Source organism: Holdemanella sp. DFI.5.55 (assembly GCF_020593575.1).
Lineage (GTDB): Bacteria > Bacillota_I > Bacilli_A > Erysipelotrichales > Erysipelotrichaceae > Holdemanella > Holdemanella hominis.
In genome coordinates this window covers 1-51,997 of the sequence record NZ_JAJDMK010000008.1, presented here as the reverse complement: position 1 = coordinate 51,997, position 51,997 = coordinate 1, and the positions used below count along the sequence as shown (strand labels likewise).

The following is a 51,997-nucleotide window of genomic DNA, read 5'->3' as shown; positions in this document are numbered from 1 at the left end:
GTAACACCAATTCCACACAACGGATGTCGTCCACCAAAACGACCTCGTGGATAGTTAAAGGAGGATAACGATGCAGGAATTTGAAAGAGCTTCACTTCATAAAGATTTTGTGAATGAAGAAAACAATACTGGATCTTATATCTTTGAACCTCTTGAAAGAGGTTTTGGAATTACGATTGGAAATACCATTTGCCGTACATTATTAACAAGTGTACCTGGCACACGCATTGTTGGATTTAAAGTATCTGGATTTGATGGAAAAGCAACGATGATCGAAGGTATTTTAGAAGATATTTATCGTATTTCATTAAATTTAAAAGCTGTACAATTATACAATGATGGAGAAGGATTCCAAACATTGCATATTTCAAAGAAGGGTCCTGCAACAATTCAGGCGGCTGACATTATTTGTCCGGAAGCTGTTGAAGTTGTAGATCCTGAACAAGTGATTTGTACTTTAGAAAAAGGTGCAAGCTTGGAAATGGAGATTTATGCTGTAACTGGAACTGGATATAAGAGTTCAATTGAAAACAAAGTGTCATACGACTTTGGTGAAGATGTCGTAGTATTAGATGCAACTTTCACTCCAATCCGTAAAGCAGATTATTTAGCAGAACCTGCTCGTGTTGGGTTGGATAAAAAATATGATAAAGTACATATCAATGTAGAAACAGATGGTACAATTACACCTTTACAAGCTATCACAATGGCTGCAAAGATTTGTATGGAAAACTTAGATGAAGTTTTAACTGTTTCAGATTTAGAATTAGAAGAAAGTTTCATGGTTCAAAAACCTCAAGTTGAGGATGTTAAGAAAGTAAATACAATGATGATTGAAGATTTGGATTTATCTGTTCGTTCTTACAATTGTTTAAAACGTGCAGGAATTCAAACTGTTGATGAACTTACACAAAAAACAGAAGATGAAATGATGCATGTTAAGAATTTGGGTAAGAAATCACTCAAAGAAGTGAAGGACAAAATGTACCAATTGGGATTGTTCTTCAAATCGTATGAATAAGAGGAGTAAGAATCATGTGGAATCGTAAATTGGGACGTAAAGCCGATCATCGTAAAGCATTGTTGCGTAACATGGCAACATCTTTGATTGAAAACGGACAAATCGAAACAACAGAAATGAAAGCAAAAGAATTAAGCGCTGTAATGGACTCATTAGTAACATTAGCAAAACGTGGAAATTTACATGCACGTAGACAAGCAGCAGCTTATGTTCGCAATGTAGAAGTTGATGAAGAGGGAACAACAGCTCTTCAAAAATTATTCAATGAAATTGGACCAGCATATGCAGATCGTAATGGTGGATACACTCGTGTAGTAAAAACACGTATCCGTCGTGGAGATGCAGCTCCAATGGCAATTGTACAATTCGTGAAGTAGTAGTTACTACTTCACTTTTCTTTTAAGGAGAATTAAAATGAGTGATTTAGAACAATACGCAAAAGAACATCAAGTGCCTATTATGATGGATGGTGGGTTAAAGTTCTTGTTAGAAAAACTTCAAGAAAAACAATGCCTGTCATTTTTGGAGTTAGGAACTGCAATTGCGCGTACATCTATTGAAGTAGCTAAGTTAGATCCTAGAATGAAAGTTGTCACAATTGAAAGAAATCCTGACATGATCGTTCAGGCAAAAAAGAATATTGAGGAAAGTGGATTATCTGACCAAATCACATTGATTGAAGGGGATGCTCTTGAAGTAGATGTAGATGGTATGTTTGACTGTATTTTTATCGATGCAGCTAAAGCACAATATCGACGTTTTTTTGAGAAATACTGTATCCATTTGAATGAGAATGGTATAATTGTATCAGATAATATGAATTTTCATGGGCTTGTAGAACATCCAGAATTATCGCGTAATCGCAATACACGCCAATTAGTTCGCAAGATCCATGATTATCATACGTATTTGGCAGAACTTTCTGATTATGAAACAGCATTTTATGATTATGGAGACGGAGTTGCCATTACAAGGAGGAAATAATTATGAATCTTTTTAAATTTTTAGTAGGTGCTGCAACCATTACAGTTGGCGCATGTGCAGTTGCTGGCAAAGTACATCGTGATAAACAAAGACAGGAAGAGTTAGATGAATTCTTATGCCCAGATATTGATGAACCTATTGAAAAAGAGATTCAACCAAGTGTAAGCCCATTAAAAAACATGGAATCGGATATTATGGGATTTAAAGAGGCTGAAGAAGAAATTCTTCCGGTCACACTTACATATAGCTTTGATTCTAAGGAGGCGGCTAAACAATTTCAAACAGAAATTGCTGAAAATGGATTAACTTCTTCGTATGATGATGAAGACAAACTTGTGGATGTAATTTATCATGAGGGTGTAAATGAAAGTGATTTAAAAATTTTGTCAAACACACTTGTAAATGCATGTACAAACACAAGTGCTGAATATAAAGGATTTCATTTTAATAAATAGTGGCTTGAGGGTGCTCAAGCCATTTTAATATGGTATAATAGTTCCGTTTATGGTGGAGGATATGTGATGGAAGCAATCGAAGTTTCACATTTAACTTTTTCCTATGACGGGAAAAATGATATATTAAAAGATGTTTCTTTTTCAATCCCAAAAGGAAGCTATACAACGATTATTGGACATAATGGTTCTGGTAAGAGTACAATGGCAAAACTAATCATTGGTTTATTGGAAGCGAAAAAGGGTAAAATTCAAATTTTAGGTCAGGAACTAAATGAAGAAAGTGTATATGAATTGAGAAGTCATATTGGAATTGTATTCCAAAATCCAGACAATCAATTTATTGGTTCTACAGTGGCAGATGATATTGCCTTTGGTTTAGAAAATCATTGTGTAGAACAAGAAAAGATGCAGGGGATTATTGAAGATGTTGCAGGTCGTGTTGGAATGACGGATTTTTTAAGTGCAGAGCCGACTAAATTATCTGGTGGACAAAAACAGCGTGTAGCGATTGCGGGTATCTTAGCTATTGAACCAGATATTATTATTTTTGATGAATCGACAAGTATGTTGGATCCTCAAGGTAAGGCAAGTATTAATGCGCAGATTCGCAAGTTACATGAGGAAAAAAATATCACTATTTTATCAATTACACATGATATGGAAGAGGTTGCTCAATCTGAAAATGTCATAGTATTAGAAAATGGTGAGATTGCGATGCAGGGAACACCAATGGATATTTTTAAACAGGAAGATAAGCTAGCTAAAATGCAGTTGGATATTCCTTTTGGTTTAAAGATTTCTAAAGAATTAAAGAAGCGTGGGATTTTTAAGGAAAATGTATGTCGTTTAGATGAGGTGGTAGAAAAATTATGTCGATTGAAATAAAGAAGTTAGAGCACACATATAATGAAAATACCCCTTTTTCGCATGCTGCATTAAAAGGTATTGATCTTTCAATTCCAGAAGGAAAAGTTACAGCTATTATTGGGCAGACGGGTTCTGGAAAATCAACTTTGGTTCAACATTTAAATGGTTTGTTGATTCCAACAGCGGGTACTTTGGATATTTGTGGCTTTCATATTCAGCCTTTGTTGAAAATCAAAGATGTGAAGCAATTGAGAAAAGAAGTTGGACTTGTATTCCAGTTTCCTGAATATCAATTGTTTGAAGAAACGATTGGTAAGGATATTGCGTTTGGACCAAAAAACTTTGGAACAAGTGAAGAAGATGCTTCTCAACTAGTAAAGAAAATCTTGCCTGTTGTAGGTTTGGATGAAAGTTATTTGGATCGTTCTCCTTTTGATTTGAGTGGAGGACAAAAGCGTCGTGTTGCAATTGCCGGTATTTTAGTATTGAATCCCAAAGTTTTAGTTTTAGATGAGCCAACTGCAGGTCTTGATCCTCAAGGTGCTCAAGAAATGATGACTTTGTTTATGAACTTAAATAAAAAGGAAGGAAAAACCGTTCTTTTAGTAACTCACGATATGGAGCATGTCATGAATTATTGTGATCATGTAATTGTGTTAAGTCATGGTGAAGTAACGCAGGAAGCGAATGTGAAGGAATTTTTTAAGCATCCTGAATATCTACAAGAGATTGGTATCAATCCACCTAGTATAGTGCGTTTAAAGATGCAATTAGAAGAAAATGGATTTGACATGGATCCAGATATTATGGATATGAATTCACTTGTGGATTCAATAGAAAAGCAGGTGAAGAAACATGAATAATGTTGCGTTAGGACAATATATGCCATTAGATTCTGTGGTTCATAAGATGGATCCTCGATCTAAAATTATGATCATGTTATTTTTAATGGTTGCGATATTTATTCCTGCAGGAGTCCTTGGATATGTGATTATAGGTATTTTTATTTTATTGAGTTTGTATTTATCAAAATTAAATGTTAAATATGCATTAAGAACAATGAAACCAATGTTATGGATGATGGCTTTCTTGTTGGTTATTAACCTATTGGTTATTAAAACAGGAACACCTTTGTTTTCAATCAAGGGATTTACAATCTATAGTGATGCCGTAAATCAAACGTTATATATTGTGGTTCGTTTAATGTTGATGGTCATTATCACAACTGTATTAACAGCAACAACAAAACCTTTGGATTTGACTTTGGGAATTGAAAAATTGTTGAAGCCTTTTGAAAAGGTTGGTGTACCAGCTCACATTATTGCGATGATAATCAGTATTGCGTTGCGTTTTATTCCAACATTGATTGAAGAAACACAGCGTATTATGAACGCGCAGGCAAGTCGTGGTGTGGATTTAGAAAATGGGAGTATTAAAGAAAAAATTATGGCCATTTTGTCTTTAATTGTTCCACTATTTGTTTCTGCATTTGATCGTGCAGATCAACTTGCGAATGCGATGGAAGCTAGAGGGTATGATCCATCTAGAAAAAGAACACGTTACAAAGTGTTAAAGATGCAAACTATCGATTATGCTTCAATGATTTTAAGTGTTTTCGTTCTTTGTGCTTGTATTGGTATTTGGGTATTATGATTGTAAAAGCACTTGTCAGCTATGATGGTTTTAATTATGCAGGCTGGCAAAAACAAGAGAATGCGTTAGGCATTCAACAAGTGATTGAAGAAGCTTTGTATAAAATTACTAAAGAGAATGTGGATGTTGTTGCGAGTGGAAGAACGGATGCTGGAGTTCATGCATTAGGTCAAGTCTTTCATTTTGAGACAAGTAAAAATATTCCGGCTATTCAATATGAAAGAGCATTAAATGCGTTGCTTCCTAAAGATATTCGTATCTTAAAAACGGAAGAAATGCCCGATGATTTTCATGCACGTTTTAGTGCTGTAGGCAAACGTTATGATTATTTTTGTTCGTACGATATAAAGAATCCTTTTAATTATAAGTATCGTAATTTATTAACTAAAAAATTGGATATTGAGACGATGAAAAATGCATCAAAAGTATTCTTGGGATCTCATGATTTTACGAGTTTTGCATCGAGTAAAATCGATCCTAGAAAGCCTAGAGTTAAAACGATTTCAAATATTGAAATTAATGAAGAAGGTACAGACGTGCATTTTATTTTTGAAGGTACTGGTTTTCTAAGATATCAAGTTCGTATGATGACGGGTACTTTAATTGCGGTAGGTCAACATAAGATAGATATTGATGATGTGCAAAGAATGTTAGATGCGAAAGATAAGTCGGCATGTCGTTATAATGCACCGAGTTGCGGATTATATTTAGTGGAGGTAAAATACAATGAAACAAACTAATTTTCATACACATACTTCACGTTGTCATCATGCCTTTGGTAATGATGAAGAATTTGTTCGTACTGCCATTCAAAATGGTTTTGAAGTATTGGGCTTTTCAGATCATGCGTGTTGGAAATATGACTCCGATTTTGTGGCGCATATGCGTATGAAGCTTGATGAATTTGATGATTATAAAGATAGCGTTTTATATCTGAAAGATAGATATAAGAAGCAGATTGAGATTCGTTTGGGTTTAGAAGCTGAATACTTTCCTAAATATATGGATTGGTTGTTAGATTTCTGTATTGAAAATGAAATTGATTATTTGATTTTTGGCAATCATTATTATGGTACAGATGAGGATCACATTTACTTGGGTGGTGCTAAAGGTAAGTATATTAAAGGATATTTTGATACTTGTATTGAAGGTATGAAAACGGGTATGTATGCATACCTAGCTCATCCTGAATTGATTTTAAGAGATACAGGTGGTTTTATCACACCTGAAATTGAAGAGGGATTTCACCGTATTTGTAAGATCAGTCAAGATTATAATGTTCCATTAGAATTTAATGTGTTGGGTATGCAACACAATATGCGTATGGGGTATGAAGAGTATCCACACACTAAGTTTTGGCAAATCGCTGCTCAATATAATGTGAAGGCAATTCTAGGTATGGATGCGCATAGAATTTGTGATTTGGATCAAAAATTATATAATTTGGCTTTGGAAAAATTATCTGAATTTGATGTAGAAATCATGGATGATATTCCTTTAATTGATTATAAAAAAATAAAAGAAAACAAGATTAAAGTTTAGCAAAAATAAAGCTAAACTTTTTGTTTTTTTCATTGACTTTTATAGGGATATTGCATATCATATTAGGTGGCTAAACTCTGGCCTTTTGAGCCCCGGTAAACGCTCAAATCAAGGAGGAAATTAGATATGCGTCAAACTACTATGGCAAAACCTGCCGATGTAACACGTACATGGTATGTAGTTGATGGAAACGGACAAACTTTAGGACGTTTGGCTTCAACTTGTGCTCATGTATTAAAAGGTAAACACAAACCTACATACACACCAAATGTTGACTGTGGTGATTATGTAATTGTGATCAATGCTGACAAGGTCGAAATGACTGGAAACAAGTTGAATACTGAAAAGTATTACAACCACTCTGGATACTTTGGAGGTATGCGTGTGCGTACAGCTAAAGAAATGAAAGAGAAATACCCTGTTGAATGGGTTGAAAGAGCAATCAAAGGTATGTTACCTCACACTAAATTAGGTGATGTACAACGTGGACACGTATTCGTATACGCTGGTAGCGAACACCCACATGCTGCTCAAAAACCTGTTGAATTGAAGGTAAGAGGATAAGGAGGAATAGAATATGAAAAAATCTAACACTGTTCAATATCATGGCGTTGGACGTCGTAAAAAATCTGTTGCTCGTGTCTTTTTACGTCCAGGTACAGGTAATATCGTAGTCAACGGAAAAACTTTGGAAGAATACCTTCCATTGGAAACTTTACGTATGGTTGTTAAATCACCATTAGAAATCACTAACACAGTTGATCAATTTGATGTGATTATCAACGTACAAGGTGGAGGATACACTGGTCAATCTGGTGCTATGCGTCACGGAATCACTCGTGCTTTAATGGAAGCTAGTGAAGACTACCGTCCAGTATTAAAAGCTGCAGGATTCGTTACTCGTGACCCTCGTGCTAAAGAACGTAAAAAATACGGTCTTAAAGCAGCTCGTCGTGCTCCACAATTCTCTAAACGTTAGTCAGAACATACTTTTGACTACTCTGCAAAGAGATTCAAAACCACTCAAACCCTTTATATATGGGCTTTGGGTGGTTTTTTCTATTTCTGTGAATTGTTGTGAATAGTGCTGAAAAGTCTATTTAAGCACGCATACAGCACGCTTATAAGTAGCAAAATTAACTCCTCAGTTATCGAAAAGCACGCACAAAATGTAATTGCACAAGAAAAGCACCAGCGGATGCTGATGCGTTTAATATTTTTAATCTTACTAATTTTTTGATTATATAGCTTGTTTTTTATTTAGCAACCAATCCCTGATATCAAAGATTTCAATTCCTTCATATGAATACTTTGGATGACCGGTTTTGGCGATGATAATCTTTGGATATGCATCCTTGATCTGTAAAAGAGGCGCATATTCTCTTTTGAATGTTTCCTCTTCAGTGATATTGTCACTTACCTGAATATAGATTTTTTCACTACCTCTTTGGGCAACAAAATCGATTTCTTTCTGATAAAGCTTTCCAACATAGACATCATAGCCACTACGTAATAATTCAAGACAGACCATGTTTTCATATACTCTGCCATAATCCATGTTTCTTGTACCAAGAACAGCATAACGTATGCCAATATCACTTAAATAGAACTTTTCTGTGCTTTCAAGATATTTCTTGCCACGGATATCGTAGCGCTTGATATCATAGAAAACAAAGGCGTTGCACAGGTATTTGATATATTTTCCAATGGTGACATGATTGGTTGATATGTTCTTTTCGGATAGCATATTGCTGATTCTGCTTGGTGAGGTCAGGTTTGATATATTGTCCATAAGGAATTCACTTAAGCGCTGTAATACCTGGGTATCTGGCAGGGAATACTTCTGTACAAGGTCTCTTGTAACAATTGTTTCATAGACTTCCCTGATATAATCCTTCCTGTCTTTTTCGGTGTTGTAGGCATAGGACCCAGCTAATCCACCTTTGATGGTGTAATCTTCAAATAGCTTTTCTATGTCGTGGTTGTTGTCGTAGTAATTACAATATTCTTTGAAACTGAATGGATAGACATGAATTTCAATATAACGACCGGTAAATAGAGTGGCTAAATCTGCACTTAACAAAAAAGCGTTGGAACCGGTGATATAGATATCATATTTTCTTTTTGAATAGAGGCTATTTACAGCCAGTTCAAAATTTGGACACATCTGCACTTCATCAATGAAAAGATAATTCGACTTTCCTTCCACATATTGTTCCTCAACATAGGCATGAAGCGCATGATACTCTTTCAGGTGTTCAAATGAAAGATCCATAAAGTCAATAAAGATAACGTTGATATCATTAAAGTTGTCTTTCAGATACTGGATATACTCCTGCATCAGTATTGATTTACCCGATCTTCTGATACCGGTAATAACTTTTATATCAGGCGTATCCTTCAGATTATTTATTCGATTTAGGTATTCAGTTCTTTCAATGGTTTTCATAGTGTTGCCTCACTTTCAAAAAATAAAAATTTTTAAATTTTTGAAAGTGGATAGTATGTTTTTAGCTATTATAACTATGTCAATGATTCTAAAGAAGCAAACGAATTTGTTTTCCAATGACTATAATTCGTTTATTTCTCTTGTGTCACTGGTTACCAAAGTCATTAGCTGATTATCGTTGTCAATCGAACGCCGCTCCTATACAGGTTGTTGTTTATCGTACTGGAAATGAATGTTTGGAAGTCATTGTTGGAACGCCAGCTGCTTTGGGTGAACCCAAAGTGTTGATTGCCAAATTATTTGAATATGAAAACGAATAATCAAGTTAAATTAAAAGAAAAAGACCACAGCCAACGGTAAGCTGGTTCTGGTCAAAAGCGTTCGCAAAACGTGTGGCCACAGAATGAAATTCTGTGTTCAAAGAGGCTTTGGAGAACTGCACTCAACAAGCAAGTGGAAAGGAAAATGTAGAGTACGGTTCTGTGTATATTAACACCTTTGTGACCAACTATTAGTTTATGATATGTTTGTGATACCTGTGCAGTTGCAAGTAGAGATACACATGTGTGTCTGCAACAACGTGGTGTTTGATCATATTCGAATCGAACCATATATGGGTTCCAGTAGCTGTCGTAATAGTTACGATACGTAAAAAGTTTTTGATCGGGCGTGTGGAATACATAATCACATTGACTCGATGAAGAGATATGATAGATAATAAGCATATATTACCAAATAATCTAAATAGACTATGTTTTCTTAATTAAATATTCCGTATTGAATGAACCTAAATAAACAATTAAAATTAATTATAAGAAATATGAAATAATGTTTGGTTTATGAATTAAGATGTATATATAAAGAAAACTGAACAATTATTTTGAATTGGAAATAAAGGTGAAAAGTAGTGCAAGAAAAGTTTAGTCGTATACTAATAGGCAATGTTTTAAAGAGCATTAGGGTTGAAAAAAATATTCCAATGAAAAAAATAGCGTCTGCTTTGAAGGTAAGTGAATCTACTGTTTCCCAGATTGAAACAGGTAAGAATTTAGCGACTAAAGAGAAGATAAATGAGATTTGTCATGTATGTGGTTGTTCGTTTGATTATAAAACCGATAGAAAAAAGATGGTTGATTTAGTTTTGTATATTTATGCTCAATATACAAATTTATCAACAGATGAAATGAATTCTGCAATAGAAGAAGTTAAAAACAATTCTTTCATTAGCTGCTCTTATGCACGATTTGAGTATTATCTAATTCTATATATGGATGGAATTATCAATCAAAATAATGAAGATGTACAGCTGTTTAAAAGAATTCTTGAAATAGGGAAAAGTTCATTTTCAAATAAGGAATTATCTATTTATTATGATATAAAAGCCTTAGAAAAAATGTATTTGAACGATAGTATAAAAGCTTTGGAGTGTTTAAATCAATCGCGATTATATGATAATGAATTTTTAATGAATCATTATCATTATTGCAGTATTTATTTGAATTTGGGATATTATATTTTGGCACAAAAATATATTCGCAAAAGTATAGAGATTGCGATTAAAGAAGTTTCTTTTGAAAGATTATGTTATTTATTATTGAACCAAGGAGTACTGTATTTGAATACAGAACAATATGTTGAAGCTGAAAATTTGAATTTAAAGCTGTTAAAAGAATCAAAAATACGAAATGAAGAATTTCTAAAATATTGTATTCTATCTAATTTAGTATTGATTTCTTTACTACAAAAGAATTATGAGAATGGATTTAAGTATTTAGGAATGGTAGATCAGAAATACTTGGAAGATGATTATGATTTAGTTTTGTATAGGATTTTGCTTCATTTATTTGTTAAAGATTATACATTAGCAAAAAAATATATACGCCAATCTCTAAGTAACAATAGCATAGGTAAATATTATAAGAATTTCTTTCAAGGTTTAAAATACTTGATTGATAATAAACAAGAAAAAGCTATTGAACGTATAGAAGGTTGCTATAATTTAGCTTTGACTGCAGGTGAAGTTGACAGGGCTATGTTAGTTTTGAAACTATTAAATGAGTTATATCTTGATCATGGATTACAAAATAAATTAAGAAAAGTGAAAGAATTACAAGAAAATTTCTACAAGATGTCATATGCGAATCAAATAATTGAAGACATAGGGCTAAAACTTAATTAAAAAATTGATATTGTTTTTTTATTACAATTGCTTTATATTGAAATCAGAAAGAGCATTTTAATCAGTTGGATTGTAATGAAATATATTATAGTTCATATTTTGTGAGCTGGCTTTAGAGTATCATTCTCAAGGTTTAGCTCATGAAGTGACGTCAAATATACTATATTATAATTGGAATTGACATAAGTATACTGCTTATGTATGTATTCAAAATGGTATCCTTCTCCGTCTTAAAACAACGGAAGCTTGGATACTTTTTTTGATTTGTCTTATTTATTCGAAATTCTTTTAATGATTCTATTACGTATTATGAAAAACTTAATTAAAAAGTTGATATTGCTTTTTTATTACAATTAATTTATTCTAAAATCAGAAAGAGTTTTTTTTAATGGATATTTGCAATTGCAATGAAACGATCACTATATAATACTTGTTTTTAAAATGGTGACAATATAATCATATTCAATGCAAGAACTAATGCACTGGCTAAACTAAGTCTAGTGGAAATATAGTATTTATGAGATAAATAAAGCGTAAACCGAATTATGGATTTAAGCTATAAGTATTTAAGAGATAACATTTTGTTATCCCTTATTATTTAGGGAAGAAATATGGGGGAATTTATATATGGAAATACTCAAAGTTGAAGGTGTTTCAAAGCAGATTAAAAATCGTAAGATTTTAGATAATATTAGTTTTTCAATTTTCGAAAATGAAATTGTAGGATTGATTGGTCCAAATGGTGCTGGAAAAAGTACAATTATGAAATGTATTACAGGACTATATCATATGAATGAAGGGAAAATTACTATCTGTGGATATGATTTAAAGAGCGATTCATCCAATGCGTTAAAAAATATAGGTGTAAGTATTGAATATCCATCTTTATATCCAGAGCTATCTGGACATGAACATTTTAAAATCATGGCAAATTGGAAGCATTTAGATTCTAAAAGAATTGAGGAAATGGAGCAATTCAGTGATTTAAAGGATGGCTTATATCGAGCCACAGAACATTATTCGATGGGAATGAAACAAAGATTAGTCTTAGCTTTGGCTATGATGGCTAAACCTAAATTGCTTATTATTGATGAGCCTACGAATGGTTTAGATCCACAAGCTATATTTGATTTAAGAAATAAGCTTTTAACTATACGAAATGAAGGAACAAGTATTTTATTATCTTCCCATCAGTTAAGTGAACTCGATAAATTAGCTGATCGAGCTTTATTTATTAAAAGTGGAAAGTTGATCAAAGAGAAGAATATGGACGAACTTCGTCAAAATCATTCGATTTATCGATTAGAAGTTTCTAATCCGAAAAGTGTATTGCTTCTTTTAAAAAATTCTTTTATTAAAGAGCATGTTCTTTATATGCAATGTGATTCCAAAGAAGAATTTTCTAAATCCTTGCAGATACTGATTCAAAATAATATTTTGGTGTATTCCTTGGCTGAAGTGCATCAGGATTTGGAAACATATTATAAGGAACTATATAAGGGTTAAGCGTATGTTATTAAAAAATGAATTAAGATTTCTTTTTTCAAAAAGAAATATTTTAGTATTGATCCTTGTTTTAAGTGGCGTTTTATCCGTGTATTTTTTTAAATACAATACTGAATATGAACAATATGCATCCAATCAAATCATGTATTATTATGAAATGATAAATGAAGAAAACCAAAGAATCAATATTCTTCCAAAAGAAAAAATGAATGAGTTCTTTAGAGAGGATAGTATTTATTGTCAAAAGTTATTAAGTGATTGGAAAAATGACGAGGATGCAAAAACAATCGCAAAAGATATGTATGATAGGGATCAAAATATTTTAAAATATATTGATTCAGGTATGGATTTGTCAAATTTTAAATCGATTCTCCAAAATAATAAACAAGACTTAAAAAAACGAATTCAAATGGAAAAAACATATATTGAAAATGAATATTATGACTTTGTATATCAAAACAAACCGACGGGTTGTTATTTGATGGTGCAATTTTTAAAAGGAAACAATCTTTTCTTTTATTTATTCATGATTTTGATTCTAGTGTGGAATGTGGATATATGGTCTAAAGATTTAGAAAACAATACATTTCGATATTTATTTACAATAGGGAAAAGTCGTAAATATGTATACATACTTCGTGCGTTGTTACATATTTTTATCACTGTTTTTTTTAGTATACTATTTTTCGTTGTATTGTATTTGATTGGATATATAAATTGTGGAAGTGGCATAGAGTTATTGATTGGAACAACACCAGTGATTATTTACTTGTCTCATCATATTCTTTCTGTACTTGGATGGGTTTTGTTTAGTGCTTCATGTATACAATGTTTATCTTTGTTGACGAAAAATAAAGGTATGAGTCTAATGTTGACGGGGTTATTATTTGTTTTTATGTATACATATTTGCATATTGAAACTTTATGGGCCTATACATCTTTGTTTTTTATAGGCGCAATATGCATACAGTTCATTTCATGTCTCTATTTAGAAAGATTGGATTTAGGTTAAGTTTATGGGTTTAGAAATAAAAAGTGTATTAAAGAATAAAGTGAGTGCTGTTATCTTTTTCATTTTATTGGTATTGAACATGGTGCAAGTACCAAATTATATGGGACATGAGTATGATGTGGAACAGAATATGAATATTTTTGAAACACAGATTCAACAATACCAAAGAGCTTTATCAGATATCAATCTACAATACATGGCCGTAAAACATATGAGTGCAGAGGAAAAGGTGTATTGGAATAGTTATCAGGATTATTTAAGCTGGGCTATTGATAATGCCAAAGCTGGATGGAATTTATTTAACAAATATGGAAAAGAAGTTTTTAAAAATAAAGGATTAATAAAAAGATATAATGAAATTACATTATGGGATAAGCTGTATCATTTGGATGCTTTAAAAAAGAATGGTGATGAAAAATTTATGCGCCAAGTTCATAAATTAGGCTTTGAAGAAGCAGATATTTCATTTGATCAGAGTCGGATTTTTATGGTTGGTAGCCAAATATCTCAAAATAAAAAAGAGGATTATAGAACCGTTGAATTATCTGTTCAAGAACAGCTACATCAATTAGAAACAAATACGGAACAATATGTAGGAAAAGGCCCATGGTATTTTTTAGCACACCAGTTAAGAATAGACAGTTCATTTGCGTATTTGTTTATGCCTCTATGTTTGATTTATTGTGTTGTTGTTTTAATGTACGAAAAAAAGACAGGTGTTTTTGAGCTCGAACAATTAAATGATGTGCACTTTTTCGTACACATACAAGTAAAATTATTTATAGCTTTTTTACTTCTTATGATTGCATCAATTGGTATTCCTTTTCTTTTGCTAGGGATTAGTAATGGCTTTGCAGGATGGGATACATGGATGTTGGCTGACACTAAACATTTTTTCTCTTTTAAAAGGATGTATCATACAGACAATTATGTCATAAATAATATGTCTGAATATTATGCGACAGAACTAGGATTTATACCTGATTTATCTTTTATTCCATTATGGAAAGCTTTAATAATATCTTTACCATTAATTCTTCTGAAATTAGAACTTTATATTCAAATGGCTATGTTTTGTGTATATACCTTCACGAAAACAGGATTTAATTATTTATCTGGAATAATTTGTATTATTTTATATGTCATCAGTCAAAGAATGGATTTGATATCTTTTATAAATCCGTTTAGTATAAGTCCGAGTTTGAGTGTTTTATCGGGTTGTGGTATGCAAAACTGGTTGAATTCGATTTGTATATGTGTCGTTTTTATTTTTGTTTTACTATTTATAAATTTTGTGAGTGTTCGACAGAAAGATAAGGTGGGCTTATGAAAAAAGTATTATTGATATGCATAATTGTGCTTGCTATTATTTGTCCTTTGCATATCTATCATGATAAGAAAAAAGTAGAAGATATAAAATCTGGTGCAATTGTAATCAAAAATTCAGAAACACCTATTGATGAATTACATCCAGAATTTGCATATTTATGGTTGTTTCCATATGGAATTGTAGAAGTGGTACTACTATCTTTGTATTATGTTCGAACAAGAGATTGATTAACTGCAATTGGAAAAGTAGGGAGCAGGTTATGAAAAAAATAATAATGGTTTTGGTTATCTTTATATCAAGTATTATTTTTTATGATAGTTATGTTAACTTGTCACAGAAACAATATAATGATGTGATAAATATGAGTTACAAGTTTGCTCAAGAAAACGATATGGAAGTTGTTCCAATTGATTTACAATTAAGTGAAGAAAAGCAAGAAAGAACAGAACAATTTAATCAAGTATACAGTTTTTTGCAAGAACATTCGTATCCTTGTTTTGTTGGCATAGTTTCTAAAAATATAAAAACGGAATATGTATATCTTCCAAAACAAAATAAACTACCGATTTATACAGAAGAAAATAAAGCGATTGATTTTAATAAAAATAGCGATCATTATTTGTCTTCTTCTTATAAGGATAAAAGTAGGTATGCAACGATTGATTTTATTGATCAAGATTATCATAGTGAATACAATAATGTGCATAGAATAAAGACTTTTGCGAATTATCTAGAAGATTGGAATGGAAATACACTATTTCCGTTGTATTTTGTTACAAATTCTAAGCAGGATTTGTTGAAGGATTTAGAGGATACGAAAATATTATCTGAATTGAAAGTGGATGGTGATATCACAACATCCGATTTTTCTACAGGAGTGATTGACTATTCGTTTTTAAAGAGAATTTTGATGTATTTAGCAATTGCGGTTTTATTATGTCTTTTATCTGATGCATTGACATCTAGAAAAGAAGTTTTTATTCGTAAGATGCAAGGTGCTACTTCATGGTTTATTTATAAGAGGCTATATGGAAAATTTTATTTGTTAAGTATATTGATGTTTGTATTAACACAAGCTTTATTATATTTTCTTGTGGTTCAAAACTTTAGACCTGTTACTCATGAACTTATTCAATATTTACTGCAGTCTGCTCTTCTTTTTGTACTTTGTCTGATTGTAGTTGGATTTATAATATATGTCTTATTAAGTCAAATTCAATCGGTTGTTATATTGAAAAAATCTCAGTTTAGATGGATTTCAATGACTCTGTTTATATTGAAATGTGTCTTTTTGATTTCAATATTTATACCATTATTGACTTCGTTCAAGTATACATCTCAAGTGGTTCAGGATGGGTATTACTTAAATAAATACAAAGAAACCTATAATAATTATCTTCGTTTAGAGGGTGTTAATATAAATATGTTTTCTTTGGAGTTCCAAGATGCGATGAGTCAGTTGAATGAAAAGATTCGAGAATATCCATATATATATGAAGATTTCTCAACCAAAATAAATCGTGATGGGGATGAAATAACATATCCTTATATCATTGTAAATGAGCAGTATTTAAAGGAATATGATTTATATAAGGATGGTAAGCCAGTTAAAACATTTAAACCGGGTACTCTTTATGCTCCAAAATCAGTGAATGTAGATGAAAGTTATTGTTTGGCTACGGAGTGTGAGTATGATCAACTTGATGATGGTTATGTCATGCTTTCGCATAGTTTAAGAGAGGATAATTGGCATGTAAAAAATCCAATTATTTATGTTGTGGATGAAAACTATGATATGAGTCAATTTGGTATTTTTATTAAGGATAAAGATAAAACCGTAAAGAAGTCCATTAATGATTTCTTGAAATCTAAGGGATTGTATCAAAATATGAATTATGCGTATGAAAATTATGATTATGGAAAAAAGACTATGGTAATCAATAAATTGATTATAGATTCTGCTATATTACTTTTTGTATATGTGATTGTCTTATTCTTGTTCCAGTATCAATCTATATACTTATATTTTTTAGAAAATCGAAAGATGATTTCTTTAAATTGTTTGTTGGGAAAAAACATCTGGCAAAAATATCGTGATTTTATTATTGTGAATCTGTTTGTTTATCTTGTCTTGCTGTTGTGGATGGTTCTAGTTGTAAAAAATATTTCGACAATAGGCTTGTATTTGTGGATATTCACTATTCTTATCGATTTTATAATAGCTCTAATTTTTAGAACGTATTTTGAAAGAAAGAAAGTGTTGTTATCTTTGAAAGGAGATTTGGAATGAAGGTAGTAGTAGTTGATAAGATTCATAAACAATATCATGATCATGTGATTTTTGATGATTTCTCAATGGAAATAGAACAAGGAAGTTTTGTCGCAATACAAGGTGCTTCAGGATCAGGAAAATCTACATTGTTAAATATGATTGGTCTTTTGGATTCTCCAGATAAAGGGAATATTGTGATTTTTGATAAGAAAAATGTAAAACCATTTTCTAGACAGGCCAATAAATTGTTAAAGGCAAAAATAGGATATTTATTCCAGAATTTTGCGTTGATTGATAATAAGAGCGTGTATTACAACTTGTATTTGTCTATTGATCACTTTTCATTTCCAGATAAGAAGGAAAGAATTCTAAAAGCACTTGAAGATGTGGGCTTAAAAGATTTTGAAAATAAAAAGATATGTGAATGTTCTGGTGGAGAGCAACAAAGAGTTGCCTTAGCTCGTCTTTTAATCAAACCATGTCAATTGATTTTGGCAGATGAACCAACAGGAAGTTTGGATTCAGTAAACAAAGAGGTTGTGTTTAAAATTCTAAAGAAAATGCAGTCACAGGGAAAAACAATTGTGATAGTCAGTCATGATGAAGAGCTTGTAGAAAGAGCGGATCGTATAATAAATATCTAAAATGCACTTTAAGCACGCGTATAAGACGCAAGAATAACTGAATGTACTTTAAATAAGCAAACATTCAGTTCTCTAAACGTTAGTATTTTACTACTTAAGAGAAAGCAAAAGCCTTTATATAAAGGCTTTTTTTTCTTTTGCCTAAATACTATAAATTCGTATGTGTAGGTCACAAATAGGTCACACAACTTTTTAAACTAAAAACCTTGAAGAATATCTAAAATGGTAGTCACCTTTTCATGTGAGAGTATTGGTAGTACTCTTAATTATCTTGGATGTTCGCAGTATCCAGGATATTTTTTTATAAAAGAAAAAGCCTTAATCAAAACATGATCTCTGATAGCGAGAGTTACGATTAAGGAGTAGTTAATAAAAATAGGAAGCAGTGTCGTTTCCAAGACTGCTTCCTCAAAACTAATGTTTTTCCTTGCAAACGTAGTTTAACACAGATTAGTAATAGATGTCAATTACATCAAATAAGTAATCAAATGTTGCCTTAAGTTTCTGATTGAAGCTATAGTCGTAATCTCGGTATATTCTATTCTTTAAAAATTTCAATTGATTATTGATTTTGCGCTTAACCCCATCGCTTGTAATCATGTGAATTGATGCGTAAAGTAGTGTAACGATTTGTCTGATTTTTTCTTTAGCAAGATATTTATCATTTCTTTGACGCTTTATTGATTTTAGACTGATTTTTACTGCATGATTAGTTTGGTGCTTCGATTCTTTGATTGTAACATCGTTTAATATACAATTATTATGAGCAGCTGCATTTCTTAATTCTTTTACATCTTTCATAAGATAAAAGTCATTCAGTAAGTCTTTATCGTTCCATCTATCTGCACAAAATTTGTAGAATCTTAAATAATCGCCAAAAGATACAATTTCTATCAATGTCCATGCTGGATAATTTCCATTGTAATGTTGAGTGATATCACCAACATAAGAACTATTGGCTTTTTCAAGTATTCTTTTCTCTAAAACTTGTCTATTTTGGCCTAGACTTATCATAAAATCATTTACTATTGAATAACCATCTTCAGCTTCGTCATTTTCCGAACGATGTAATAATTTAAGTTTGGAATAATGCTCTATATCTAGAGCAATTTCAAGGATAATACCTCGCAAATAATTATCGATAATAGCTAGATCAACTAGATATGCAAAATCAAGATTTACATATTTACCTTTGTTTACTCCATCAGGATGTTTTCTAAAGTTTTTTCGGAAAGATGTTAACTTATAATAATAATTGTTGCTTGTCAAATAATCTTCAGTACGTTCCTTGCAAAAAACATTAAAGGATATTCCTTTATCTTCTAAACGTTTCACCTGATCTGTAACGCTTAATTTTTGTTTGTATATATTCATCCTATCCCTCCTCATATAATCATACCTAAATTACTTATTATCCTTCTTAACTCTTTTTTATATATTAAGAAATTGATTTCGGAAAAGATGAATTTAAAAATGACTGAATGATGAGTCGCTACAGTCTTTTTGTATATTAAAAAAACAAAATATCACAATCCATTTCGAATACAAAAAGGATTATCGAAAGTACAATTAAACTATGAGGCTAAGTCATTTTAAACGTGATTTTTCTTATTATTCCAAGTACCGATGACTTCATTAACTGTTGATACTGTTACAAAAGCTTCAATATCACTTTCTTGAAGATAATATAGTAATTTTTTATATTCATTTGTAGCCATGATTGTGACAAGCTCTGTATGCTCTGTTTTATCATAACCACCTTTTGCCGAATATAAAGTAACACCACGCTTTAATGTGTTCATTATATAATCTTGAATGACTTCATATTCTTTGGATAATATGCAAATCTTCTTTTTCTTATTAAAACCATCAATAAAATAATCTACAGCTTGACCATTGGCTAGTGTTGCCAATGCACCAACCACTAAAGCGCCAATATCATATACAATTAGACTTGTTGTACAAATGAGTAGTCCAACTAACGTACAAGCTTTGCCTAGATCCATATGTGTATATTTATTGACAATTTTCGCAATAATATCCGTTCCACCACTCGATGCGTTTACACGAAATAGAATGGTTTGTCCAAATGCTAAAATCAATGTATAGGTAGCCATGTCGAAAACAGCATTTTGTGTTAAAGATACATTATTTGGATAAATTTTTTCAAATACAGCTAGAAATAAAGGCAATAATAAAGAGGCATAAATCGTTTTTGCACCAAACTCTTTACCAATTAGAACAATACCTAGAATCAACAATAAGGCGTTGATCACAAAGGTAAGTGTAGAAATAGATAGGCTTGTGATTTTAGCTAAAACCATAGCTAAACCAGTAACACTTCCAGTGATGACTTCACTAGGAATTAAGAAGAAATATATGGCGACACTGATGATGAACATGGCGAGTGTGATAGTCAAAAAGCTTTTTAATGTATTCGTTTTCATTTGTAAAACCTCCGCTTTTTATTATGCCAAAAAAAGTGTAAAAAAAGAAGAGTTATCTCTTCTTCGCATCGGTTTTATTAAATTTATCTCTACGCTTTGTAGATTGAATGAATAGGCGCTTCATTTCTTGTGTATCTTCTTGTTCTAAAGAATCTCTAAAGTGAGAGATTGAATCGATAAACTGGTTGATTTCATCTAATAAGATATCTTTATTCATGATAAATAATTCGGTCCATAAATCTTCATTGATTTTCGCAATACGAGTTAAATCCCGAAAGCTATCTCCCGTATATTCTACAAGATGAGCATTATCGTGTGTATTCATTAAAGATACTGCAATGACATGGGTTAACTGTGATAAAAAGCCGATCATTTTATCATGCTCTTCAATAGATAGAGTACAGATTCTACCAAATTCCATTTTAGTAGCTAAGTCTTTTACGGCTTCAATTGTTTCCTTTTTATTCTTTTGAGTTGGAACAAGAATAAAGTTAGAACCCTTAAAAATTGTCTCATCGCTAAATTCAATACCACGAGATTCTCTACCACACATGGGGTGAATACTCAATAATTCAAGATCTTCGCGTAATACATCTTGAATGGGTTTAACAATATTTGTCTTTACACCACTAATATCCATTAATAATGAATGTTTAGGAATATCATTCTGATAGACTTCGATCCAAGGAAGAATTTTAGTTGGATATAAACAGAAGATAAATGTATCACACTTTGAAATGACATTTAAAGGATTTGTGCTACCATCTACGATGATTTTTAATTCTTTGGCTTTATCAATCGTTTGTTTAGAAACATCAATACCGTAAACATTGTAGTTTAAGTGTGTTAGTTTCTTCGCAAAACTCGCTCCCATTAATCCAAGTCCTATAATCGCAATATTTGTCATAGAATCTCAACCTTTCCACCTAAGCTTTGAATGTCTTCAAAGAAAGTAGGGTAACTCTTTGTGATGGCTTGGGCATCATCAATAATACATTCGGAACCTGCACATAATCCAAATACCGTCATTGCCATAACAATGCGGTGATCGTTATGTCCAAAGATTTCTACTGTGTTATTTGATTTATAGTGTTCTTTACCGTGAATTTGAATCGAATCAAATGTAGAAGTAATATCTACACCCCATTTTTTTAATTCGGTTTCCATAGCTTCAATGCGATCACTTTCTTTCATGCGTAAACGAGCTGCATTCACAATATTTGTTTCACCATTTGTGAAACTGGCTAAGACACATAAGATTGGTCCTAAATCTGGACAATTAGATAAGTCGATAGTTTGTGGTGCAGGTTGTTTTTTTGTGAATGTGATCGTATCCTTGTCACTTGTAAAACTAGGAATACAATCTAAAATGGCTTTATCTCCTTGTTTACTTGACATGTCCATGTTGGAGCATGAAAGAGTATTGTTTAAAGTGCCTAACACCGCAAAGAAGGCTAGTTGAGAAAAGTCTCCTTCAACAGAAACGTCTTGTGCTTTATAGTGTTGGTTTCCTTTGATTAAATATGAATTTGAACTTGTTTCTATAATTTCAATGCCAAATTTCGCTAACATTTGAATCGTAAGATTTACATAGCTCTTTGATTCATAAGGCTCAGTAATTGTAAGTGTACTATCTTGATTTAATAATGGAAGGACAAACATGAATCCGGTAATAAATTGGCTGGAAATATCTCCTTGTACAACGTAGTCTTTCGCTTTTAGATTTCCACTTACAATGATTTCTTTATCGGATTGGTTGAATTCAATATTTTGTTTCTTAAATTCATTTTCATATACATCCATGGGTCTTTGAAGCAATCTTCCTTGACCTAAAAATTTAACTTTGGCATTTGTACATGCAGCAAGTGGAATCAAGAAACGTAAAGTAGAACCGGATTCATTCGCATTACACGTAATATTTCCTTCTTGTTTAAAAAGATTAGTGCCTGTTACTTCATATGTAGTTTCATCGATTTGTTTAATTATAGCACCCAAAGCTTTCATGCAGCCAACGGTTGCTTCAATATCCTTTGAGTTTGTGACATTGGAAACAATACTTGTACCATCACTTAATGAGGCACAAATCAATGCTCTATGTGCCATAGATTTGGATGCGGGTATCTTTACATTTCCATGTACTTTACTTGGTGTTACTTTTACTTTCATTCAAAATCCCCCTGAAGTGGCTTAATGGCAAGCCTAGACATATATAAATCTAATAAACCAAACGCAACTACACTATCCACAACAATTCTTGCTCGGTGCAAGATGCATGGGTCGTGTCTTCCTTGAATTTTAAGATCCACGTTTTCTTTTGAAAGATAATCCACAGATTCTTGCGTTTTAAAAATCGATGGCGTTGGCTTAATGCAAGTATGGATCAAAATCGGCATACCATTTGTGATACCACCATTGATTCCGGCATTGTGATTTGTTTTAGTTTCAATTTTATCATTAAAACGGAAGGCATCATTGGCTTGAGATCCTTTTAGTTTCGCAAAGCCAAATCCTTCACCAAAGGAAACGCCTTTAACGGCTGGTACAGAGAAAATTAAGTGTGATAAAATGCTTTCTACAGAATCAAAGAAAGGTTCCCCTAGGCCTGCAGGAAGACCTATAATGGCAGTTTCTAAAATACCACCTAATGAATCACCTTCAGCAGCTGCTTTTTCGATTTCTTGAATCATCTGATCTTTGACTTGATCATCTATAACCGCAAAGGTTTTATCATTGACTTCTTGAATTTGTTTTTCTAAAACACGAGAGTCTTGACTAAAAGGAATATCCGAAAGGGTATATAAACTTTCAATGTGTGATCCAATTACTATGCCTTGTGATTTCAGAATTTGTCTGCAAATGCTTCCGGCAGCTACAATGCATGCGGTAAGTCTTCCGGAAAAGTGTCCGCCACCACGATAGTCTTGATATCCATTGTATTTTTCAAAGGCAGTAAAATCAGCATGTCCAGGACGCAATCTTCCATGAAAAGCAGAATAGTCTTTTGACTTTGTGTTTTGGTTTTCAATTAGAATGGTAAGTGCTGTACCTGTTGTATAGCCATTATACATCCCAGAAAGAATATGTACTTCATCCGTTTCGTGTCTTTGGGTTGAAATTTTACCTGTTGCCTTACGCTTATCCATGTCCGATTTGATTTGTTCTATATCCACCTTAAAGCCTGCAGGAAGACCATCTAACGTAATACCAATGGCAGGGCCATGGCTTTCACCAAATAATGTCCAAGATATATTTGTACCAAAATTATTCTTCATAAGGTCCTCTTTCTAATACTTCTTGTATTTCCTTAAAAGAAAGTTCTTTGATGATATAAGAACCAGATTGTTCAACTAAAACGGTAGATACTGTATTATGATTGCTTTTCTTATCATGCGTTACATATTCTAATAATGTGGCAGTATCATAGTCTGGTACTTGAGGCAAATCTAATTTTTTATAGATGTTTAATACGCGTTGTTTTAATGTTTTATCTTCAATAAAGAATAACATACCCATCGCCACACATTCTCCATGAAGATATGTATTTAATCCATATGCAGATTCAATGGCGTGTCCAATGGTGTGCCCAAAGTTTAAAATCTTTCTAAGATTACTTTCTCTTTCATCTTGTTGAACTACATCTCGCTTTAATTCAATGGAACGCGTAATAATCGTATCGATATCTAATGTGTCTTGTTCAAATAAAGAGACTAAGTGATCATCTAGAATCAGTCCCATTTTAAGTGCTTCACAAAGACCATTGTGCTGTTGGCGAAGGGAAAGAGTCGATAATACGTTTGGATCAATAATAACGGTTTTTGGTTGCCAAAATGCACCTACAATATTTTTATAGGAACCCATATCAATGGCAACTTTACCACCTACACTTGAATCAACCTGGCTTAATACAGTTGTTGGGATGTTGTAGAAATCAATGCCGCGCATATAACTAGCGGCGACAAAGCCTGCAAGATCTCCGACAACACCACCGCCTACCGCAATAATGGAATCTTTTCTAGACATGTTGTGTGAAATCATTTCTTCTAAAAGATGTTTATATTGATCAAAACATTTGGATTGTTCACCTTGCGGAATGGTGCATATAAAAGAATCAGGACACTGTTCTTTTACGATGTTGACCCATTTTTCAGGCACACCTGTATCTGTGATAATCGCAATTTTTCTTGATACAGGAATATATTCATGTACTTTTTGAATTGCGTTTCTTTCAATATATATTGGATATGAATGATTTTCTAAATAGACATTTAACTTCATAATAAAAAACTCCTTTCGTATATCATACCATGAACATAAACTTTTTTCAGAAATTTTCTGAAAGAAATAGTGTAATGAATATATGGAGTACTTAGTTAAAATTCAAGACTATTTGAAATTGAAAATAAAGGATACATATCGTGTCGCAATTATTGGAAAGGAAATCGCAAAAAAAAGAAGGATTGAATGTAGAAGATTTAATGATTGCGTGTTTGTTGCATGATGTGAGTGATTTTGAGTGTTTAAAAGATCAATTAAAAATATCCACAGCCTTATAAGCTGTGGATAAATGTTTCTACACGATACATGATTTGTTTCAAATTCTCAATATCTGTTTGAATATTTCCTGTTTCTAAGGAATGATTTCCATCAACAATACTATGAAATTCAATAAGATGATAAATACAATAGTGTTCAATCTTATCGAAGTTAGCCCACTGATCTTTGGCTCCAGAATACACTAAATCTTTTTGTTGAAGATATTCCAAAGTAAAATCTAATGGTGTGAAATAGATGTTGGCAGTTAACTTATATTCATGGGCAAGTTTAGCTGCACAATAAGTACCTATACTTTTTGAGATAAAAAGAATGGAATCATAAGCTTTTAAATCGAATTTATGAATTTGGTCTTTGGCTTGTTTATATGCCTCATCTTTAGATTTGTTTAAATCAAAGTCTAGGTTTTCAAAATGAATTTCTTTGATTTCATAATCCATATTCTTTAATATCTTCTTTGAATAATATAGTAATGGTTTATCAGTGTGATATCCAATTCCAGGAAATAATATAGCAAGTTTCATGCCTTTAGTATAAGATTAGTCATCTAAATTATCAATGGCATATTGTGCTTCTTCAGCTGTGAATTTTTCTCCATATTCCGAAGTTAATTGATCATAGATGGCATCCTTTGACATGTTCATAGTTTCTTGATAGTTCTTTGCGGAATTCAAAGCTACTTCTAAATAGTCTCCCTTGATGTTATCAATGGCATACTGCGCTTCTTCTGGTGTAAACTTTTCTCCATTTTCTGAAGCTAATTGATCATAAATTCGAGCTTTTGACATATGCATCGTCTTTTTGTAGTTTTCTCCGCATTTTAATGCATTTTCATTATAATCCGCATTTAGATTATCAATCGCATATTGTGCAGCTTCTGCATCAAACTTTTCTCCATATTCCGACGTTAATTGATCGTAGATACCTTGTTTGGACATGTGCATCATATCGCTATAAGTTTTTGCGCTACGTAGCGCATTGCGATACTCTTTTGGAAAACTTGTATCTTCCTTTGTTTCTACTATTTTTTCTTTTGTGTCTTTAGTCTTAGTTTCTTCATCACTCGTTGTTGAACAAGCGACAGCCGATAAGACAATAGCGGCTGTTAAAAATACTTTTAAACCCTTTTTCATATATACTCCTTATTTCTTTTTCTTTAGTATAAGAAATATATAAAGATGTTTGGTATGCCATGAGCATACATTTAAATCAGGGAATCAATCCACATAAAAAACCATACATCTAAACATAAAAATAGAAAGAAAATAATGGAATAAAGGATTGGCCATGGTACTTTAGACATGTGTTTATGGAATAGATTTTTATTATAGTAAAGGAATAACCCGAAATAAATAAACACAAAACAACTCAGTTTATTGATAAAGCTATTATTGATGGTTTCACCTGGCTCCATATCTACCACAATCATAAGCGTAAATGTGATCCAGGCAAGACTGATCATCTTAGATTTGAATGTGTCATTATTAAATGGTGGAATAACAACTAGTTTTTGTTGAATGGCTAGATCCATTTCTTTCACAGAATTATAGCGATTCTTATAATCTAATTGTGTTGCCTTTAAAATGACTTGTTTTAAATCAAATGGGATATTGTTTTGATGTTCTAAAGAACAATTTAATAAGTAGTTCATTAATTTACCTAAGGCATATATATCTGTTTGTGGATTGGATTGTTGAAAACCAAATTGTTCGGGTGCTGCATAGCCAACACTGCCTAAAATAAGAGTGTCTTTACTTTTCTTGGAATCTAGAAAACGAGCAATGCCAAAATCAAGGAGTGTCACTTTATTATCATGATAAATAATATTTTCTGGTTTGATATCACGATGGATAATTGGTGGATTTAACTTATGTATTGAATCTAAACACTCGCATAATTGATGCGTGATGTCTTTAACTTGTTCTTTTGAAAAGGATTGTTGATCTAATGTTTTTCCTTCAATATATTCTTCAATTAAAGTTAAATGATTGTCATTTTCTTGGATCACAAAAATCTTAGGTAGATATGGATTCTTAATCTTTTGAAGTGTTTGATAAAGTGTTTTATCATAATAATTCAATTCTTTCTGGATATATTTAGTGTGTGTTGTTTCATGTTCTACTAATGAAATTGTTTTATCTTGATCTTGTTTAATTATTTGTAAAGTCTTCATAAATTGCTCTTTCTTGTGTATATTATAAGTATTATGGTAGAGACAAATCAATTATTAAAAACAATTCAAGAAACAAAGAGTGATGGATTAAATACTTTAATGGAAAGTCTAGATGATTTAACTTTTTCAGAGTATTTAAATCATATCATTGATGCTAAGCATATATCTAAGGCACAAGTATTATCGAAGACGACAATTCAAAGAAATTATGGATATCAGATTTTTGATGGATCAAAGGTTCCCAATAAAGATAAGGTGATTCAGTTAAGTTTGGGATTAGGTTTAGATTTGCGTATGACAAATAACTTATTGTCATTATCGAATAATGGGATGTTGTATCCAAAGGTAAAAAGAGATGCATTATTGATTTATTGTATCGAAAATCATAAGAGTGTATATGAAACTAATGAGTGCTTGATGGAGTATAGGTTAGAGTTGTTGGACTAAAAAAAGAAATGATTTCTCATTTCTTGTAGTTAAGTAGGGGATCTAATTGTTTGACAAGAATACCTTTTTCTTCAAATTCTTCTATTTGTTCAGCAGGTACTCGAGTATCTGTTACTAAGTAAGCAAATGAGTCTGGCTTTGCGACTACAAATTGATGCACATAATTAATTTTTGTCGCATCTGCTAAAATAAAGGCAGCCCCACTGCACCTAGAAATCATAGATTCATTGATGATTACTTCCGGAAGAATTGCCGTACTCATGCCAACTTCGTTGTCAAATCCGTTACAACCTAAAAATGCTTTGTTGGCTTTGACTCTTTGAAGATTGTTTAAGGCAAAATCACCGGTCATTGTTTCTTTAGGAAAACGAAGCTCGCCTCCAGTCATTACTATTTGTACATTTGGGTCATGATCACAGAAAATAGCTTTTCCGTTATTTGTGATGATTGTGACCCTTTTTCCGATAATATATTTTATGACTAATAGTGCAGTTGAGCTTGTGTTGATGAAAATTGTATCTCCATCATCTACAAATGTTGCAGCAAACTTGGCAATCGCATGTTTATAAGCTTCGTTTGGATCTATGTCATGTTCAACAAAGTTTTGAACAAGTTTAGCACCACCATAGAAACGTTCAATAGCTCCCATGTCTTCCCAATATTGTAAATCTCTGCGAATTGTTAATGGTGTTACATTCAATTCTGAAGCCAGTTCTTCCACGTTTACAGTACCTTTGACCTGTATTTTTTGCATGATTTTTTTTCGTCGCTTATCTACGACTTCTTTTGTCATTTTCATAAAACCTCTCCCTTTTTACATGTGTTACTTAACCCTTTTAATGTTATTATTTTATTTTTATAATTTTCACAAAGATGCTTTTCTTTTATTTTATTACATAATAAAGTGAATTGATAATAGTATTGTATTTTTTCTCTAGGATTCATATTTTCTGTGTTAACGGATTTAAATACATTCAAACTTTGTTTATAATCCTTTCTTGATACTAAGTATACGGCATCCATAAATTCCCAGTTAAATAATGGTGAAACCTTTGCACCTTTTACTTTTGTGTTACGCATTCTTTCTAATTTATTATATTCTTGTTTTGCACAATCTAAATCATTCAACATAAATGAACAATAGAACTTTGTGTAATGATAGATCAATAACTGATCAATTGAACTGTGGAAAAACTTTGAGTTTTCTTCAATATGTTCCAAGCACTTCTTATATTCCATTTGATCTATATAATATAAAGTATCGAATATTTTTTTATCATTTTTATAGGCGTGAAATACGTCTTTTTTTAATAGTTCATTAAATTGTTTATTTGCTTTTTCAGGATTTAAATCATAGGCAATTGTTTTGATTGCCTTTCTATATAAATGCTTTAAATATTCAGAATAAAGTGCAATGCCCAAGATAATGATTAATAGAATGATAAATAGTATTTTAGTAGATATAAATTCAGCTTGAATGATCTTATAAATACTGTAGCCTGCAAATAAAATATAGAATGTATAAGATATAATTTGTTGAGCATTTTGTGAAAAAGACATCTTTTCTAATGTTTTCATGTTGTACCTTCTTTCTTTAAGTTTATTTTATCTAAAAAGAACATATAAGTCAATCATATAATGGGATTAAAAGAACGTAAAAATGGATATAAAGAATTAAATAATCATAAAAAAGTTAAAACAAACATATAATGCGATTGTTTTTAATCTTTTAATGTTTTATGATTTGAACGTCAAAAAACCATGGTAAAAAAACAGAAAGAGGAAAACAAAATGTCAAAAGTAGATGAAATTACAAGAGATTCTTGGATCATGTCAACTTTCCCAGAATGGGGTACTTGGTTGAATGAAGAAATTGAAAATGAAGAAGTAAAACCTGGCACTGTAGCAATGTGGTGGCTAGGATGTACTGGTATTTGGTTTAAAACACCTGGTGGTGCAAACATTACAATTGACTTATGGGCAGGAAATGGTAAACGTACTCATGGTGATGGAAAAATGAAAGTTGGCCATCAAATGGCTAATATGTGCGGATGTAGAAATATGCAGCCAAATTTAAGAGCCGTACCATTTGTAATCGATCCATTCGCAATTAAGCAAGTAGATGCAGTATTAGCAACACACTATCATCAAGATCACATGTCAGCTGAATATGCTAGTCACGTACTAAAATCAGGAATGACTACAGTGGATGAAAATGGAAATGAAATTCCAGTACCATTCATTGGTCCTAAAAAATCTGTTGAATTGTGGCAAAAATGGGGCGTACCTGCAGATCGTTGCATTACAGTAAAACCTGGAGATACATTTAAAATTAAAGATATTGAAATTGTTGTGCTAGATTCATTTGATCGTACTTGTATCACAACAACGGATTCACAGGGGCCGGATCGTGAAGATCTTCGTGGCAAATGTCCAACAGATATGGATGATAAGGCTGTGAATTACTTAGTAAAAACACCAGGAGGAAATATTTATCATTCAGGAGATTCTCATTATTCAATTTATTATGCAAAACACGGTAAAGATTACGATATTGATGTTGCGTTTGGATCATATGGAGAAAACCCAGTTGGAATGCAAGATAAAATGACAAGTGTAGATATCTTACGTATGGCTGAGGCTTTAAGAACAGATGTAGTTATTCCTATTCACTATGATGTTTGGACTAACTTTAAAGCAGACCCAAAAGAAATTGAATTGTTATATAATTATAAGAAAGATGTGTTAGATTACAAATTCCATCCATTTATTTGGGATGTAGGTGGTAAATATGTATATCCAACAGATAAAGCAAAACGTCAATATCACTATCGTAGAGGATTTGAGGATTGCTTCGAAGAGGAACCTAACGTTCCATATCGATCAGTTTTATAAGAAGAGGTAATGAATATGTTGAAAGAAATTGTTGAAAAAGGACACTATTGTTTTGTTGAGAAAGTTGATTCGTGGCAAGACGCCATTCGACAAAGTTATGCACCTTTGTTAAAGGATAATACAGTTGAAAATGAATATGTAGAAGCTGTTATTGAATGTGTCAATAAATATGGACCTTATATTGTGATTGTTCCAGGTATTGCGATGCCACACTCAACAGAAGGAGCAGTAGGATGTAATGGAACAGCTATTTCATTTATGAAGGTGGAAGAAGAAGTTGATTTTGATCCAGAAGATCCAGATAAAAAGGCAAAATTGTTCTTCTCTTTAGCAGCAATTGACCATGATCAGCATATTCAAAATATACAATCATTAATGGATACTTTGATGAATGAGGATATCGTTGAAGCATTGATGAATGCAAAAACAAAAGGTGATTTAGAAGAAATCGCTGATCAATATGAATAATATATGAGGAGAGTAAAATGAATATAATAATGACAGTATGGGACTTTTTTGCGACAAATATTTTGACGCAACCCGCATATTTTATCGGTTTGATCGTATTTATCGGTTACTTATTATTGAAAAAACCAATTTACGATGCATTTGCAGGATTTATTAAAGCTACAGTAGGATACATGATTTTAAGTGTTGGTTCTTCTGGCTTAGTTGGAAACTTTAGACCAATCTTAGTTGGATTAAAAGATCGTTTCAATCTACACGCAATGGTTATTGATCCATATTTTGGACAAAACGCTGTTACAGAAGGTTTACAGGAACAATTTGGTAGAACGTTCTCTCAAGTTATGATCTTATTGTTGATCGCATTTATTATGAACTTAATTTTAGTTCGATTAAAAAAATGGACAAAAATGCGTGCTGTATTTACAACAGGTCATGTACAGATGCAACAAGCATCAACAGCATTCTGGTTGATTCTATTCTGCTTCCCTAAATTAGGAAGTACACCAATTCTAATTGTTATGGGATTGATTTTAGGATTATATTGGGCTGTAGGTTCAAACTTAACAGTAGAAATTACGCAGGAATTAACTGAAGGTGGAGGTTTTGCGATTGCTCACCAACAAATGTTTGGTATCGCATTATTTGGTAGTATTGCTAAAAAGATGAAGGGTGAAAATTCAAAACGTTTGGATGATTTAAAATTTCCAGGATTCTTATCTATCTTTAATGAAAATATGGTCGCAACATCTATCTTGATGTTCTTATTCTTCGGTGCTATTTTAATGGTATTAGGAAAGGATTATTTAGTTGAAGCTGGATTTATCGCAGAAACACAAAACTTCTTCTTCTATACTATGACAACAGCGTTTAACTTTGCGGTATATCTAGCTATCTTACAATTAGGTGTTCGTACATTCGTTACAGAACTTACAAATTCATTCCAAGGTATTTCTAATTCATTCTTACCTGGAGCTGTTCCTGGTATTGATTGTGCCGCTGTATTTGGATTTGGTAGTTCAAACGCTGTAACAGTAGGATTCTTAATGGGTGCTTTAGGACAATTCTTAGCGATTGGTGCTTTATTGTTGATGCATTCACCAACATTGGTAATTGCAGGTTTCGTTCCTGTATTCTTCGATAATGCAGTTATCGCTGTATATGCTGATAATCGTGGTGGTATCAAAGCTGCAATGCTTCTTCCATTTATTTCTGGTTTAATTCAAGTATTCGGATCTGCTTTAATCGCTGGCTGGGTAGGATTAAGTCAATACGGAGGATATTTAGGAATGTTTGACTGGGCAACAGTATGGCCAATCTTTACAGTAATCATGAAATATGCTGGATACGTAGGTGTAGGAATCGTAGTATTGATTTTGGTGGCAATTCCACAATTACAATATCGTAAACACCCAGATACATATTTCTTAATTACAGAAGATTATGATGCATATTTAGAAAAAGTACAAGCTGTAAGTGCTGAATAAAAGGAGATATTACAATGGCAAAATTAAAATTATTAGTATGTTGTGGCAATGGTGCTGGAACAAGTATGATGATTAAATTAAATGTTGAAAAAGTGGCTAAAAAGATGGGACTTGATGTACAAGAAATTCATCACTGTGCAGTGAGTGAAGGAAAGTCTGCTGCTGGAAATTATGATATCGTATTGTGTTCAAAAAACTTCGTTCCTATGTTTGAAGACTCAAAGAAACGTGGAACTAAAGTTGTTGGACTTAAGAATGTAATGTCTGCAAAAGAAATCGAAGAAGGCTTAAAAGCAGCACTTAGTGAATAATAAAAAAATGAAAGCTGCGTTTATGCAGCTTTTCTTATACCCAAAAATAGACAAAAAGAGGAGATAATCATGAAAATTGTTAAGAAAAAACTAGATGATATGTACCGTTGCTATTGCGCAAGTAATATTTATTTTGATGGTCAAAACCATATTTTATTGGCAAGTGAAGATCCAAATGTCGCATGTAATATGTATTATGGAAAAGATTATGAAACAAAAGAAAATGTATGGACACATCCAGGTGGATGTATGTCAATCGTTCCAATTCCAGGAAAAGAAAAAGAGTTCCTTTGCGTTCAAGAATTCTATTTAAAGGTTACTCCATCTTTGGCAAAAATCGTATGGGGAAAATACGATAATGGAACATGGCAATTCAAAGATGTTGTGTCTGTGCCTTATGTACATCGTTTTGGAATTTTTAACCAGAATGGTATCAACTATTTGATCCTAGCAACAGTAGCTACTTCTAAAAAAGAAAAGAATGACTGGAGTGTTCCAGGAAGAATTTATGTAGCTGAATTACCAGAAGATCCAAGTACAGGAGTTGAATTAGAAGTATTATGTGATGGATTATATCGTAACCATGGTTTCTGGCAAACAAAAGAAGATGGTAAAGATGTTGGATACTTTGGAAGTGATCAAGGAATCTTACGTGTAAGTGCACCAGAAAAACGTGGTGGACAATGGAAGGTGGAACCAATTTTATCTGGACATATTGGTGAGATTGCTACAATCGATATCGATGGAGATGGCCAGGATGAAATCATGACGATCGAAGAATTCCATGGAAATACAATTCAAATTTATAAGAAAGATGGAAGTGAATATAAGAAAGTATGGCAATACGATAATGAAATTGATTTTGCGCATGCCTTAGTTGGCGCTAAACTTGCAGGACAAAATGCATTTGTATGTGGTGTCAGAAGAAAAGATTGCGAATTATTTGTCGTTACATATGAAGATGGAGAATACAAAGTCACAATGGTCGATAAAGGTGTAGGACCAGCCAACCTATGTGTTGTACATGAAGATAATAGAGACATCATTGTTGGTGCAAACCATACTGCAGCCCAAGCAGCAATCTACTTTGTTACGGAGGACTAAGATATGTTAGAAGAATTGAAGCAACGTGTATTAGATGCAAATTTATTATTACCAAAATATGGGTTGATCACATTCACATGGGGAAATGTATCTGAAATCGATCGAGAAAAAGGAATCGTAGCGATTAAACCAAGTGGTGTAGAATATGATGTCATGACGCGTGATGATATTGTGCTTGTGGATTTAGATGGAAATATTGTAGAAGGAAATCTACGTCCAAGCTCTGATTTAGATACACATTTGGAATTCTATCGTAATTTTCCAAATATTGGAGGTGTTGTTCATACACATTCCACTTGGGCAACGAGCTTTGCACAGGCAGGAAAAGATATCATTCCATTAGGAACTACACAGGCAGATTACTTTCATGGAGCTGTTCCTTGTACCCGTTTTATGACAGAAGAGGAAATTCATGGTGATTATGAATTGGAAACAGGAAAAGTAATTGTAGAGGAATTTAAAACACGCAACATTGATCCAGATAGAGTTCCTGGTGTATTGGTACATTCACATGGACCTTTCACTTGGGGAACGGATGGATTCAATGCAGTTCATAATGCGGTTGTTTTAGAAGAATGTGCAAAGATGAATGCAATCGCATCTTTATTAAGTAACAATGAAATTGATTCCATGCAGCAGGTTCTATTAGACAAACACTTTAATCGTAAACATGGACCAGGAGCTTATTATGGACAAGCTAAATAGAGAATATAGACTCGGTCTATATGAAAAGAGTATGCCAAGTACGCTTACTTGGGTAGAGAAATTGACAATTGCCAAGAAGAGTGGATTTGATTATTTGGAAATCAGTATTGATGAAAGTGATGCAAAGCTTGCAAGATTGGATCAGCCAACGAATGAAATCAAGGAAGCCATTCAAAAAACGGGTGTTCCTATTTCTTCAATGTGTTTAAGTGGACATCGTAAATATCCACTTGGATCACATGATAAAGAGATTCAAAAGAAATCATTGGAAATCATGAAGAAAGCCATAGATTTTGCGGCTGATTTAGGTGTTCGTATTATTCAGTTAGCTGGATATGACGTCTATTATGAAACTGGGGATCTATACACAAATCATGATTTTGAAACAAATCTAAAGAAATGTGTGGAAATGGCTGCTGAAAAAGGAATTGTATTAGGTTTTGAAACAATGGAAACACCATTTATGGATACAGTAGAAAAAGCGATGCGCTATGTAAATTTAGTAAGCAGTCCATATCTAGGTGTATATCCAGATATTGGAAACTTAAAAAATGCATCTTTATTATATGGTGTAGATGTAGACGAAGATTTGATGTGTGGAAAAGGACATATTTTTGCGAGTCATTTAAAAGAAACTGTTCCAGGTAAATATCGTGAAATTCCATTTGGGACAGGGCATACAGAGTTTGTGAAAAATATCAAAACATTGAAACGACTTGGAGTGCGTATGTTTGTTGGAGAATTTTGGTATGTGAACAATGAAGACTGGCAAGATGTTGTAAAAGATGCTGGGGTATTTTTAAGAGATAAGTTAGATAAGGGATTTGAGTAAATGAATATAAAAGAATTAGAACTTCATGCGAACAATATTCGTAAGAATATATTAACCGAAGTATATAGTGCCAACTCAGGACATCCAGGAGGATCCTTGAGTGGTGCAGATATTTTAACAGAAATCTATTTTGAACAGATGGATATCAATAAAAACAATGTTGATTCAATTGATCGCGATCGTTTTGTGTTAAGTAAAGGGCATGCGAGTCCATTATTGTATGGAACATTAAAAGAAAAGGGGTTGTTAGATGATGATTTAACTACATTTAGAAAGATCAATTCAAATTTACAAGGACATCCCAACATGAATGAAGTTACAGGTGTAGACATGTCTACAGGATCTTTAGGACAAGGTGTTTCTTGTGCTGTGGGCATGGCTATTGTCAATAAGCATGTCGATAAGAATACACATCGAATTTATTGCTTATTAGGTGATGGGGAATGTGAAGAAGGACAAGTATGGGAAGCTTGCATGGCAGCAGCTCATTATAAATTGGATAACTTATGTGCCGTTTTAGACTACAATCATTTACAGATTGATGGAAATATTGATGATGTGATTTCACCAGAGCCATTCGCAAGTAAATTTGAATCTTTTGGATGGAACGTATTGGACGTAAATGGACATGATTTTTATGAATTAAGAAATGCGTTTGAACAAGCTAAACAAGTTAAGGATAAACCAACTATGATTATTGCCCATACAATCAAGGGTAAAGGTGTTTCTTATATGGAAAATAACTATGCATGGCATGGAGCTGCACCAAATGATGAACAATATGAAACGGCAATGAAAGAGTTAGGAGGTCTTGAATAATGGCAAAAGAAGCAACACGTAATGCCTATGGGAAGGCTTTGGCAGAATTAGTTGTAGAAAGAGATGATGTATTAGTATTAGATGCGGATCTTACAAAATCTACAAAGACAATCGATGCAAAAAAGGCAAGACCGGAACATCATTTCAACATGGGAATTGCCGAAGGAAATATGATGGCAGTCGCTGCAGGCATGGCTGCATCAAATAAAGTGGTTTACGCATCTAGTTTTGCGATGTTTGCGGCAGGAAGAGCTTTTGAACAGATTCGTAACAGTATCTGTTATCCAAACTTGAATGTAAAAGTATGCGCAACGCATGCTGGAATTACAGTTGGAGAAGATGGTGCAAGTCATCAATGTATTGAAGATATTGCACTTATGAGAAGTATTCCAAATATGAAAGTATTTGTACCATGTGATCAATATCAGGCAAAGGCTATTGTAAAGGCAGTAGCTGATATTGCAGGACCTTGTTATGTAAGACTTGGGCGTGGTGCAGTAGAAGATGTATATGATGAAAATTATAAGTTTGAATTGGGTAAAGGAAAAGTTTTAAGAGAAGGTCATAAAATCGCATTGGTTGCGACAGGAATGATGGTGCAAGAGGCATTGAAAGCCACTAAAATTTTAGCTAAAGAAGATATCTCAGTTACAGTTGTAGATATGCCTTGTATCAAACCAATTGATGAAGAGTTGATTGAAGAAATCGCAAAATCCCATGAAATCATCATCACTTGTGAAGAACACAATGTGTATGGAGGACTTGGAAGTGCTGTTAGTGAAGTAACTTCTAAGAAGAGTCCAGTGCGTGTGGAAATGATTGGTATGCAGGATACTTTTGGAGAGAGTGGAACACCGAATGAATTATTAGCGAAATATGGTTTGAATGTAGATCATATTGTTGAAAAGGTAAAGGAATGTCTTTAAAAAATATTAAATTGATTGTTGCTGATTTAGATGGTACGCTTTTGCATGATGATAAAAGTTTAGATCGAAATATTAAAAGTGTTCTGATTGAAAAAAATGTTCCACTTACTTTTGTATCGGGTCGAAATGTGCATATTATTCAGGATTATATAAAAGAATTAAATATTACTTTACCTTATATTACGAATAATGGAGCAAACATGTTTTTGGGTGATACATGTATTTATGAATGTCCAATTGATTCTAGTGAATTAAAGACTTGTTTAAATATATTAGTCGCAAACAAAGTTGCGTTCCTGGCTTATACGAATCAGACAATCTATTCAGTTGGATCTCAAGATGGGTTAGATGAATTTAAGAAACGATTGATTGGTAAATGCGAAATTGTTGAAGATGCCAATATTGAAGATATTGTTAGGGAATCAATATTTAAGGTTGTGATGATCCATCCAAATATGGAGAGGGTAAAAGATCAATTGAATTCTGTTTGCGATAAAACATTATGTATGCAATCGGAAGGCATTATTTACACTTTAACAAATTCAGATACTACAAAAGGGAAAACCTTAAAAAAGCTATTGGAATACCTTGATATAGACGCAAACAGCGTACTGGCTTTTGGTGATAACTATAATGATATTTCTATGTTTGAAGTTGCAGATGGTGTTGCTGTAGAAAATGCACAGGAGAGTTTAAAAGAAGTCGCAAAGTATTTAACAAAATCAAATGAAGATGATGGAGTTTCTTATTTCATTCAAAAGAATTTGTGATAGATAAATTTCTATCACTTTTTTATTGACTTTGGAAAAGCAAACTCCTATAATGCCTATAAAGTTACTAGGAATAGTAAGCGGAGGTACTAATTATGAAACGATGTTGTAGCTCTTTAAATGAATAATATTGAATTTATTTAATAGGAGGAAAAGAAAATGACAGTATATAAAGCAATTTCAGATTTAATTGGAAATACACCATTAGTAGAATTAACACATATTGAAGAAAAAGAAGGTTTAGAAGCTAGCGTTGTTGCGAAAGTAGAATTCTTTAATCCAGCAGGTAGTGTAAAGGATCGTATCGCAAAGAAAATGATTGAGGATGCTGAGAAAAAAGGGTTGATCAAGCCAGGTGCTACATTGATTGAGCCAACAAGTGGAAATACTGGTATTGGTATTGCGTCTGTTGCAGCAGCTAAGGGATATAAGGCTATTATGACAATGCCTGAAACAATGAGTGTAGAGCGTCGTAATTTATTGAAGGCGTATGGCGCAAAAGTTGTTTTAACAGATGGCAAAGCAGGTATGAAGGGGGCTATCGCAAAAGCACAGGAATTGGCAGCTGCTACACCAAACAGTTTTATTCCAAGTCAATTTGAGAATCCATCAAACCCACAGGCGCATTATGAATCGACTGGTCCAGAAATTTGGAAGGATACAGAGGGGAAAGTTGATATTTTTGTTGCCGGTGTTGGAACGGGTGGTACTGTAAGTGGTACAGGTAAATATTTGAAGAATCAAAATCCAAATGTGAAAGTGGTTGCGGTTGAACCTAAAACAAGTCCAGTATTATCCCAAGGTCATGCAGGTCCTCATGGTATTCAAGGTATTGGTGCTGGTTTTGTTCCGAATACTTTGGATACAAGTGTATATGATGAAGTCTTTACAGTCACAAACGAACAGGCTTATGAAACAGGTCGTTTAATTGCACATAATGAAGGTATGCTAGTGGGTATTTCAAGTGGTGCTGCTACATATGCCGCTATTCAAATTGCAAAACGCCCCGAAAACAAAGGGAAAACAATCGTCGTATTATTACCAGATACAGGTGAGCGTTATTTATCTACTCCAATGTTTGCGGAATAATAAAAAAATACGAAGTAAAAAATTACTTCGTAAATGTCTTGGCATAGCCATGATCTTCTCTAGAACCCGTACCAATGGGTTCTTTTATTTTTCCAATTTCTTCAATTTCAAATGGTGTTAATTGATATACATAGTTTAGCCAGTTTCGATATAGAAGATTGGCATGGCTTCTCCATTTTAAGATAGGTTCTTTTTCTGGATCATCATCGGGAAAATAATTGAATGGAATATGGATGGGTTTATTGGCTTTTAAATCTCTAAAATATTCATCTTTTAATGTTTCTTTTCCATATTCTAAATGACCTAAAATAAATATTTGACGATAGTCTTTTGTGACAATGATGTTTGAACCAATTTCATCATTTTTAGATAGTATGGATAAGCATTTTACTTTTTTAACTGCTTCTTCATCAATAGCCGTATGTCTTGAATGTGGCGTATAGTGGATTTCATCAAAGCCATTGGTTAAAAAGTCATATTCATCGACTAATTGTTCTGGGAAGATGCCGAATACTTTTTCTGGCAAGATATGCTTTTGAACTCCATAATGATAATACAGTCCGGCTTGGGCTCCCCAACAAATATGTAGTGTAGAATAGACGTGAGTCTTAGACCATTCCATGATTTCTTCAAGTTCATTCCAGTAATCAACATCTTCGTATTCAAGATGTTCTACTGGAGCTCCTGTAATGATCATTCCATCGTAATAATTATTTTTTAATTTGTCAAAGTATGTGTAGAATTTGACTAAATGATCTTGGCTTGTATTTTTAGAAACATGGTTTTTGACCATCATAAAATCAATATCAACTTGAAGTGCACTTTTTGAAATTAATCGTAAGATTTGTGTTTCCGTTTCTATTTTTTTGGGCATTAGATTTAAAATCACGATCTTTAATGGTCGAATTCTTTGTTTATGTGCACTTTTATCTTCAATCGCAAAGATTTTTTCACTTTCTAATATGTCTTTTGCGGGCAATGCATCGGGTATGTTGATTGGCATATATGAACAACTCCTTTATTTGTATACACTTTATTATACGCGAAAAAAAACAGAATGGAAATTTTCCATTCTGTAAAAGACTATGCTTTCATTGCGTCTAGTGCTTGTTGTAAATCGTTGATAATATCTTGTGCAGCTTCAAGACCTACAGAGAAACGAATTAAATCTGGAGCAACACCGGCTTCTTTTAATTGTTCTTCACTCATTTGACGGTGTGTATGACTTGCTGGGTGTAATAGACAAGTTTTGGCGTCTGCAACATGGGTTACAATAGAAGCAAGTTTTAAGCTGTCCATGAATTTTTCAGTTTGATTACGATCTGCTTTTAATCCAAATGACAATACACCACAAGTTCCGTTTGGACAATATTTTTTAGCTAATTCATGATGAGGGTCACTTTCAAGATCTGCATATTTTACCCATGCAACATCTTCATTGGCTTCTAAGTATTTAGCTACAGCTAGTGCATTTGCACAATGTGCCTTCATACGAACGGCTAATGATTCTAATCCTAGATTTAAGTAATATGCGTTTTGAGGTGCTTGGATTGATCCTAAATCACGCATCAATTGGCTTGTAGCTTTTGTGATATAAGCTAATTTACCAAATTTTTCAGCATATACAATACCATGGTAGGATTCATCGGGTGTAGTTAGTCCTGGATATTTATCGGCGTGTTCTAGCCAGTTGAAGTTACCACTATCTACAATAGCTCCACCTACACAAGATGCATGTCCATCCATATATTTTGTGGTAGAGTGAGTAACAATATCAGCTCCCCATTGGATTGGTTGACACATAATTGGTGTAGCGAATGTGTTGTCAATGATTAATGGAACTCCATTCGCATGAGCAACTTTCGCAAATTTTTCAATATCGAAAATACGTACAGTTGGATTTGTAATGGTTTCTCCAAAGACACATTTTGTGTTTGGTTTGAATTCTTTTTGAAGATCTTCTTCACTGATTTCTGGGTCAACAAATGTACAGTCGATACCCATTTTCTTCATTGTTACACCAAATAGGTTGTAAGTTCCACCATAGATGGCACTAGAAGCAATTAAATGATCTCCAGCTTCACAAATGTTGAATACCGCAAAGAAGTTGGCAGCTTGTCCACTTGATGTTAGCATAGCAGCAATACCACCTTCTAAAGCAGCAATCTTACTTGCGACAATATCGTTTGTTGGGTTTTGAAGGCGTGAATAGAAATATCCACTGTCTTCTAAATCGAATAATCTTCCCATTTGAAGACTTGAATCATATTTAAAAGTAGTACTTTGATAAATTGGTACTTCTCTAGGCTCGCCGTTTTTGGGTTCATAACCGGCATGTAAACATTTAGTTTCTGTTTTCATAATTTTTTACCCTCCGCTTTTATAATCATTATTTTAAGCTTTTCTTTATAAAAAGTAAAAGAAAAGCTTAGATTACATAATCAAAGCTTTGTTCACGATTTAAAATGTCTTGTAGTGATATTCCTTTTAAATAGGTTTCAATCACTTGATTTAATCCTTCATAAATATAAAGTGTAGTACAATCTTCTTTTCTTGGACATACATTTACTTCAGTGTCTAAGCAGGCAACACAAGACAAATTGCCTTCCGTTGCGACTAATACGTCATATACAAGGATTTGGTCTGGATTTTTTGCGAGCTTATATCCCCCTTGAAAACCACGGTTGGATTGAACTATTCCACTTTTTGTAAGAATTGGAACGATTTGTTCTAAATATTTTTTAGAGATGTTTTGTCTGTCGGCAATATCCTTTAGTGTTATAAAGCCTGAATCATTATGTTGAGCTAAATCTATAAGTAGGCGAAGGGCATAGCGACCTTTTGTAGATATTTTCATTTTTATTCCCCTTTTCTTTTTATTATAATAATATATATTTAGTAGGTTTTCTAGCAAAGAGGTAAAAAATGGTTAAAATTGTCGTTTTTGATTTAGACGGAACACTATATGATTCACATAAACATATTGATAAAGATACAGTTTATAAAATAATTGAACTTGAACAAAAAGGTATTGTAGTTGGGATTGTGACTGGAAGGTTTTATGAAGAGTTGGATGAAGTTATCGAAAAACTAAAACTAAGAGAATACAATGGTTTTGTAGCAAGTTCGAACGGTTTAGAAATACATGATTTTTTAGATGGGAAAATAAAGTGTTTTACGCGACTCTCAAAAGACGAAGTAAAAGAATTGGTAGAAGAAGCAAAGAAACATCATATGATTAGTTATGTTTGGCAAAATGGTCGTTATTCGATGTTTGATATATCATTTATGAATGGATTAAAAAAGCTTGCTTCAGCAATTCCCTTTGATGAGCATTATATAAAAGCATTAAGAGAGACTGAATTTGAGAAGAGTATATCTTTAGAGGTACCTTTATATGATAAGGTGTGTTTTGCGGGACTTCCAATCTTGAAATTAAAAAAATCAATCTTAAAACAGCATCCAGAATATCGGTTTTATGATGTTGGAAGACTCGGAACTGAATTATGCAAGAAGGATGTTGGGAAGCTTGAAGCTATTCAATTCATTTGTAGGAAGAAAAACACCTCTATAGATTGTGTAATGGCTTTTGGAGACAACGGAAATGATGTGAATTTACTAGCCTCTTGTGGATATGGAGTTGCGATGAGAAATGGGAGTGCACGGGCAAAAAAAGCCGCTAAATATATTAGCGACTATACAAATAATGAGCAGGGTGTGCTTCGATTTATAAATTCGTTTTTTGGATGAAATATTGATCTAAAAAGATAAGAATTCCATTTAGTACAAGGAAGAATCCAGTTAAAGAGAAAATAAAGTCTAAGGATTGAATGGGTTTCATAAGTAATACAATTCCGACAACTAAGATAAAGATAGCTCCGGCAAGATTGACTTTCCATTGTTCAAAACCATTATCTTTTAAGAGTAATACTTTTTGAAAATGAGATAGGGAATTAATAATCAATAGAATTCCTACAAGCATAGGTAAAATACTAATGAATTTTTTTGATTCAAAACTCATATATAGGCCTACAGACAATAAGAATATGCCTAATACAAGAGTTGTTAGTGTTGTACTATTTCTTTTCTTGAAATATGTATATAGAAATAGAATCGCAATGACTAAAAAGATACATCCAATAACTCGCGTAATTGTTGTTAATATGGAGACGTTAAATATGCATAAGACTAAGCCAGATAAAATGCATAGAATTGCCGATGAGATAGCTTCTGTTTTTGTTTCTTTCATATAATCACAACCTTTCACAATTATTATACTCTGTTGTATAATTATTTTAAGAGGTGATGAACGTGAAAGTTGCAGTTTTGTTAGAAAATGGATTTGAAGAATTAGAAGCTATGGGTCCAATTGCCTTACTTAGACGTGGTGGACTTGATGTGGATATGATTGGTGTCAACAATGAGGAACAGGTTACAGGTCGTTTTGGCGTAACCTATTCGAGTGTGTTTCCAATGAACAAATATGACTTTAGTGATGTGGATTGTTTAGTTTTACCTGGTGGTCCACATTATCAAAAGCTAGAAAAGAATGAAGAAGTATTAAAATTAGCTCATGAGTTTGCCGAAAATAAAGTATTGGCAGCTATTTGTGCTTCTCCAACAATCTTAGGTCATGAGGGTATCTTAAAAGGTAAGAAATATACTTGTTTTAAAGATATGGATGAAGATTTTGGTGGCGAATATCAATATGAATATGCCGTTACAGACGGAAACATCATTACGGGTGTAAGTGCAGCAGCAAGTATTGAGTTTGCGTTTGCGATTCTAGAAAAGCTTTGTGGTAAAGAACACACAGAAAAAGTAAAAGCATCGATTTATTATGATGCAAAGCACTAAAAAAAATTGTCATCGTGAATGATGACAATTTTTAGTTTATGCTTCTTCATTTAATAAATGGAATTTTTCAAAGATATAGAATAGTAAAGACATGATCATTCCTGTGATACAAGCAAGTACCATTCCTGATAAGGAAATATTTCCTAAGTGAATTGTTACTCCGCTAAGTCCAACAACGAATACAACGGATGTTAAAATCATGTTTACACTTTTTCCATAATCTACTTTTTGATCGACTAGAATTCTTAATCCACTTGTACCAATCATACCGTATAGTAAGAAACTGATTCCACCGATAACTGGATTTGGAATTGTTTGAATCAATGCAGATAATGGACCAATGAATGAACAGATGATGGATAGGATGGCAGCTCCAGCAATAACTTGTACGCTGTATACGCCAGTAATCGCCATAACTCCAATGTTTTCTCCGTAAGTTGTAGTTGGAACAGATCCAATTAAACCTGAAATCATTGTTGAGAAGTTATCTGCAAATAAAGAGCGATGTAGTCCTGGATCTTTGATTAAGTTTCTTCCTACAACTTCACCTGTAACGATTTGGTGACCAATGTGTTCCGATGCGATAACTAATAATACGGGAAGCATCATTAGAATGGCATCTATACTGAATTTTGGTGCTTGGAAGTTTGGAATTGAAATAAAGCTTGCTTCTAATACAGGAGTAAAGTCTACAATGCCTACGGCAACAGCAGTTAAATATCCTGTAACTACGGCAATTAAGATTGGAATGACGCTTAAGAATTTTTTGAAGCATACACTTCCAATTACGGCCATACCAAGTGTAACCGCAAAAACAATCACGTTTTTAGGGTCAATGTTATCTCCTAGAATTCCAGCTGTATTTGCAGCAGATGAAGATAATTCTAGACCAATTAATGCAACAACGGGTCCCATCGCGGCAGATGGTAGTACGATATCAATCCATTTAGTTCCAAATTTCTTGATGATCATTGCCAATAAACATCCGCAAAAACCAACCACAACAAATCCACCACATGCGTATGGATATCCAAATTTTGCGATAATGATATTTGCGGGAGCAATGAAGGCAAAGCTACTTCCTAAATAGGCTGGTGCTTTTCCTTTTGTGATAAAAATAAACAACAATGTTCCGATACCATTCATGAATAGTACGATAGCTGGGTTAATACCGAATAAGAATGGTACTAATACACTGGCTCCAAACATTGCGAACATGTGTTGAATACTTAATGGTATCAGCAGATTTGCGGGTACTTTTTCTTCAACTTGAATAATTCGTTTTGCCATGAAAAATATTCTCCTCCTAAAATATACCTTAACTTTTATACCACATTTTAATGGATTATGAAACTAATTTAGGCTATAATTATCAAGTAGTGCGCCTGTAGCTCAACTGGATAGAGTATCAGATTCCGATTCTGGCGGTTGCAGGTTCGAGACCTGTCAGGCGCACCATTTAGGTGAAATATGGAAACAATACTTTTTGATTTAGATGATACATTAATTGAATCGATGCACGTATGGGAAGACGCCATCATTCGTTTATTTAAAAAGATGGATTTGTATATGAGTATGGAAGAGGCTCGTCAAATCTTTTTTACGATGAAATTTTCGGAAGTTTTAACATACATTAAAGAAAGATTTCATACTAAACAAGATGAGGCTTGGATGTTCAATGAAGTAAATGAAGATATCTTGAATCAATATGCGTATCATATTGAGGCAAAGAAGGGTGCTTTGGATTATATAAAGAAGTGTGCTTCAGAAAATAAAAAGATGGCTGTATTAACATCAAACACAAGGGCATTATCTGAAAAAGTATTAGATCGACTTGGTATGTTGGAATATATGGAGAATGTATATTCAGCAGATGAATTGAAGATGTCAAAAAGAGAAGTGGATATCTATGAGTATGTATTGAAAGATTTAAATACAACTGCAGAAAGTGCGATTGTATTTGAGGATTCGATGTATGCGATCAATACAGCTCGATCATTAAATATTGAGTGTATTGGTTTAGTAAATCCAAACAATCAAAAGGTGTTTGAAAAAAACCATGTAAAAACAATCGTTGATTTTACAGAATTGTGTTAAAATCATGATATGTCCCAGTAGCTCAGTTGGATAGAGCATTCGCCTCCTAAGCGAAAGGTCGTAGGTTCGACTCCTATCTGGGACGCCATATTGAGTTAAAAATAGCGCTGAAATCGTTTGACTTCAACGCTTTTTTGTATTCTCTTTTAATCAGAATAATACTTTTGATTTTTACTTTTTGGCTTGTCAGGAATTGTCAATTTTAGTTTACCTGCATCAACTAGTGGTTGAATATATTCTTTTGTCACAAAAGATGTTGTTTTAATATCTAAATATTCAGCAATTTCTTTTCTTGATTTTGGTGACTTACAAAAACGTATTAAGTCAATATCTTCATTGTCGTTTGAGGTATGTTGATTATTATATAAAGTAACAACAAATTCATTTCTTTTGTTTTCAAATACAGGTTCAGGTAAATTATATTCCTTCATTTCTCTACGTATTGTTGGGATACCAGAATATCTGTTTTCAGTCTTTAATAAAAATTCAGACATTGTAGCAAGTGCAGGATTTCTTAAATCGGGTCTGGCTTTGCCTAAATCAAAAATTGTCATTCTTCCGTATAGGCTTCCAGGACTATGTATTTCTAAGCGGTTTGTGAAGAAGCAAATTTGGATAGGGGTACCTTCCGTATAAATGCTGTAATCACGATGAATTAACGCATTTAAAATGGCTTCTCTTATAGCGTTGATAGGATATTCTGTTTTATCTTCTCTTTTACCATTGTTTGGATTGATGATTGTTTGAACTTTTATATTTCTTTTACAAAAAGCTATGGCTTCATCCAACATTTCTGATAAAGTGCCTTCAATTCTTTTGTTGTCTAGAAAACGTATTCCATCGCTAGTGATGTCGCCAATCGTTTCTCCTGGAACAACGATTGCGGTAATAGCTAATTGCGGTAATAGTCCTTGTGGATAGATTCCAAAATTTAAAACGGATGCTAGTGTGGGAATATTATTACGTGTGATTGATAGTAATTCATAAATTTGATTTTCGGATAATTTTGAAAATCCTGGCCGATTTAATTTCATTTGTAGAATAAAATTATTGATGTCATTTTCCCTTAATAAAGAAAGAGTAGCTCGATCAATGGGCCTTTCATCATCGTGTACATGTGATTTAAAGGATTCGAAGTTATAGATTTCATAATCTGTCATTGGTAAATCAGCATCTCCAACTCGCACATAAGAACCTTTGACTTTACCTGCACCAGCATAGTAACACGGGCGATTTGTGATATCGATAGAGGGAATTTCTGCACTACAAATATTGACGCCTTCGTATTCAGTAATTGTAAAAATAGCGCGGATTTGAGGAATCATCTGATTGCATTGTTCGGTTACTTTTTTCTGTAGGTCTTGTAAATCATAGACACCTACTGGTTTAAAGTTTTGTGTTTCATCTAATCCAAATACAATAATTCCACCACCATCCTGATTTGAAAAACTAGAAAGAGTGTCATATAAACGTTTTGGTGTTCCTCCATGAGCTGCTTTTACTTCGATAGTTTGTGATTCTGCTTGTGTGGTAATTATTTGTTTAATTAAATCATTTAATTCGATATTCAGCATTATTTTCCTCCTTTAAATTTATTTATGCAAATAAATTATAGTAAATAAAATAAGCTAATTCAATAAAATTAGTTAAGTAATTCACTTAAAATGAATGAAAATTGATTTAAATTATAATTTTAGTTAATTAAAATGCATTTAACTTAACAAAAAAGGACTTTAAGTTAACTTATTATTGTGAAGGAGTTAATAAAAATGACAAAACTATAAAAATATTATACCTGTATCTCATTTAGATAGAGAGTTTTCCTCCTAAGCGAAAGGTCGTAAGTTCAAATCTTATCGGGGACACCATATAGCTCATAAATAAATGTTTTTTAGCATCTTCTTATCAGAAATTAGATGAATTTATCTGCTTTTCCAGCTAATATGCATCTTTTAAGAACATTTGATGAGTGGTCAAACATAAGAGTATTAGAAATATAAAACAAGACAATATGAACAAACTCCTTTTACATAGCCAGAAAATCCTGATATATGAGAAAGGAGTTTTTATTATGCGAAATTGTAAAGTAATCGCAGTCACAAATCAAATAAGAAAAAATCATTTAATTTGTAGATTGTTAGTTAAAATGATATATTATGAAGGAAGAGTCGGTATGGAGACTATAAACCCATGCCATTGATCGGAACAAAGACCTAAAACTTGTTCTAGTGCAGAGAAAACTGCTAAACATCTTAAAAGGCGAGCAATCGCCTTTTAATTTTGTGGAGGAAATAAGTATGTTAAACAATAAAGCATTCGACCTTTGGGCAGATGGTTACGACAAAACTGTCGGCATTTCTGATGAGAAAAACACATATCCTTTTGCTGGTTACAAAAAGGTACTTGGATTCATTTTTCAGACTATAATGAAAACTGAAAATGCCATTGTTTTGGATATTGGGTTCGGGACAGGTACATTAACAACAAAGCTATATGAGCAAGGGTGCTCCATATATGGACAGGACTTTTCATCTAGGATGATTGAGTTGGCATCTGAGAAAATGCCCAATGCACATTTATATCAGGGGGACTTTTCAAAAGAGCTTGTCGAACCATTGCAAAATTTTCGTTATGATTATATTGTTGCGACATACTCTTTGCATCATTTGACGGATGATCAGAAGAAAGATTTCTTTCTAGAATTGCGTAATCACTTAAAGAAAAACGGCAAAATTATAATCGGCGATGTTGCCTTTGAAACACGAAAGGATTTAGAACAGTGTAAATTGAAGGCAGGAGACACATGGGATAATGATGAAATCTACTTTGTCGTTGAAGAACTGAGAAAAGATTTTCCAGGTCTTTTATTTACGAAAATGTCCAGTTGCGCTGGTGTCCTGATTTTGGACTGACAAATTCAAGTTTATTGAAAAAAGAAAGAAGTGATAGCATTGACAAGAATTTGCTGTTCTCATTGTGGTCATGAAACGGCAAAAAATTGTTTATAGAATTCCAATAATGACTACTCAACTTCAAAAAGATATAGATGATCATAAAATTTATTTGGTACGTGGTAAAACGATGCCACCTTCAAGTCGATATTGTTTTCATTGTCATAAAGATGTTTGTTATTCATTTTTACCTATTGATGAAACTTCTACTACTTCAGTTGAATCTGAAATGGGTGGTTTTTATGAAGGATATCAAAATATTGTTGTAAAAAAGATTAAAGATTGGTTTGTTGATTCTTATTCAGATTCTATTGGTACTTTAGAATGCAAAACAAGTATTGATTTAACTGAAAAGGAATATAAGAAGTTTATCCATAATATATATCCTACATTAAAGAATGGAATGAAAACTATGATGATTTAGATATTTGTGATAAAACAACCTGGTCTATTATTATAAAAGCAATTAACAGTTTAGGTTTACCTGAATTTCAATAGGCATTAGCACTTCAGCTAGTGCTTTTCTTTAATCAAGTGAGCAACATAATGTTCACACTATTAGAAATTAAAAGAATCATTCTATTACCGAAAATTTAATAATTTTTAAAAAAGTGGGAATAGGAGAGAACGTTATGCAACTTATTGTTAGAAAAAATATTTAGATGAGTTGATTGAATTATATGGTACACCCGATATAAAGGTTATTACTGGAATTCGTTGTAGTGGGAATCAGTATTACTTCAGGAATTTATCACATATTTAAAATCATTAAATGAACAAATCAATATTGTGATGATTAATCTTCAAGAGTTGGAATTGATCATTTGTTAGAATATCATGCCTTGCATAAATATATTATGAATCAATACAAAGAAAAATGACAAATGTACTGTTAATTGATGAGGTACAGATGTGTCCTCAATTTGAACTTGCAATTAATAGCATTTATGCAAAAGGAATCTATGATATTTATATTACAGGTTCTAATGCGTTTTTACTCAGCTCAGATTTGGCAACACTGTTTACTGGAAGAACAATGGAAATAAAAGTATACCCATTTTCATTTAAGGAATATCTAACTTATTATAAAATCACAGATGGATATGATGATGCTTTTGATCAATACGTCAAAACTGGAGGAATGCTAGGTGCTTATGTCTATAAAACGGAAAATCGACAATATGACTATGTACGAGATGTTTATTCAACTATTATCATTCGAGATTTAGTTGAAAAGTATAAGATAAGAAATAAACTAGAATTTACGAATATATCCGAATTTATGATGGATAACATTGGAAACTTTCTTTCTCCAAATAATATCTGTGAGACTTTAAAGAATAATCAAAGTGAAATAACAAGAAAGACTGTTTCAAAATACATTGGTTATTTAGAAAATGCTTTTCTATTTTATGAAGCAAAACGATATGATTTGAAAGGAAAAAAATACCTAACCAACAATAGTAAGTATTATCTTTGTGACTCTTCTTTTCGTTATGCAGTAAATGGTACACGAAATATGGACTATGGAAGAGTATACGAAAATATTGTTTATTTAGAGCTACGTAGAAGAGGTTATGAAGTATATGTTGGCAAACTGTATAAAAAAAGAAATCGACTTTGTTGCCAAGAAACGTGATACACAAATATATATTCAAGTAAGTGATAATATTTCGAATGAAAAAACATTTGAAAAAGAATACACACCATTACTTGCGATAAAAGATGCATACCCTAAGTTGATTATTACAAGAACATGTCATGAAACATATGATTATCAAGGTATTCAAGTTATTGATCTTTGCAGATGGCTTAGAGAAGAATAACGATTCGTTTTCAAAAGCATCATGGGTTCTGTCCAGACAATGTCTGGATGACTTTATTGTATGAGTTAAATCTACAGTGTTACTTAACTGAAAATAATTAGGTGCCTAAAAATCAGTACAGAGCATTACCACTTTGGTAGTGCTTGATGCTAGTATATTTATAGGACAGGTAAAACATCTCGAATTTGATTTGATAAGGAACCAATCACATTAAAAATAGAATGAGATATTGAACATGACTGTCCTAGATATTGTAGATTCTTGTGCATATGTTACAATGTCAAGAAACAGTAAAGCCTATGACCAAGAATTTAAAGAAAATGTTATTAATTATGTTTTAGAACATCCAGAAGAAAAATACACTGCGCTTGGAAATAAATTCGGTGTTCATCCTACAACAATTGGTGGTTGGATGAAACAATATCGCAGCAATGATAATCAAGTCATCGTTAGAGGCAGTGGTAATTATGCAAGTGATGAAGCTAAAGAAATCGCCAAATTGAAAAAGGAACTAAAAGACACAAAGGACGCGTTAGAAGTATTAAAAAAAGCTATTGGCATACGTCCAAGTAAAGCAGCGTGAAATCTACGAAGCGGATGATCAACAAAAGAAAAAAGATCAAACCATTTCCGTAGCCAGTGTGCTAAAAACAATTGGGGTTAGTCGTTCAGGTTTCTATAGCTATAAAAAGAATGAAAATCTACCTACTCAGACACAAATAAGAAATGAGCATCTTCAAAAAAGAAATCAAGAAAAATTATAGCATGGGTATTAACGCGAACAATGGATGCGGACAAGGTGTTAGAATGCTTAATAAAAGCTAAAGAAAGACGTGAAACTGATCATCCGATTGTGATCCAAAGTGACCGCGGAGTACAGTATACATCAGAATTATACCAGCGATTAACTAAAGGTATGGTTATTAGCTATTCATGGAAAGGAACTCCATGGGGCAATGTGTGCATTGAATCTTTTCATTCCTTGATAAAAAGAGAATGGCTACAATTTTATAAAATTGATAATTATTATGGAGCATATAAAATCGTATTTGAATATATAGAAGGATTTTATAATACAACACGAATTCATTCACATTGTGAATATGAATCTCCACAAGATTTTGAAAACAATATTTGAAACATAAACATTAAAAAACAAGATATTTAAGTTGTCTTAAATCTGGCGTAGTATCAAATTATAGATGATTTCGGACTTATGAATCTTGATGTCGAGAAATGTAGACATCTATTTGAAATTCTTGATTCAAGAGAAAGTAGAAAATCGACAGTGATAGTTTCTCAAATCCCAGTAAAAGAATTGTACGATTTAT

The 51,997-nt window shown here is 32.7% G+C and carries 59 protein-coding genes, 3 tRNA genes and 2 pseudogenes; 46 read left to right on the top strand and 18 right to left on the bottom strand.

Going from position 1 to position 51,997, the window contains the following annotated elements; genetic code table 11:
• Positions 1-70: 70 nt before the first annotated feature.
• The 11 genes and pseudogenes from LJE08_RS03515 (at position 71) to rpsI (ending at position 7,501) form a co-directional block, all read left to right on the top strand.
• Positions 71-1,021, top strand: coding sequence for a DNA-directed RNA polymerase subunit alpha (locus tag LJE08_RS03515; protein WP_117925855.1), 951 nt, complete (start codon positions 71-73; stop codon positions 1,019-1,021).
• 14 nt (positions 1,022-1,035) lie between these two features.
• Positions 1,036-1,398 carry a 50S ribosomal protein L17 gene (gene rplQ / locus LJE08_RS03510; RefSeq protein ID WP_227402422.1) on the top strand — a complete coding sequence of 121 codons (363 nt, stop codon included), beginning with the start codon at positions 1,036-1,038 and terminating at the stop codon, positions 1,396-1,398.
• Between the two features lie 19 nt (positions 1,399-1,417).
• A pseudogene (locus LJE08_RS03505) lies at positions 1,418-2,005 on the top strand (O-methyltransferase); the annotation flags it as partial.
• 2 nt (positions 2,006-2,007) lie between these two features.
• Positions 2,008-2,460, top strand: coding sequence for a hypothetical protein (locus tag LJE08_RS03500; RefSeq protein ID WP_186999224.1), 453 nt, complete (start codon positions 2,008-2,010; stop codon positions 2,458-2,460).
• 66 nt (positions 2,461-2,526) lie between these two features.
• Positions 2,527-3,345, top strand: a complete 819-nt coding sequence (locus LJE08_RS03495) for an energy-coupling factor transporter ATPase (protein ID WP_117925862.1) — start codon at positions 2,527-2,529, stop codon at positions 3,343-3,345.
• Entirely contained in the window at positions 3,330-4,190 is an 861-nt protein-coding gene (locus LJE08_RS03490; protein WP_117925864.1) for an energy-coupling factor transporter ATPase, read from the top strand. The genes LJE08_RS03495 and LJE08_RS03490 overlap by 16 nt, the downstream gene beginning before the upstream one ends.
• Entirely contained in the window at positions 4,183-4,980 is a 798-nt protein-coding gene (locus LJE08_RS03485; protein WP_217256530.1) for an energy-coupling factor transporter transmembrane protein EcfT, read from the top strand. Before LJE08_RS03490 ends, LJE08_RS03485 begins: the two co-directional genes overlap by 8 nt.
• Positions 4,977-5,720, top strand: coding sequence for a tRNA pseudouridine(38-40) synthase TruA (truA, locus tag LJE08_RS03480; RefSeq protein ID WP_217256529.1), 744 nt, complete (start codon positions 4,977-4,979; stop codon positions 5,718-5,720). Before LJE08_RS03485 ends, truA begins: the two co-directional genes overlap by 4 nt.
• Positions 5,707-6,522 (top strand): histidinol-phosphatase, encoded by an 816-nt coding sequence (locus LJE08_RS03475; RefSeq protein ID WP_227402421.1) that lies wholly within the window; start codon positions 5,707-5,709, stop codon positions 6,520-6,522. Before truA ends, LJE08_RS03475 begins: the two co-directional genes overlap by 14 nt.
• A gap of 126 nt (positions 6,523-6,648) precedes the next feature.
• Positions 6,649-7,086 (top strand): 50S ribosomal protein L13, encoded by a 438-nt coding sequence (gene rplM, locus LJE08_RS03470; RefSeq protein ID WP_003864733.1) that lies wholly within the window; start codon positions 6,649-6,651, stop codon positions 7,084-7,086.
• 13 nt (positions 7,087-7,099) lie between these two features.
• A complete protein-coding gene (gene rpsI / locus LJE08_RS03465; RefSeq protein ID WP_117573786.1) occupies positions 7,100-7,501 on the top strand; it encodes a 30S ribosomal protein S9 in 402 nt (133 codons plus the stop codon).
• A gap of 261 nt (positions 7,502-7,762) precedes the next feature.
• Here rpsI and LJE08_RS03460 read toward each other — a convergent pair.
• Positions 7,763-9,023: pseudogene (locus LJE08_RS03460) on the bottom strand (ATP-binding protein).
• A 64-nt stretch (positions 9,024-9,087) separates the two neighbouring features.
• On the opposite strand from LJE08_RS03460, the gene LJE08_RS03455 reads away from it, so the two are divergent.
• From LJE08_RS03455 to LJE08_RS03420, 8 genes are all read left to right on the top strand, one after another.
• Positions 9,088-9,291, top strand: a complete 204-nt coding sequence (locus LJE08_RS03455; RefSeq protein ID WP_227402419.1) for a hypothetical protein — start codon at positions 9,088-9,090, stop codon at positions 9,289-9,291.
• Between the two features lie 587 nt (positions 9,292-9,878).
• Positions 9,879-11,150, top strand: a complete 1,272-nt coding sequence (locus LJE08_RS03450) for a helix-turn-helix transcriptional regulator (protein ID WP_227402418.1) — start codon at positions 9,879-9,881, stop codon at positions 11,148-11,150.
• Positions 11,151-11,777: 627 nt separating this feature from the next.
• A complete protein-coding gene (locus LJE08_RS03445; RefSeq protein WP_227402417.1) occupies positions 11,778-12,656 on the top strand; it encodes an ABC transporter ATP-binding protein in 879 nt (292 codons plus the stop codon).
• A 4-nt stretch (positions 12,657-12,660) separates the two neighbouring features.
• Positions 12,661-13,668: a hypothetical protein gene (locus tag LJE08_RS03440; protein ID WP_227402416.1), complete on the top strand. Its 1,008-nt coding sequence runs from the start codon at positions 12,661-12,663 to the stop codon at positions 13,666-13,668.
• 4 nt (positions 13,669-13,672) lie between these two features.
• Positions 13,673-14,998 carry a hypothetical protein gene (locus LJE08_RS03435; protein WP_227402415.1) on the top strand — a complete coding sequence of 442 codons (1,326 nt, stop codon included), beginning with the start codon at positions 13,673-13,675 and terminating at the stop codon, positions 14,996-14,998.
• Positions 14,995-15,225, top strand: a complete 231-nt coding sequence (locus LJE08_RS03430) for a hypothetical protein (RefSeq protein ID WP_227402414.1) — start codon at positions 14,995-14,997, stop codon at positions 15,223-15,225. Before LJE08_RS03435 ends, LJE08_RS03430 begins: the two co-directional genes overlap by 4 nt.
• A gap of 32 nt (positions 15,226-15,257) precedes the next feature.
• Positions 15,258-17,288 carry a DUF1430 domain-containing protein gene (locus LJE08_RS03425; protein ID WP_227402413.1) on the top strand — a complete coding sequence of 677 codons (2,031 nt, stop codon included), beginning with the start codon at positions 15,258-15,260 and terminating at the stop codon, positions 17,286-17,288.
• Entirely contained in the window at positions 17,285-17,914 is a 630-nt protein-coding gene (locus LJE08_RS03420) for a putative bacteriocin export ABC transporter (protein WP_227402412.1), read from the top strand. Before LJE08_RS03425 ends, LJE08_RS03420 begins: the two co-directional genes overlap by 4 nt.
• 450 nt (positions 17,915-18,364) lie before the next feature.
• On the opposite strand, the gene LJE08_RS03415 is transcribed toward LJE08_RS03420, so the two are convergent.
• The 6 genes from LJE08_RS03415 to aroB all read right to left on the bottom strand — a co-directional run bounded on the left by LJE08_RS03415 (position 18,365) and on the right by aroB (position 24,636).
• Positions 18,365-19,288 (bottom strand): Abi family protein, encoded by a 924-nt coding sequence (locus LJE08_RS03415; RefSeq protein WP_227402411.1) that lies wholly within the window; start codon positions 19,286-19,288, stop codon positions 18,365-18,367.
• A 218-nt stretch (positions 19,289-19,506) separates the two neighbouring features.
• Complete coding sequence (locus LJE08_RS03410) at positions 19,507-20,361, bottom strand: YitT family protein (RefSeq protein ID WP_217256522.1); 855 nt, start codon at positions 20,359-20,361, stop codon at positions 19,507-19,509.
• A 52-nt stretch (positions 20,362-20,413) separates the two neighbouring features.
• Entirely contained in the window at positions 20,414-21,268 is an 855-nt protein-coding gene (locus LJE08_RS03405) for a prephenate dehydrogenase (protein ID WP_227402410.1), read from the bottom strand.
• Complete coding sequence (aroA, locus tag LJE08_RS03400) at positions 21,265-22,527, bottom strand: 3-phosphoshikimate 1-carboxyvinyltransferase (RefSeq protein WP_217256520.1); 1,263 nt, start codon at positions 22,525-22,527, stop codon at positions 21,265-21,267. Before aroA ends, LJE08_RS03405 begins: the two co-directional genes overlap by 4 nt.
• On the bottom strand, positions 22,524-23,633 hold the full coding sequence (gene aroC, locus LJE08_RS03395; RefSeq protein WP_227402409.1) for a chorismate synthase: 1,110 nt from the start codon (positions 23,631-23,633) through the stop codon (positions 22,524-22,526). Before aroC ends, aroA begins: the two co-directional genes overlap by 4 nt.
• Complete coding sequence (gene aroB, locus LJE08_RS03390) at positions 23,623-24,636, bottom strand: 3-dehydroquinate synthase (RefSeq protein WP_227402408.1); 1,014 nt, start codon at positions 24,634-24,636, stop codon at positions 23,623-23,625. Before aroB ends, aroC begins: the two co-directional genes overlap by 11 nt.
• 140 nt (positions 24,637-24,776) lie before the next feature.
• Between aroB and LJE08_RS03385 the strand changes: the two genes are divergently transcribed.
• A complete protein-coding gene (locus LJE08_RS03385; protein ID WP_227402407.1) occupies positions 24,777-24,914 on the top strand; it encodes a hypothetical protein in 138 nt (45 codons plus the stop codon).
• Here the strand turns inward: LJE08_RS03385 and LJE08_RS03380 are convergent.
• The 3 genes from LJE08_RS03380 to LJE08_RS03370 form a co-directional block, all read right to left on the bottom strand.
• Entirely contained in the window at positions 24,909-25,436 is a 528-nt protein-coding gene (locus tag LJE08_RS03380; RefSeq protein WP_227402406.1) for a hypothetical protein, read from the bottom strand. The two genes, LJE08_RS03385 and LJE08_RS03380, sit on opposite strands and share 6 nt — an antisense overlap.
• A 15-nt stretch (positions 25,437-25,451) precedes the next feature.
• Positions 25,452-26,045 (bottom strand): Ltp family lipoprotein, encoded by a 594-nt coding sequence (locus tag LJE08_RS03375; protein WP_227402405.1) that lies wholly within the window; start codon positions 26,043-26,045, stop codon positions 25,452-25,454.
• 71 nt (positions 26,046-26,116) lie between these two features.
• A complete protein-coding gene (locus tag LJE08_RS03370) occupies positions 26,117-27,085 on the bottom strand; it encodes a protein kinase (protein ID WP_227402404.1) in 969 nt (322 codons plus the stop codon).
• 33 nt (positions 27,086-27,118) lie between these two features.
• On the opposite strand from LJE08_RS03370, the gene LJE08_RS03365 reads away from it, so the two are divergent.
• Complete coding sequence (locus LJE08_RS03365; protein WP_117925477.1) at positions 27,119-27,532, top strand: hypothetical protein; 414 nt, start codon at positions 27,119-27,121, stop codon at positions 27,530-27,532.
• 16 nt (positions 27,533-27,548) lie between these two features.
• Here the strand turns inward: LJE08_RS03365 and LJE08_RS03360 are convergent, their stop codons facing one another.
• Both LJE08_RS03360 and LJE08_RS03355 read right to left on the bottom strand, forming a co-directional pair.
• Positions 27,549-28,331, bottom strand: a complete 783-nt coding sequence (locus tag LJE08_RS03360; protein ID WP_227402403.1) for a DeoR/GlpR family DNA-binding transcription regulator — start codon at positions 28,329-28,331, stop codon at positions 27,549-27,551.
• Positions 28,328-29,110: a hypothetical protein gene (locus tag LJE08_RS03355; protein WP_217255969.1), complete on the bottom strand. Its 783-nt coding sequence runs from the start codon at positions 29,108-29,110 to the stop codon at positions 28,328-28,330. Before LJE08_RS03355 ends, LJE08_RS03360 begins: the two co-directional genes overlap by 4 nt.
• A gap of 213 nt (positions 29,111-29,323) precedes the next feature.
• On the opposite strand from LJE08_RS03355, the gene ulaG reads away from it, so the two are divergent.
• The 11 genes from ulaG to cysK all read left to right on the top strand — a co-directional run bounded on the left by ulaG (position 29,324) and on the right by cysK (position 38,935).
• Complete coding sequence (ulaG, locus tag LJE08_RS03350) at positions 29,324-30,427, top strand: L-ascorbate 6-phosphate lactonase (protein ID WP_117925471.1); 1,104 nt, start codon at positions 29,324-29,326, stop codon at positions 30,425-30,427.
• Positions 30,428-30,442: 15 nt separating this feature from the next.
• The gene (locus tag LJE08_RS03345; protein WP_227402402.1) at positions 30,443-30,895 is read left to right on the top strand and encodes a PTS sugar transporter subunit IIA; all 453 of its coding nucleotides are present in this window, start codon (positions 30,443-30,445) and stop codon (positions 30,893-30,895) included.
• A 17-nt stretch (positions 30,896-30,912) separates the two neighbouring features.
• Entirely contained in the window at positions 30,913-32,379 is a 1,467-nt protein-coding gene (locus LJE08_RS03340) for a PTS ascorbate transporter subunit IIC (RefSeq protein WP_117925467.1), read from the top strand.
• Between the two features lie 14 nt (positions 32,380-32,393).
• A complete protein-coding gene (locus LJE08_RS03335) occupies positions 32,394-32,690 on the top strand; it encodes a PTS sugar transporter subunit IIB (protein ID WP_117571377.1) in 297 nt (98 codons plus the stop codon).
• Between the two features lie 69 nt (positions 32,691-32,759).
• The gene (locus LJE08_RS03330) at positions 32,760-33,794 is read left to right on the top strand and encodes a hypothetical protein (protein ID WP_117925465.1); all 1,035 of its coding nucleotides are present in this window, start codon (positions 32,760-32,762) and stop codon (positions 33,792-33,794) included.
• A 3-nt stretch (positions 33,795-33,797) separates the two neighbouring features.
• A complete protein-coding gene (locus tag LJE08_RS03325; protein ID WP_117925464.1) occupies positions 33,798-34,499 on the top strand; it encodes an L-ribulose-5-phosphate 4-epimerase in 702 nt (233 codons plus the stop codon).
• Positions 34,483-35,331 carry an L-ribulose-5-phosphate 3-epimerase gene (locus LJE08_RS03320; RefSeq protein WP_227402401.1) on the top strand — a complete coding sequence of 283 codons (849 nt, stop codon included), beginning with the start codon at positions 34,483-34,485 and terminating at the stop codon, positions 35,329-35,331. The genes LJE08_RS03325 and LJE08_RS03320 overlap by 17 nt, the downstream gene beginning before the upstream one ends.
• On the top strand, positions 35,332-36,150 hold the full coding sequence (locus tag LJE08_RS03315; protein WP_217255966.1) for a transketolase: 819 nt from the start codon (positions 35,332-35,334) through the stop codon (positions 36,148-36,150).
• On the top strand, positions 36,150-37,076 hold the full coding sequence (locus LJE08_RS03310) for a transketolase family protein (protein WP_227402400.1): 927 nt from the start codon (positions 36,150-36,152) through the stop codon (positions 37,074-37,076). The genes LJE08_RS03315 and LJE08_RS03310 overlap by 1 nt, the downstream gene beginning before the upstream one ends.
• On the top strand, positions 37,067-37,846 hold the full coding sequence (locus LJE08_RS03305; protein WP_227402399.1) for an HAD family hydrolase: 780 nt from the start codon (positions 37,067-37,069) through the stop codon (positions 37,844-37,846). Before LJE08_RS03310 ends, LJE08_RS03305 begins: the two co-directional genes overlap by 10 nt.
• Positions 37,847-38,005: 159 nt before the next feature.
• On the top strand, positions 38,006-38,935 hold the full coding sequence (gene cysK / locus LJE08_RS03300; protein WP_186999569.1) for a cysteine synthase A: 930 nt from the start codon (positions 38,006-38,008) through the stop codon (positions 38,933-38,935).
• Between the two features lie 22 nt (positions 38,936-38,957).
• Here cysK and metA read toward each other — a convergent pair whose 3' ends face one another.
• The 3 genes from metA to LJE08_RS03285 form a co-directional block, all read right to left on the bottom strand.
• Complete coding sequence (gene metA / locus LJE08_RS03295; RefSeq protein WP_227402398.1) at positions 38,958-39,938, bottom strand: homoserine O-succinyltransferase; 981 nt, start codon at positions 39,936-39,938, stop codon at positions 38,958-38,960.
• A gap of 80 nt (positions 39,939-40,018) precedes the next feature.
• Positions 40,019-41,296, bottom strand: coding sequence for an O-acetylhomoserine aminocarboxypropyltransferase/cysteine synthase family protein (locus LJE08_RS03290; RefSeq protein WP_117925450.1), 1,278 nt, complete (start codon positions 41,294-41,296; stop codon positions 40,019-40,021).
• 67 nt (positions 41,297-41,363) lie between these two features.
• Positions 41,364-41,792, bottom strand: a complete 429-nt coding sequence (locus LJE08_RS03285; RefSeq protein ID WP_186999567.1) for an Rrf2 family transcriptional regulator — start codon at positions 41,790-41,792, stop codon at positions 41,364-41,366.
• 68 nt (positions 41,793-41,860) lie between these two features.
• Here LJE08_RS03285 and LJE08_RS03280 point away from each other — a divergent pair, with 68 nt between their 5' ends.
• Complete coding sequence (locus LJE08_RS03280) at positions 41,861-42,685, top strand: HAD-IIB family hydrolase (protein ID WP_227402397.1); 825 nt, start codon at positions 41,861-41,863, stop codon at positions 42,683-42,685.
• Here LJE08_RS03280 and LJE08_RS03275 read toward each other — a convergent pair.
• Complete coding sequence (locus LJE08_RS03275; protein WP_227402396.1) at positions 42,663-43,184, bottom strand: DUF308 domain-containing protein; 522 nt, start codon at positions 43,182-43,184, stop codon at positions 42,663-42,665. The genes LJE08_RS03280 and LJE08_RS03275 overlap by 23 nt on opposite strands.
• 62 nt (positions 43,185-43,246) lie before the next feature.
• On the opposite strand from LJE08_RS03275, the gene LJE08_RS03270 reads away from it, so the two are divergent.
• The gene (locus LJE08_RS03270) at positions 43,247-43,792 is read left to right on the top strand and encodes a DJ-1/PfpI family protein (RefSeq protein WP_117925442.1); all 546 of its coding nucleotides are present in this window, start codon (positions 43,247-43,249) and stop codon (positions 43,790-43,792) included.
• Positions 43,793-43,828: 36 nt separating this feature from the next.
• Here the strand turns inward: LJE08_RS03270 and uraA are convergent, their stop codons facing one another.
• Positions 43,829-45,082, bottom strand: a complete 1,254-nt coding sequence (gene uraA, locus LJE08_RS03265; RefSeq protein WP_227402395.1) for a uracil permease — start codon at positions 45,080-45,082, stop codon at positions 43,829-43,831.
• A gap of 91 nt (positions 45,083-45,173) precedes the next feature.
• On the opposite strand from uraA, the gene LJE08_RS03260 reads away from it, so the two are divergent.
• The 3 genes from LJE08_RS03260 (at position 45,174) to LJE08_RS03250 (ending at position 45,977) form a co-directional block, all read left to right on the top strand.
• Positions 45,174-45,250, top strand: a tRNA-Arg gene (locus LJE08_RS03260).
• A 12-nt stretch (positions 45,251-45,262) separates the two neighbouring features.
• Positions 45,263-45,889, top strand: coding sequence for an HAD family phosphatase (locus LJE08_RS03255; RefSeq protein WP_217255963.1), 627 nt, complete (start codon positions 45,263-45,265; stop codon positions 45,887-45,889).
• Between the two features lie 11 nt (positions 45,890-45,900).
• Positions 45,901-45,977 (top strand) — tRNA-Arg (locus tag LJE08_RS03250).
• Positions 45,978-46,035: 58 nt separating this feature from the next.
• On the opposite strand, the gene LJE08_RS03245 is transcribed toward LJE08_RS03250, so the two are convergent.
• Positions 46,036-47,463 carry an ATP-binding protein gene (locus tag LJE08_RS03245; RefSeq protein ID WP_227402394.1) on the bottom strand — a complete coding sequence of 476 codons (1,428 nt, stop codon included), beginning with the start codon at positions 47,461-47,463 and terminating at the stop codon, positions 46,036-46,038.
• Between the two features lie 223 nt (positions 47,464-47,686).
• On the opposite strand from LJE08_RS03245, the gene LJE08_RS03240 reads away from it, so the two are divergent.
• The 9 genes from LJE08_RS03240 to LJE08_RS03200 form a co-directional block, all read left to right on the top strand.
• Positions 47,687-47,757: transfer RNA gene (locus LJE08_RS03240), tRNA-Arg, on the top strand.
• 429 nt (positions 47,758-48,186) lie between these two features.
• Positions 48,187-48,801, top strand: a complete 615-nt coding sequence (locus LJE08_RS03235; protein ID WP_217255959.1) for a class I SAM-dependent methyltransferase — start codon at positions 48,187-48,189, stop codon at positions 48,799-48,801.
• Between the two features lie 106 nt (positions 48,802-48,907).
• Positions 48,908-49,264 (top strand): hypothetical protein, encoded by a 357-nt coding sequence (locus tag LJE08_RS03230; RefSeq protein WP_227402393.1) that lies wholly within the window; start codon positions 48,908-48,910, stop codon positions 49,262-49,264.
• A gap of 453 nt (positions 49,265-49,717) precedes the next feature.
• Complete coding sequence (locus tag LJE08_RS03225) at positions 49,718-50,479, top strand: ATP-binding protein (protein WP_227402392.1); 762 nt, start codon at positions 49,718-49,720, stop codon at positions 50,477-50,479.
• On the top strand, positions 50,427-50,666 hold the full coding sequence (locus LJE08_RS03220; RefSeq protein ID WP_227402391.1) for a hypothetical protein: 240 nt from the start codon (positions 50,427-50,429) through the stop codon (positions 50,664-50,666). Before LJE08_RS03225 ends, LJE08_RS03220 begins: the two co-directional genes overlap by 53 nt.
• 235 nt (positions 50,667-50,901) lie before the next feature.
• Positions 50,902-51,249: a transposase gene (locus LJE08_RS03215; protein ID WP_227402390.1), complete on the top strand. Its 348-nt coding sequence runs from the start codon at positions 50,902-50,904 to the stop codon at positions 51,247-51,249.
• Positions 51,221-51,430, top strand: coding sequence for a hypothetical protein (locus tag LJE08_RS03210; RefSeq protein WP_227402389.1), 210 nt, complete (start codon positions 51,221-51,223; stop codon positions 51,428-51,430). The genes LJE08_RS03215 and LJE08_RS03210 overlap by 29 nt, the downstream gene beginning before the upstream one ends.
• Before the next feature lie 20 nt (positions 51,431-51,450).
• Positions 51,451-51,804: an integrase core domain-containing protein gene (locus LJE08_RS03205; RefSeq protein ID WP_255650297.1), complete on the top strand. Its 354-nt coding sequence runs from the start codon at positions 51,451-51,453 to the stop codon at positions 51,802-51,804.
• Between the two features lie 57 nt (positions 51,805-51,861).
• The coding region (locus LJE08_RS03200; RefSeq protein WP_227402423.1) for an ATP-binding protein at positions 51,862-51,997 on the top strand (136 nt) is incomplete at its 3' end.

Bases quoted from the DNA above. Each gene is read 5' to 3' on its own strand.
- LJE08_RS03370 (WP_227402404.1), bottom strand. From the start codon at position 27,085: ATGAAGACTTTACAAATAATTAAACAAGATCAAGATAAAACAATTTCA.
- cysK (WP_186999569.1), top strand. From the start codon at position 38,006: ATGACAGTATATAAAGCAATTTCAGATTTAATTGGAAATACACCATTA.
- LJE08_RS03435 (WP_227402415.1), top strand. From the start codon at position 13,673: ATGGGTTTAGAAATAAAAAGTGTATTAAAGAATAAAGTGAGTGCTGTT.
- LJE08_RS03500 (WP_186999224.1), top strand. From the start codon at position 2,008: ATGAATCTTTTTAAATTTTTAGTAGGTGCTGCAACCATTACAGTTGGC.
- LJE08_RS03315 (WP_217255966.1), top strand. From the start codon at position 35,332: ATGAATATAAAAGAATTAGAACTTCATGCGAACAATATTCGTAAGAAT.
- LJE08_RS03345 (WP_227402402.1), top strand. From the start codon at position 30,443: ATGTTGAAAGAAATTGTTGAAAAAGGACACTATTGTTTTGTTGAGAAA.
- truA (WP_217256529.1), top strand. From the start codon at position 4,977: ATGATTGTAAAAGCACTTGTCAGCTATGATGGTTTTAATTATGCAGGC.
- LJE08_RS03340 (WP_117925467.1), top strand. From the start codon at position 30,913: ATGAATATAATAATGACAGTATGGGACTTTTTTGCGACAAATATTTTG.
- LJE08_RS03375 (WP_227402405.1), bottom strand. From the start codon at position 26,045: ATGAAAAAGGGTTTAAAAGTATTTTTAACAGCCGCTATTGTCTTATCG.
- ulaG (WP_117925471.1), top strand. From the start codon at position 29,324: ATGTCAAAAGTAGATGAAATTACAAGAGATTCTTGGATCATGTCAACT.
- LJE08_RS03405 (WP_227402410.1), bottom strand. From the start codon at position 21,268: ATGACAAATATTGCGATTATAGGACTTGGATTAATGGGAGCGAGTTTT.
- LJE08_RS03290 (WP_117925450.1), bottom strand. From the start codon at position 41,296: ATGAAAACAGAAACTAAATGTTTACATGCCGGTTATGAACCCAAAAAC.
- rpsI (WP_117573786.1), top strand. From the start codon at position 7,100: ATGAAAAAATCTAACACTGTTCAATATCATGGCGTTGGACGTCGTAAA.
- LJE08_RS03455 (WP_227402419.1), top strand. From the start codon at position 9,088: ATGACTATAATTCGTTTATTTCTCTTGTGTCACTGGTTACCAAAGTCA.
- LJE08_RS03445 (WP_227402417.1), top strand. From the start codon at position 11,778: ATGGAAATACTCAAAGTTGAAGGTGTTTCAAAGCAGATTAAAAATCGT.
- LJE08_RS03425 (WP_227402413.1), top strand. From the start codon at position 15,258: ATGAAAAAAATAATAATGGTTTTGGTTATCTTTATATCAAGTATTATT.
- LJE08_RS03275 (WP_227402396.1), bottom strand. From the start codon at position 43,184: ATGAAAGAAACAAAAACAGAAGCTATCTCATCGGCAATTCTATGCATT.
- rplM (WP_003864733.1), top strand. From the start codon at position 6,649: ATGCGTCAAACTACTATGGCAAAACCTGCCGATGTAACACGTACATGG.
- LJE08_RS03225 (WP_227402392.1), top strand. From the start codon at position 49,718: ATGACAAATGTACTGTTAATTGATGAGGTACAGATGTGTCCTCAATTT.
- LJE08_RS03330 (WP_117925465.1), top strand. From the start codon at position 32,760: ATGAAAATTGTTAAGAAAAAACTAGATGATATGTACCGTTGCTATTGC.
- LJE08_RS03220 (WP_227402391.1), top strand. From the start codon at position 50,427: ATGTTGGCAAACTGTATAAAAAAAGAAATCGACTTTGTTGCCAAGAAA.
- LJE08_RS03285 (WP_186999567.1), bottom strand. From the start codon at position 41,792: ATGAAAATATCTACAAAAGGTCGCTATGCCCTTCGCCTACTTATAGAT.
- LJE08_RS03205 (WP_255650297.1), top strand. From the start codon at position 51,451: ATGGATGCGGACAAGGTGTTAGAATGCTTAATAAAAGCTAAAGAAAGA.
- LJE08_RS03245 (WP_227402394.1), bottom strand. From the start codon at position 47,463: ATGCTGAATATCGAATTAAATGATTTAATTAAACAAATAATTACCACA.
- LJE08_RS03430 (WP_227402414.1), top strand. From the start codon at position 14,995: ATGAAAAAAGTATTATTGATATGCATAATTGTGCTTGCTATTATTTGT.
- LJE08_RS03495 (WP_117925862.1), top strand. From the start codon at position 2,527: ATGGAAGCAATCGAAGTTTCACATTTAACTTTTTCCTATGACGGGAAA.
- LJE08_RS03475 (WP_227402421.1), top strand. From the start codon at position 5,707: ATGAAACAAACTAATTTTCATACACATACTTCACGTTGTCATCATGCC.
- LJE08_RS03320 (WP_227402401.1), top strand. From the start codon at position 34,483: ATGGACAAGCTAAATAGAGAATATAGACTCGGTCTATATGAAAAGAGT.
- LJE08_RS03410 (WP_217256522.1), bottom strand. From the start codon at position 20,361: ATGAAAACGAATACATTAAAAAGCTTTTTGACTATCACACTCGCCATG.
- LJE08_RS03380 (WP_227402406.1), bottom strand. From the start codon at position 25,436: ATGAAACTTGCTATATTATTTCCTGGAATTGGATATCACACTGATAAA.
- aroA (WP_217256520.1), bottom strand. From the start codon at position 22,527: ATGAAAGTAAAAGTAACACCAAGTAAAGTACATGGAAATGTAAAGATA.
- LJE08_RS03305 (WP_227402399.1), top strand. From the start codon at position 37,067: ATGTCTTTAAAAAATATTAAATTGATTGTTGCTGATTTAGATGGTACG.
- aroC (WP_227402409.1), bottom strand. From the start codon at position 23,633: ATGAAGAATAATTTTGGTACAAATATATCTTGGACATTATTTGGTGAA.
- LJE08_RS03230 (WP_227402393.1), top strand. From the start codon at position 48,908: ATGACTACTCAACTTCAAAAAGATATAGATGATCATAAAATTTATTTG.
- LJE08_RS03255 (WP_217255963.1), top strand. From the start codon at position 45,263: ATGGAAACAATACTTTTTGATTTAGATGATACATTAATTGAATCGATG.
- uraA (WP_227402395.1), bottom strand. From the start codon at position 45,082: ATGGCAAAACGAATTATTCAAGTTGAAGAAAAAGTACCCGCAAATCTG.
- LJE08_RS03515 (WP_117925855.1), top strand. From the start codon at position 71: ATGCAGGAATTTGAAAGAGCTTCACTTCATAAAGATTTTGTGAATGAA.
- LJE08_RS03490 (WP_117925864.1), top strand. From the start codon at position 3,330: ATGTCGATTGAAATAAAGAAGTTAGAGCACACATATAATGAAAATACC.
- LJE08_RS03335 (WP_117571377.1), top strand. From the start codon at position 32,394: ATGGCAAAATTAAAATTATTAGTATGTTGTGGCAATGGTGCTGGAACA.
- LJE08_RS03485 (WP_217256530.1), top strand. From the start codon at position 4,183: ATGAATAATGTTGCGTTAGGACAATATATGCCATTAGATTCTGTGGTT.
- LJE08_RS03360 (WP_227402403.1), bottom strand. From the start codon at position 28,331: ATGAAAATGACAAAAGAAGTCGTAGATAAGCGACGAAAAAAAATCATG.
- LJE08_RS03420 (WP_227402412.1), top strand. From the start codon at position 17,285: ATGAAGGTAGTAGTAGTTGATAAGATTCATAAACAATATCATGATCAT.
- aroB (WP_227402408.1), bottom strand. From the start codon at position 24,636: ATGAAGTTAAATGTCTATTTAGAAAATCATTCATATCCAATATATATT.
- LJE08_RS03415 (WP_227402411.1), bottom strand. From the start codon at position 19,288: ATGAATATATACAAACAAAAATTAAGCGTTACAGATCAGGTGAAACGT.
- LJE08_RS03440 (WP_227402416.1), top strand. From the start codon at position 12,661: ATGTTATTAAAAAATGAATTAAGATTTCTTTTTTCAAAAAGAAATATT.
- LJE08_RS03215 (WP_227402390.1), top strand. From the start codon at position 50,902: ATGACTGTCCTAGATATTGTAGATTCTTGTGCATATGTTACAATGTCA.
- LJE08_RS03235 (WP_217255959.1), top strand. From the start codon at position 48,187: ATGTTAAACAATAAAGCATTCGACCTTTGGGCAGATGGTTACGACAAA.
- rplQ (WP_227402422.1), top strand. From the start codon at position 1,036: ATGTGGAATCGTAAATTGGGACGTAAAGCCGATCATCGTAAAGCATTG.
- metA (WP_227402398.1), bottom strand. From the start codon at position 39,938: ATGCCAATCAACATACCCGATGCATTGCCCGCAAAAGACATATTAGAA.
- LJE08_RS03280 (WP_227402397.1), top strand. From the start codon at position 41,861: ATGGTTAAAATTGTCGTTTTTGATTTAGACGGAACACTATATGATTCA.
- LJE08_RS03325 (WP_117925464.1), top strand. From the start codon at position 33,798: ATGTTAGAAGAATTGAAGCAACGTGTATTAGATGCAAATTTATTATTA.
- LJE08_RS03310 (WP_227402400.1), top strand. From the start codon at position 36,150: ATGGCAAAAGAAGCAACACGTAATGCCTATGGGAAGGCTTTGGCAGAA.
- LJE08_RS03355 (WP_217255969.1), bottom strand. From the start codon at position 29,110: ATGAAAACATTAGAAAAGATGTCTTTTTCACAAAATGCTCAACAAATT.
- LJE08_RS03365 (WP_117925477.1), top strand. From the start codon at position 27,119: ATGGTAGAGACAAATCAATTATTAAAAACAATTCAAGAAACAAAGAGT.